Here is a 56,567-nt window from a genome sequence, read left to right on the forward strand (position 1 = left end):
GGACGCAGACCGGACATTTCACGCCATGCTGGCAAAAAAACGCCCGCTCTTTCAAGCGGGCGCCCTTCTTGCGGTGTTGCCTACACGCCGATCAGTTCGTCCACGTCGCCTTCAACGTCACGCCCGAGAACGCGGTATAGCCGTTGAGCATCACGTAGTAGGTGCCGGTTTGCGGCGAGGAGAACGAGCAGCTTTCCGTGTTGCCCGTGATGTACGGACGGCAGTCGTAGCTCGACGTGGTAGGTGCCGCGCCGAACTTCACGTACAGATCGGCATCGCCCGTGCCGCCCGAGATGGCGATCTTCAGATTGGTCGCGCCTGAGGGAATGGCCACCGTGTAGTTGACCTTGCCGTTCTGTGCCGCCGCCAGCCCCGTCACCGCCACGCCGTTCTGCAACACATTGCTGGGCGGCGGCGTCGTGCCGCCACCGCTTACCCAGTTCGCCTGGGCATAGGTGTTGAGCTTGCCGATGTCGAAGCTGCCGAAGCCGGTCGCCTCGTCGAAGCCGGTGGCCGCGGTATAGCCATGGCTCTGGTACCCGTTATTGCCCGAGGTCACATCGTGCAACAACGAGGTCTGCGTCGGGAAGGCCTGGTAGAACTTCGAGGCCGGGAAGCCGATGGCGTTGTTCGCCACCGATTCGATGCGCGCGAACGCACCCACGAACAGGGGCGAGGCGAGGCTCGTGCCACCCACCTGCTCCGTCGTGCCGTTCACGACGATCAACGCACCGGAGGACGAGGCGGCGTCGAACGACACGTCGGGGCCGACACGCTTGGTCGAACTGGTGACCGAGGACTGCCACGACGGCGCCGTCTCGAACAGGCTGGTGCCGCCGCCGGTGGCCCACAGGCGCTCGTTGTTGTCGCCCTGGCTCGGTGCGATGGCCGACAGTCCTTCGTTCCACACCGTTTCGCCACTCCATGTGGTGCCGCTGGTCGACAGCTGCGTGCCGCCCACCTGGATCACATAGGGCGAACTGGCCGGCTCGCTCACCGAGTAATGGGTGAGGTCGATCTTCACCGTGCCCGCGGAATTGGCCACGTAGCCGGGGGAACCGGACAAGGGATCGGACGACCATTGGTACACACCGGCATCGCCGGCCGCGACGGAGAATGTCTGCCCCTGGGCCACGGCCTGCTGGAAGATGGCGTCGTCGGCGGCCTGCGTGCCCGATTGCTCCGCCGCCGTTTCGTCTTCCCCGAGCGAGACGTTGATCAGCTTCGCGATATTGTCGGTCACGGCACGATTGAACGTCGCGGTGATACCCGCATTCGTGATGCCACTGGAACTCGAGTCGCCGTTCGCCGAGGTGTAGAAGATCAGCTGCTTGACGCCGCCGGCGATGCCGACGATGTCCTGGCTGTCGAGCGACCATTCGCCATTGGAGTCGGGATCGTTGGCGAACGTGCCACTGCCGACCTTCGTGATGGTCGAGTTCACCGTGGCGAGACCGGCGCTGGACGTGAAGCTGTTGAGATCGGCCACAGTCTGCGTGATCGAACCCCAGGTAATGATGCCCACGGCCGTGTTGGTCGCCGCCGGCACGCTGGAACCACCGTAGATGGCGGCGAAGTCCTGCGGCTGGTGCGAAGTGACGGCCGCGGTGGCCAGCGTGCTCGACGCCGGCCCGGGCACGGTCACGTTCTCGGGCTTGTACACGTGGTGCAGCGTGTGTTTCACCGACACGTTCTGCAGGCCCAGCACGGCATCGACGGAATCGCCGAGCGCCGCGGGAACCAGTGCGGGGGTGTCGTTGGCGAAGAATTCGCGACCATTCGCGTTGAAGCGCTTGATCGACGTGTGGAAACCATTGGTCGCCGTACCCGCGGTGCCATCGGCGGACACCAGCAGGTTGTTGGGCGCCACGTCGATATTCGTGAAGCCGGCCTGTTGCAGGTGCGCGACGACCGCGTCGACCTGTGCCTGGGTCGGCGCGAAACGCGCCTTGAACTGTTCCGGCGTGAGGAACTTGCCATACAGCGGATTGCCCGGCGTGGTGACGCCGGCCAGGAAAGCCTGCAACTGGTCGGGATTGCGCAGCTTGAGGCTGACGGTAACGTGCAGCGGCTGGTCCGCCGCCATCGCCGTCACCGTCGTGCCGTCGATATGTGGGGAGCCGGTCATGTTGAGTGCGTAACCGGTGGCGGCCGCCTGCGTCGCCGCCACGGGCAGCATCGCCGCCCTCGTATGCGTGGATACCCACGCGTCCTCCGCATGCGCGGAAAGGGACGGCATCGCCAGCGCGATCGCCATCGTCAGTACCGTCTTACGCATGATCCCTGAAGCAAATGCATCGATCTTCATGATTGATCCTTCCATTAGCCCGTAGATTGCTTCCGCCAAGGCGGAAGCCCTGACACTGCTGGCGTTATGGCTAAGCGGCACCTTCCCCGCCGGTCCGACGGACTCCTGCTGCGTTCATCGCAGGAAATCACGAATTCCCCCACCGTCCCGCCTCTTGCTCCCCCTGCGCGGACGAGCAATGAGCAGAGGAGCTTTCGCCAGGCTTTCCCCACGACCCGGCGGACACGTCCGAAAGGACCCTCCGTGACGTGACCCACAAAAATCGGCTGCGGAATGACCCGACGGCACATCGGTGCCGGCACCCGCGCACGGCGCATCGGGCCGGGTGGGGTCGCAAGTTATTGCGTGAAGATCGTCAGGCAGCCTGTCCGGCCAACCTGCGGACATCGGCGGAGGTGTAGCGGTCGATCCACATGCGCGCGACCAGTTCACGCCCCTCCGTCACGTCGAGGTACTGGATGGGTGCACGGTGGTCGAGATCCGGCGTGGGCGTGCGCAACCACATGCCCAGCTGCCTGGCTATGTGGACTTCCTGCACGACCTGTCCACCCGCGGCCAGCGCCAGGAAGGTATCGCCAAGAAGTTTCGCCGTCGCGACGATCGCTTCGGAGTCGTGCGGGGCAAGGCGCTCGCCCCCGGCCAACCGCCTTGCCATCGCCCGGCGGTCGAGACCGAGATAGAGCACGAGATGTTCGTCAGCGATACGCATGGCCCTGGCCAGGCGGCTCACCCATACCGGTGCGATACCTCGACGTACCCGGTCTATCCGCTCCATGGGTGCCGCACGTGCCACATCGAGGCAAAACGCCTTCACCCGTTCCTCGCCGTCCCTGGTACCCATCATCATTTTCTCCGTTGAACCCATGGGTTCACACGGTCGCACATCGTCCGAAGAGAATCATGAGAATTCCGGACGGTGGGCGGACATCACGCCCGCGCGGTGAGCGGAAGGAAGATGTCCGTGACCGCTTCATGCTCCGGTACGTCGGGAAAGAAGGCCACACGGCGCAGGAACAACGGTGCGTCGCGCGGCTCCTCGCCGCTTCCCGACAACCACTCGCCATAGAGGAAACGGATCGCATCGCCAAGCAGCGCGTCGGAACCTTCATGACGCAGGACGGCGCAACGGCCACCCTCGATGCGCGCCGCGACCACGCCGGCATCGTTCGGGACGACGGTGTCGCAGGAGGTACAGATGTCGAGGCGGAAGATATCCGGCGGCGTCGTTTCCGGATCGTCGTGGAGGATGTTCCACGTCGCGCTCTTCGCTGGCGTCAAGCCGTGGGCGCGCCGCCAATCGATGAACCGCCGGATGGATCCGCCGATGCGTTCCGGCGGCCCCCTGTGCGACAGGCAGGCCACGTGTGTGTTGGGGAAATCGATGATGCGCACGTCGTCCACGGTGTACTCCGCCGGCATGTGAAACCTCCTTACCTCGTCGAGTTCGCGCCAGGCTTTCGCCCAGACGCTCCAATCAGGCACTTCGCGGAATGCCGAAGGCGATTGCCCCAGCCTTTGCCGGAACGCGCGCGAAAAGGCTTCGGGGCTTTCGTAGCCGGCATCGAGGGCCACTCGTGTCAGCGACACCCCCGGCCGGAAGGCGGCCTGCCACGCCGCACGCTTGAACCGCGAGAGCTGCACGTAACGGTGTACGGTCATGCCGGCCAGCGCGGTGAAGCGGCGGTGGAAATGGAAGCGCGAATACGCCGCCAGTTCCGCCAGCGTCTCCAGCGCGAGGTCGCTGTCGAGATGGTTGTCGATATGGTCGAGGACCCGGCGGAAGCGCTGTTGCGATGCATCGTTCATGGGTAGAGGCTAACGTCCCGCGAGACCGCGCGCATGACGGATCTTGCGCAATGCTCCGCCGGGAATGTGATCCGGTCCCTTGCGGCAGGAACGACGTGCTGTGTAACGTCGGGCGATTCCCACGATGGAACCCATCCGTGAAGCGTCTGAGCCTGTTCCTCTCGACCTGCCTCGTCGCTTCGGCGGCCCTGTCCTCCTCCGCCCTGGCCGCCACGCCTCCGCATTTCGCCATCGAGGGCGACCACTTCCTGCTCGACGGCAAGCCCTACGTCATCCGCTCGGGCGAGATGCACTATCCACGCATTCCCCGCGCCGACTGGCGCGACCGTCTGCGCAAGGCGCGGGCGATGGGCCTCAACACCATCACCACCTATGCGTTCTGGAATGCGAGCGAACCGGAGCCGGGCAAGTTCGATTTCAGCGGCGACCACGACATCGCCGCCTTCGTGCGTACCGCGCAGGAAGAAGGGCTCAACGTGATCGTGCGCCCCGGGCCCTTCGTATGCGCGGAGTGGGAATTCGGCGGATTCCCCGCCTGGCTGCTACGCACGCCGGGGCTTCGTGTCCGCTCCCTGGACCCGCGCTTCCTGCAGGCGAGCGCGGCATGGTTCAAGCGCCTCGGGCAGGAACTCGCGCCACTGATGAGCACCCGCGGCGGACCGATCCTGATGATGCAGGTGGAGAACGAATACGGTTACGTCGGTAACGATCGCGACTACATGGAAGCGATCCGCCGGCAGATGGTCGAAGCCGGTTTCGACCTGCCGTTGTTCATGTCGAATGGCCCGGGCCCCACCTGGATGGCGCGGGGCACGTTGCCCGGAATGCTGTCGGTGATCAATTTCACCGGCGACGCGGCGAAAACGGAACGTGCGTTCCATCGTTCGGAGCCCCTCATGCACGGCATGCCCAGGATGGCCGGCGAGTACTGGAGCGGCTGGTACGACCGCTGGAGCGAGCCGCACAACACGCGCACGGCCGACGAAGTGGCCGGTGCCGTCGGCTGGATGCTCGATCATGGCATCTCGTTCAACCTCTACATGGTCGACGGCGGCACGAACTTCGGCTGGATGAACGGCGCGAACAACGAGGACGGCAAGTACCTGCCCGTCACCACCAGCTACGACTACGATTCGCCCATCGACGAAGCCGGCCGGATCACGCCGAAATACCAGGCGCTGCGCAAGGTCATCGCCGCCCACCTGCCCAAGGGCGAGTCATTGCCGAAGGTGCCTGCGTCGTCGCCGACCATCGCCATCCCCCGCTTCGAGTTGCGCGAATCGGTCGCCCTGCTCGACGCCCTGCCCATGCTGTCGAAGGCGCAAACGAGCCTGACCCCGCATGGCATGGAAACCTATGGCCAGGATTATGGCCTGATCGTCTATCGCAAGAAGCTCGACGCCGACGCCAAGGGCAAGCTCGACGTCAACGACGTGCACGACTACGCCACGGTCCTCATCGATGGCCGCCCCGCCGGCACGCTCGACCGGCGCAAGCTCGAGCACGAGTTGCCCGTGGACCTGAAGACAGGCGATACCCTCGACCTCGTCGTGGAGAACATGGGCCGGATCAACATCGGCAACGGGATGGAAGAGGACAACAAGGGCATCACCTTGTCGGTGCAGGTGGCCGGGAACGACCTCACGAACTGGACCGTCTATCCCCTGCCCCTCGACGATCTCTCGGGCCTGACGTTCAAGGCGGGCGCGCCGTCGCAGGGCCCCGCGTTCTGGCATGGCAGCTTCAACGTAAGCAAGGTCGCGGGCACCTTCCTCGACATGCGCGGCTGGAACAAGGGCAATGCCTGGGTGAACGGACATCACCTCGGGCGCTTCTGGGATATCGGGCCGCAAGAAACGCTGTACGTGCCCGCTGCCTGGTTGCATGAAGGAAGCAACGACATCGTCGTGCTCGAGATGCAGGATGGCGGTACTCATGCCGTCGGCGGGCTGAAGGATCCCGTGTTCGGCGGCACCGTAAAATGACCGGAATGACATAGCGACCGCACTTCAAGCATGGCAGGATGATCACGGCACGCATGGCTTTCGGGGGAGGGAGCGCGGCATGGGGACGACGAGGCGTTACCTTGGTTATGCGGTGGCCTGCCTGGCCCTGCCTGTCGCGCAGGTCGTCGCCCCGCCACTCGCCGGACGCGAACTGCCGGAGCTGGCCTACTACCTCATGCTGTTCGCATCGGGCGCGGCATGCCTGGCGGCACTCGCCTGCCTGCGTGTTCCCACCTATGAGCGTCGAACCATGGTTTGCCTGGCCCTGGGCCTGGCCTGCTGGTTCGCGGGCATGGCCTACGCCATCGCCCGCTCGGGAGCCGAGGAAAACCTGATATCCACGTACGTACTGTTCGTCAGTTACGGCGTGCCCTTACTCTATGCCGCCGTCTCGACCCGCGACGAACCTTCGATGCTCTCACGGCGGATCGTCGACGGCTCGTTGCTCATCCTGCTGGTCATCCTCTGCTATCTGGGTGTGCGTGACCTGCGCGACGCGAACGGCTTCCTCAAGAACGAGGACATGGTCTGGGTCGTCGTCGCCTTCGACGTGGAGAACGTCTTCCTGTTTCTTACCTTCGTCATTCGCAGCCTGACCGCCACGGAGGAACGGGAGCACCGGTTCTTCAGGCTGACCGCGACCTTTCTGGGTCTCTATGCGATCGCCGCCGGCATCCACAACCACGACGAACTCCATCCCAACCTTCCCATCTTCCAGCAACTGGCGGACGTGTTGCCCACCGTACCTTTCGTGGCACTCATCTGCCTGTTGCATGCTCAGCGCCACCGCCGCCCCTTCGAACCGACACGACACCGCTGGGCGCGCCAGTTGTCGGTCAGTCTCGCTCCGGGCCTGCTGCTCGCGGCGATCTTCGCGCTGAGCCTCGGCATCAGCGAGACCCAGCGGACATTCGGCCGCGTCGTGCTTGCGTTGGCGATGCTTGCCTACGTCGTTCGCGTGACGCAGACACAGTTCTGGTTCGCGCGCACGCGCGACATGTTGTCCGAAGCCCTGGCAGCGGTGGAACGCGTATCGCTGCTGGACGAACTGACCGGTATTCCCAACCGTCGCGCCTTCGACCAGGCCTTGGCCGAGCGCACGAAGGAAGCCGCACGGGAAGGCAAGCCACTCAGCGCGTTGATGATCGACGTGGATCTATTCAAGACCTTCAACGACACGCGTGGTCATCCGGCGGGGGATGTGGCGCTGAGCGCCGTGGCGCGCCTGCTCGCCGGAACGCTACGGCGTCCAACGGATTTCATCGCCCGTTACGGCGGCGAGGAATTCGTCGCCCTGCTGCCAGGTGCCGACCGGCTCGGAGCGCAGGTCGTCGCACGCCGAATGAATCGCGCCATCTACGATGCCCAACTCGAACACACGCATGGCATCGACGGCCGGGTGACGGTCAGCATCGGGGTGGCGACAGGGCTGCCGCCGGATGTGCAGAGCCTGGTACGCGAAGCGGACCAGGCTCTGTATGTCGCGAAGAGCTCCGGGCGTAACCGCCACGTATCGGCTAACGAAGCCCTCGAACCCGGCTGACTCAGATCGCTCCGCGGGCCTTGAGTACCACCGCTTCGGCACCCATCCGGCGCGAGGCTTCCGCCACTTCCTTGCTGACGATGGTCTTGCCGATCGGCGCGAGCGCGATGCCCGCCAGCTTGAGGTGCTGGATACCGAAGGGAATGCCGATGATCGTCACGAAGCAGGCGATCGCCGAGCACACATGGCCGATGGCGAGCCAGATGCCCGCGAAGACGAACCAGACGATATTGCCGATCGTCCCGAGGCCACTCGTACCGATGTCGTCACGGCCCGAGAGCTCACGGCGACTGATCGCTTCACGGCCGAAGGGAAGGAAGGCGAACTGGCCGATCACGAAGCAAGCGCGACCCCACGGAATACCGACGATCGTCAGGAAACAGAGAAGGCCCGCCAACCACCACCCCAGGCCCATGACGAACCCGCCCATCACGAACCACAACACATTTCCTATCGCTCTCATGCCTTTCTCCTTTTGGTGACGTGCTGTGAAACGTAATCGCGAAAAGTCAGGGGGATAAGTGTCGGAATACCTAGACGAACCGCACAAAAGAAAAAGGCGCGAACCGGAGTTCGCGCCTTTAGAAAACTGGTAGCGGGGGTAGGATTCGAACCTACGACCTTCGGGTTATGAGCCCGACGAGCTGCCAGACTGCTCCACCCCGCATCAGAGTCAGCAAGTATATGGATGTGGCCGGATTCTTGCAAGCCCTTTTCTTACGTTCGTGTGAAAAAGGTCTTCGCCGCGCCAAGACCGGCACCTGCGAAGCCCCGACGGAAAGCTCTGGTGGGAGCCGACCTTGTCGGCGATCCCGCGGCAGCGGGCCAGCTTGGGGCAAGCACCCATCGCCGACAAGGTCGGCTCCCACGACAGCCTGCAAGGCAGGCCCCATAATCCGGCTCTCACAAACAGAAAGGGCGCCGGATCACCGGCGCCCTTCGATCGTTCCCTGCCCCGCGGCTTAGCTCGCGAAGGCCCGCTGGCACCACGCCAGCAGCGGTGCCCACGTGAAGCCGAGGACCAGCAGCGCAAGCGCGTTGATCGACAGGACCCAGCGTGCGGGTGCATCGGCCGTTGCGCGGACATCGGTGCCTTCGGCCGGCTGGTCGAAGTACATGACCTTCACCACGCGCAGGTAGTAGTACAGGCCGATGATCGCGAAGACCGCGCCAACCAGGGCGAGCCAGAGCATGCCCGCGTCGACGGCCGCCTTCAGCACCAGCAGCTTGCCGAAGAAGCCGAACAAGGGCGGCACGCCCGCCAGCGAGAACATCACCAGCAGCATGAGGAAGGCGAACCACGGCGAGCGCTGGTTGAGGCCGCGCAGATCGTCGATCTCCTCGCACTCGAAACCCGAGCGCGACAGCACGAGGATCATGCCGAAGGCCGCGGCGCTGGTCAGCGCGTAGCTCACCGCATAGAACATCGAGGCGGAATAGCCTTCCGGACCCGCGTTCACCAAGCCGAGCAGCAGGTAGCCCATGTGCGAGATGGTCGAATAGGCCAGCAGGCGCTTGAGGTTGGTCTGCACGATGGCGACGAGGTTACCGATCGCCAGCGAAAGCACCGCGAGCACGGCGAGCATCAGCTGCCACTGCGGGGCGAGACCGGTCGCCCCACCGGCGGCGTCGCCCATGCCGGTGGACAGCAGGCGGTAGGCCATGCCGAACGCGGCCAGCTTCTGCGCCGAACCGATGAAGACGGTCACGGCCGTCGGCGAGCCCTGGTAGACGTCCGGGATCCACATGTGGAACGGAGCGGCGCCCAGCTTGAAACCGATGCCGACAATCATGAAGACCAGGCCGAACAGCAGCAGGGTCTTCCATTCGGTGCCGACGATGGCCGCGTGGATCGTATGCAGGTCGAGGCTGTGCGTGGCGCCATAGACCATCGACATGCCGTACAGCAGCATGCCCGAGGCCAGTGCGCCCAGGACGAAGTACTTGATCGCCGCTTCCGAGGAAAGCGGCGAATCGCGGTTCAACGCCACCAGCGCGTACGACGACAGCGTCAGCAGCTCGAGGCCGAGGTAGACGGTGACCAGGCTACCGGCGGACACCAGGAACATGATGCCGACCGTGGCGAAGATCGTCAGCGTATAGAACTCGCCGAACGGAATCGCCCTTTCCTTCAGGTAAGGACGCGCATAGACGAAGATCACCGCGGTGATCAGCAGCGAGAACAGCTTGAGGACCTCGGCCACGCCGTCGCGGACGAACATGCCGCTGAAGGCGGTGACGGGCGTCGCGGGCTGGCCGCTGACGACGAGATAGGCACCGATCAGCATGACCAGGATGGAAAGCCAATGGACCGCGCCCTTCTGGCCCGGCTTGAGGTACGCGTCCAGAAGGAGCAGCACGCAAGCCGCGACCACGAGGTAGACCTCGGGAAGCAGGATCAGGATGTCGTTGATACTCGGCATGGATAGTTCCCGCTCAGACTTTGGTGATGGCCAGTTGCTCGACGATACGAGCGACCGAGGCATCCATCAGGTGGACCAGCGGCTCCGGCCAGATGCCGAGGATCAGCACACCGGCGGCGAACGCGCTCAGCATGAAGATCTCGCGACCGTTGACGTCCGTCAGTTCCGCGACGTGCTTGTTCGTGACATCGCCCCAGAGCACGCGCTTGACCATCCACAGCGTGTACGCGGCGCCGATGATCAGGGTGAATGCGGCGAACAATGCGATCCAGGGATTGGCGCTGAACGAAGCCAGGATGACCATGAACTCGCCGACGAAACCGCTGGTGCCCGGCAGGCCGCTGTTGGCCATGGCGAACAGGACGTAGAACGGGGCGAAGATCGGCATCACGTTGATGACACCGCCGTAATCCTTGATCTGGCGCGTGTGCATGCGGTCGTAGAGCACGCCGATGCAGCTGAACATCGCACCGGAGATGAAGCCGTGCGAGATCATCTGCACCATCGCGCCCTGCATGCCCAGGCGCGCGGCCTCGGGGTTGTTCGTCTCGCGAACCAGCAGGAAGGCGATGAAGATACCCAGGGTGACGAAGCCCATGTGCGCGATGGACGAGTACGCCACCAGCTTCTTCATGTCCTGCTGGACCAACGCCACGTAGCCGATATAGCAGACCGCGATGAGGCTGAGCACGATGACCAGCCAGGCGAAATGATGCGAGGCGTCCGGCGTGATCGGCAGGCTGAAACGGAGGAAGCCGTAGCCGCCGATCTTCAGCATCACCGCCGCCAGCACCACCGAACCGCCGGTGGGCGCTTCCACGTGGGCATCCGGCAACCAGGTGTGCACCGGCACCATCGGCACCTTGATCGCGAAGCCCAGCAGGAAGGCGAAGAACAGCCAACTCTGCTCGGTCATCGTCAGGTGGACGTTGGCCATGTCGGCGATGGCGAAGCTGCCGCCGGTCTTGTGATACAGGTAGATCAGGCCGATCAACATGAAGATCGAGCCGAAGAACGTGTAGATGAAGAACTTCAGCGTGGCATAGACGCGACGCGGACCGCCCCAGATACCGATGAGAACGAACATCGGGATCAGCATCGCCTCGAAGAACACGTAGAACAGCAACGCGTCCGTGGCGCAGAACACGCCGATCATCATGCCTTCGAGGATCAGCATCGCCGCCATGTACTGGTGCGGCTTGTTCTGGATGACCTCCCATGCGCCCACGATCACGAGGATCTGCACGAACGTGGTAAGGATGATCAGGGCGACGGAGATACCGTCGACCGCCAGCGAATAGTTGATGCCCAGCGACGGGATCCAGCTCATCGATTCGCCGAGCTGGAGGGTACCCGTGGAGGCGTCGTAGGCAGGCAGGAGTGCCAGGCTGGCGGCGAAGGTGGCAACCGCGACCAGCAGCGAGATCCAGCGGGCGAGGCCTGGGCGACCGGAGCCGGCCAACAGCACCGGGATGGCGCCGACGACCGGGAGCCAGATCAGCAGGCTGAGCAAGTGATTCGACATAGAGCTCGTTTCCCTTATTGCCCGATCAGCCAGTACCCGCCGAGGAGCAGGATAAGACCGAGGATCATGGCGAACGCGTAGTGGAAGAGGAATCCGGATTGCAGGCGGCGGGTGCCGCTGGCGATGCGCTGCACGAGGCTGGCCGAGCCGTTCACGATGGCGCCGTCGATGATGGCGGCGTCGCCCACCTTCGACAGGCCTTCACCCAGCTTCACGCCACCCTTCGCGAACACCGCGAAGTAGAGTTCATCGATCCAGTACTTGTGGTTGAGCAGCTCGTACACCGGCTTCAGCGCGCTCTTCGCCTTGTCGGCGACGGACGGGTTGAACAGGTAGACGTACGTGGCGACGGCGAAGCCCGCGAAAGCCAGCCAGAACGGCGCGGCCGTGAACCCGTGGAACGCCATGTTCAGCGCACCATGGAATTCATGCGCGAGTTCGCCGAGGACGTTGTTCGCCTCGTTCACGTGGATCGCCTTGCCGAACCAGTCGCCGAACAGCATCGGGCCGACGGTGAAGAAGCCGATGAGGATCGAGGGGATGGCCAGCAGCACGAGCGGCACGGTGACGACCCACGGCGACTCGTGCGGCGCATGTTCCAGGATGCCCGGCTCGTGGTGGACGTCTTCCTTGTGCGTATCGCCATGCGCATCGTCATGCGACGCATGCGCACCGTGATGGGCGTGACCATGCGCGACCGTGAAGCGCTCCTTGCCGTGGAAGGTCATGTAGAGCAGGCGGAAGCTGTACAGCGAGGTGACGAACACGCCGGCCAGCACGCAGAAGTACGCGTAGCCGGCACCCCAGCGATGCGACTCGCCCACGGCTTCGATGATCGCGTCCTTCGAGTAGAAGCCCGAGAAGAACGGCGTGCCGGCAAGGGCCAGCGAGCCGATCCACATCGTGATCCAGGTCACCGGCATGTATTTGCGCAGGCCACCCATGTAGCGCATGTCCTGCTCATGGTGCATGCCGATGATGACCGAGCCGGCACCGAGGAAGAGCAGCGCCTTGAAGAAGGCGTGCGTCATCAGGTGGAACACGGCGCCGCTATACGCGGACACACCCAGCGCCACGGTCATGTAACCCAGCTGCGAGAGCGTCGAGTACGCGATCACGCGCTTGATGTCGTTCTGCACGATGCCGATCAGGCCGGTGAACAACGCGGTGGTCGAACCGATCACCAGGATGAACGACAACGCGGCATCGGTCAGTTCGAACAGCGGCGACATGCGGGCGACCATGAAGATGCCCGCGGTCACCATGGTGGCCGCGTGGATCAGCGCCGAGATCGGCGTGGGGCCTTCCATCGAATCCGGCAGCCACACGTGCAGCGGCACCTGGGCGGACTTGCCCATCGCACCGATGAACAGGAGGATGCCGATCACCGTGGCGGCATCCCACGCGTGGTTCTGCGTGATCTGCAAGGTCTTCCCGACCAGCTCGGGAGCGTGGTCGAAGGCCGTCTGGTAATCCAGCGTACCCATGAAGTACAGGATCGCCGAGATGCCGAGCAGGAAACCGAAGTCGCCCACGCGGTTGACCAGGAAGGCCTTGAGATTGGCGAAGATCGCCGTCGGGCGCTTGTACCAGAAGCCGATCAGCAGGTACGAGACCAGGCCCACCGCTTCCCAGCCGAAGAACAGCTGCATGAAGTTGTTGCTCATGACGAGCATCAACATCGAGAAGGTGAACAGGGAGATGTAGCTGAAGAAGCGCTGGTAGCCCGGATCGTCCGCCATGTAGCCGATGGTGTAGAGGTGCACCAGCAGCGAGACGAAGGTCACCACCACCATCATCATGGCGGTGAGGCGGTCGACCATGAAGCCTACGGAAGCATGGTACTGGCCGACCTGGAACCAGGTGTAGATGTCCTGGTTGAAGTTCTGCGCGCCGCCCCAGACCAGCTGGTACAGCACGTAGAACGACAGGCCGCAGGCGATCGCCACGCCGAGCAGCGTGGCGGTATGCGCCCCTGCCCGGCCGATCACCTTGCCGAACAGGCCGGCCAGGATCGAACCCACCAGCGGCGCGAGGGCGATCGTCAGCAGGATTGAAAGCGAGAGACTCATCGGATCAACCCTTCATGCTGTCGATTTCGGCGACATTGATCGTGCTGCGGTTACGGAACAGCAGGACCAGGATCGCCAGGCCGATGGCGGATTCCGCCGCGGCCACGGTGAGGATGAAGAACACGAAGACCTGGCCACCCACATCGCCGAAGAAACGCGAGAAGGCCACGAAGTTGGTGTTCACCGCAAGGAGCATCAGCTCGATCGCCATGAGCAGCACGATCACGTTCTTGCGGTTGATGAAGAGTCCGGCGACGGCGATGCAGAACAGGATCGCGCCGAGGACGATGTAATGGGAAAGCGTGATCACGGAGCGTTCTCCTGCGGCGGCGCGACAACCGGGGCCGGGCTGACGGAAGCCATCTGTTCGCTGGCCACCTTGACCACGCGGACGCGATCGACGGCGTTGACGGCAACCTGCTGCGAGGCGGTCTGATGGCGCACACCGGCGCGCTGACGCAGGGTCAGGGCCACGGCGGCGACGATACCCACGGTGAGGATCAGCGCGGCGATCTCGAACGGCAGCAGGAACTCCGTATAGAGCGCCTGGCCCAGCCACGCCACGTTGGAGTCACCAGCCGGGTTCGGGCCGAGGGTGTGTGCGTGCATGGCGCGCACGCCGATCATCGCCAGCATCTCCACCAGCATGACCAGGGCCACGATGATGCCCACCGGCAGGTAGCGGATGAAGCCCTCACGGACCGCCTCCTGCTTGATGTCGAGCATCATGACGACGAAGAGGAACAGCACCATCACCGCGCCGACGTAGACCACGACAAGGGCGATGGCGAGGAACTCCGCTTCGGCCAGCAGCCAGACGCAGGCCATGCTGAAAAAGGTCAGCACCAGCGAGAGCACGGCGTGAACCGAGTTCTTCACCGAGATGACCATCAACGCGCCGATGACGGACACGGCACCGAAGAAGTAGAAACAGATGAGTTGGAGCAGATCGTTATTCATCGCATAGGTCTCTTCGGCGCTCAGCGGTAAGCCGCGTCCTGAGCGCGGGCGGCAGCGATGTCCTGCTCGAAACGGTCACCGATGGCCAGCAGCTGGCCCTTGGTCACCACGTTCTCGCCACGATGCTCGAAGTGGTACTCGTGCACGTGCGTCTCGACGATCGAATCCACCGGGCAGCTCTCTTCGCAGAAACCGCAGAAGATGCACTTGAACAGGTCGATGTCGTAGCGCGTGGTGCGGCGCTGGCCGTCTTCCGCGCGCGGGGCAGAATCGATCGTGATCGCCAGCGCCGGGCACACCGCCTCGCACAGCTTGCACGCGATGCAGCGCTCTTCACCGTTGGCGTAACGGCGCAAGGCGTGCAGGCCGCGGAAACGGTTCGACTTGGGGATGTGCTCCATCGGGTAGCGCATCGTGTACTTCGGCTTGAACATGTAGCGCATGGTCAGCGCCATGCCCTGGAACAGCTCGATGAGCAGGAGGCTCTTGAAATAGTGGGTAACGCGGGTCATGGCTTTCAGGCTCCCGTGCCGATGTGGACCCAGCCGAAATACTTCATGCAGCCGGCGACGAGGACCCAGACGATGGTGATGGGGATGAAGACCTTCCAGCCGAGCCGCATGATCTGGTCGTAGCGGTAGCGCGGGAAGCTGGCGCGGAACCACAGGAACAGGAAGGCGAAGATGAAGGCCTTGATGAACAGCCAGTGGAAGCCACCGTGGCCGATCACGCCCCACGACTCGGGGAACGGTGACAGCCAGCCGCCCATGAACAGGATCGAGGTGAGGAAGCTCACCAGGATCATGTTGGCGTACTCGGCCAGGAAGAAGATGGCGAACGCGGAGCCGGAGTACTCGACGTGGAAGCCCGCGACGATTTCCGATTCGCCTTCCGCGACGTCGAACGGCGCGCGGTTGGTTTCAGCCACGCCCGAGACGAAGTAGATGACGAACACCGGAAGCAGCGGCAGCCAGTACCAGTCGAAGAAGTTACCCGACTGCCCGTTGACGATCGCCGTGAGGTTGAGGCTGCCGGTCAGCACCAGTACGCAGACGATGGACATGCCCATCGACAGTTCGTACGAGATGACCTGCGCCGCCGCGCGCATGGCGCCGAGCATCGCGTAGCGCGAGTTCGACGACCAGCCGGCCAGGATGATGCCGTACACGCCCATCGAAGTCATCGCGAGCAAGTACAGCACGCCGGCGTTGACGTTGGCGAGCACGGTCTCCGGACCGAACGGCACTACCGCCCAGGCGGCCAGCGCGGGCACGAGAGCCAGCATGGGTGCCAGGTAGTAGAGGAACTTGTTCGCGTTGGTCGGAAGAATCACTTCCTTGATCAGGAGCTTGACGACGTCCGCGAAGGCCTGCAGCAGGCCGAGGGGACCGACCTTGTTCGGCCCCATGCGCACGTGCATCCAACCGATGACCTTGCGTTCCCAGTAGACGAACATCGCCACCGCGATAATCAGCGGCAGGACGATCGCCACGATGAACAGCACGGGCATCAACAGGTGGTCCCAGAGTTGCTGACCCATGGTTTATGCCTTGCTCAAAGTGATGGCCGCGCCGTACGGAGGCAGCATGGCGGTTTCGGAATGCGCAGCTTCGATCCACGCGGCGCCGGCGGGCACCGCGGCATCGATCGCCACCGGCAGCACGGCATCGCCGATGCGGGCGTTTCCGCCATCGACGAGACCCAGCTTGCCGGCCTCGTCCGCATTGATGCGGATGGCGGCCGGGCGGTTCAGCGGATGCGCGTTCAGCGCGCCCGCACGGCGCAACACGGCGTCCACGCGGTAGATCGGCGTCGTGGCCAGGCGCGAGAAGGTCACGCCCGAGGCGCGCGGCGCGAGCTGGTGACGGACTTCCGAAGCGCGCTCCGTGAGACCGTCGCGAAGGCCGGCCAGGTCGTCGAACTCGAAGCCCGGCAGGCCGAGCAGGCCGCCGAGGGCGCGCAGGACCTTCCAGCCCGGACGGGTGTCACCCGGCGCCTTGGCACCGGCGGGCATCGTCTGGGTGTTGCCTTCCACGTTGACCAGGCTCGCATCGATTTCAGGCGTGAGGCCGATCGGCAGGATCACGTCCGCCGAATCCTTGAGCGCATCGCTGGCGTAGGCGGCGAAGGCCACCACGGTCTGCGCCGAATGCATCGCCTGCAAGGCAAGCGCGCCATCGGCGAAATCGTGCGGCGGCTCGACGTTGTACAGCACGTAGCCCTTGCGCGGCTGGACGAGCATGGCGCGCGCGTCGAGTCCACCGGCGGTCGGCAGCACGCCCACCGTGGAAAGACCGATCGCGTTGGCGGCGAGCGGGATCTCGTTGAACGCGGCACCCGCGGCCTGCGCGATGAAACGGGCGATCGCACGCAGCCAGGATGCCTCCGGATGGGTCGCGGCGGCATGGCCGAGGATCACCACGGCCTCGTCGGACAGCGCCTTGAAGGCGTCGCGGTGCGCGTCGGTGGTCTCCACGCCGTTCAGTGCCGTGGCGAGCGCTTCCGGCACATGGGCGCCACCTTCGCTGGCCGCCTTGGCCAGCAGCAGCAGCTCGTTCACCAGGACGTGCGGCGCGGCGACCGATTCGCCGGCGAGCGGATAGTTGAAGTTGAAGTGGGCCGGATTGACGGCGTACACCTTCGCGCCCTTCTTCACCGCCTGGCGGATGCGGTGATTGAGCAGCGGCACTTCCTGGCGCAGGTCCGAACCGACCAGCAGCGCGGCCTTCACCTTCTCGAACGAGGCGATGGACGAGGCGAACGGCTTGGCGAACGCGTTGTCGGCGAAGTCGAGCTGGCGCAGGCGGTGGTCGACATGGGCACTGCCCAGTCCGCGGGCGAGGCGGACGAGCAGCTCGCCTTCCTCGTTCGAGGTGGCACCGTGCACCAGCACACCGAGGTCGGAACCGGGGACGCTCTTCAGCGACTCGCGTGCGACGGAAAGCGCATCGTCCCACGTGGTGGCGGACCACTGGCCATTGCGCTTGACCATCGGCGACTTCACGCGATCCGCGGCGTACAGGCCCTGGTGGCTGTAACGGTCACGGTCGGAGAGCCAGCACTCGTTGATCGTCTCGTTGTCGCGCGGCACGTTGCGCAGCACTTCGCCACGGCGGGTGTGCATCCACAGGTTCGAGCCCAGGGCGTCGTGGTAGCCGATGGACGGGCGCGCGATCAGTTCCCAGGCACGCGCCTGGAACTGGAACGGCTTGTTGGTCAGTGCGCCGACCGGGCAGACGTCGATGATGTTGCCCGAGAGCTCGCTCTCGATCGTCTTGCCGATATAGGTGCCGATCTCGAGGTTCTCGCCACGGCTCATGCCGCCGAGTTCATACGTGCCGGCGATCTCGCTGGTGAAGCGGACGCAGCGCGTGCACTGGATGCAGCGGGTCATCTCGGTAGCGATCAGCGGGCCGAGGTTCTCGTCGGCCACGGTACGCTTGCGCTCGTTGAAGCGAGACACCGAACGGCCGTAACCGAGCGAGACATCCTGCAGTTCGCACTCGCCGCCCTGGTCGCAGATCGGGCAGTCGAGCGGATGGTTGATGAGCAGGAACTCCATCACGTTGCGCTGCGACTTGAGCGCCTTGTCCGAACGCGTGAAGACCTTCATGCCCTCGCCCACCGGCGTGGCGCAGGCCGGTGCCGGCTTCGGCATCTTCTCGATTTCCACCAGGCACATGCGGCAGTTGGCGGCGATCGCGAGCTTGCGGTGATAGCAGAAGCGCGGGATGGGGATACCGACGGCGTCGGCCGCCTGGATGATCATCGACCCCTTGGCTACCTGCACCGGAACGCCGTCGATCTCGATGTTGACGAGATCCGGCGCGGCATTGGCTACGGGCTGCGCGCTCATGCAGCGACTCCAGTGGTGACCGTGTCAGCCGGACCGTCGACGATCGAACGGCCATGCTCCACGTAGTATTCGAATTCGTGCCAGAAGTGGTACAGGAAACCCTGCACCGGCCACGCGGCGGCTTCGCCGAAGGCGCAGATGGTGTGCCCTTCGATCTGGCCAGCGACCGCCTTCAGGCGATGCAGGTCGTCCTGCGTGCCCTTGCCTTCGACGATGCGCGTCAGCACGCGGTACATCCAGCCGGTGCCTTCGCGGCACGGCGTGCACTGGCCGCACGATTCGGCCTTGTAGAAGCGCGAGATGCGATGGCAGGCGCGGACCATGCAGGTCGTCTCGTCCATCACGATCACGGCACCCGAACCCAGGCCCGATCCCGCCTTCTGCAGCGAGTCGTAGTCCATGGTGCATTCCATGATCTTCTCGGCCGGCAGCACCTTCATCGACGAGCCACCAGGAATACAGGCCTTCAGCTTCTTGCCGCCGCGGATGCCACCGGCCATCTGCAAAAGGTCGGCGAACGGCGTGCCGAGCTTGATCTCGAAATTGCCCGGGTTGGCCACGTGGCCGGAAACCGAGAAGATCTTCGGACCGCCGTTGTTCGGCTTGCCTATGTTGAGGAACCACTCCGCGCCATTGCGCAGGATCGCCGGCACCGAAGCGTAGGTCTCGGTGTTGTTGATCGTGGTCGGACGGCCATACAGGCCGAAACCTGCCGGGAACGGCGGCTTGAAACGCGGCTGGCCCTTCTTGCCTTCCAGCGACTCCATCAGCGCGGTTTCTTCGCCGCAGATGTAGGCGCCGGCGCCGAGGGCGTTGTAGATGTCGACGTCGATGCCCGAGCCGGCGATGTCCTTGCCGAGCAGGCCCGCCGCGTACGCTTCCTTCAGTGCCTCTTCGATGTGCTCGAACGGCTCGTGATGGAATTCGCCACGCAGGTAGTTGTAGGCGACGGTGGAACCGGTGCAGTAGCAGGCGATCGCCAGGCCTTCGATGACGGCGTGCGGGTTGAAGCGCAGGATGTCACGGTCCTTGCAGGTGCCCGGCTCGGATTCGTCCGAGTTGCACAGGATGTACTTCTGGCCGGGAGCCGTGCGCGGCATGAACGACCATTTCAGGCCCGTGGGGAAGCCGGCGCCACCGCGACCGCGCAGTGCGCTCTTCTTGATCTCTTCGATCAGCGCGGCCGGATCGGGCTTCTCGGCCAGGATCTTGCGCCATGCCTTGTAGCCGTCGACCTTCTCGTAGCTCTCGAGGGCCCAGGGCTTTTCGAAATGCAGGGTCGTGTAGACGACCTGATGTTCCTGCGGTGCGGGTCCGACCGGACCAGTGCTGCTAGCCATTGCCCTTACCTCACTTCAGACCGTCGAGAATGGCGTCGACCGATTCGGTCGTCAGCTTCTCGTGGTAGTGACCGTTGACGACCATCATCGGGGCGCCGGCGCATGCGGCCAGGCATTCCTCTTCCTGCTTGAGATAGATACGGCCGTCGGCCGTGCTCTCGCCGGTCTTGATGCCGAGCTTCTTCTCGCAATGGCGAACGAGGCCTTCGGCGCCGTTCAACCAGCAGGAGATGTTGGTGCAGATGGCGACGTTGTTGCGGCCGACGGGCGAGGTCTCGAACATCGAGTAGAAGCTCGCCACTTCGTAGGCCCAGATCGCCGGCAGGTCGAGGTACTTCGCGACCGCGGTGATCAGTTCGTCCGTGAGGTAACCCTGATTCTGCTCCTGCGCGCCCATCAGCGACTGGATCAGCGCCGAACGCTTGCGGTCCGGCGGGAACTTCGACACCCAATGATCGATATGGGCGCGGGTGTGATCGTTGAGCACGACGAGAGGATCGACGTCCTTCACCTGCTCGAAATGACCGGTGGCTTTCATGATTCAGTTCACTCCGTCGACTTAGCGGTCGACTTCGCCGAAGACGAGATCGTAGGTGCCGATCATCGCGACGACGTCGGCGAGCATGTGGCCCCTCACGATCGCGTCCATGGAAGACAGGTGCGCGAAACCCGGCGCGCGCAAGTGCACGCGGAAAGGCTTGTTCGCACCGTCGGACACGAGGTAGCAGCCGAATTCACCCTTGGGTGCCTCGACCGCGGCATAGGTCTCACCCGCCGGCACGCCATAGCCCTCGGTGAAGAGCTTGAAGTGGTGGATGAGCGCTTCCATGTCGCTTTTCATTTCTTCGCGACTGGGCGGCGAGACCTTGTAGTTCTGCGTCATCACCGGGCCCGGGTTGGCCTTCAGCCATGCCACGCACTGCTTGATGATGCGGTTGGACTGGCGCATTTCCTCGACGCGGACCAGGTAACGGTCGTAGCAGTCGCCATTGACGCCCACGGGGATGTCGAAATCCATCTCCGCGTAGGAGGCGTACGGCTGCTTCTTGCGCAGGTCCCACGCGATGCCGGAACCACGCAGCATCGCGCCGGTCATGCCCCAGGCCTGGGCCTTCTCGGGCGGGATGACGCCGATGCCCACCGTGCGCTGCTTCCAGATGCGGTTGTTGGTCAGCAGCGACTCGTATTCGTCGACGCGGGCCGGGAAGTCGTTGGTGAACTCGGTGAGGTAGTCGAGCATCGAGCCTTCGCGCCAGGCGTTCAGGCGTTTGAGGTCGCTGCCCTTGTGCCACGGCGACTCGCGGTACTTCGACATCTGCTCGGGCAGGTCGCGGTAGACGCCACCGGGACGATAGTACGTGGCGTGCATGCGCGCGCCCGACACCGCCTCGTAGACGTCCATCAGCTCCTCGCGCTCGCGGAACGCGTAGAGGAACACGGCCATGGCGCCGAGATCGAGCGCGTTGGAGCCGACCCACATCAGGTGGTTCAGGATGCGGGTGATCTCGTCGAACATCGTGCGGATGTACTGCGCGCGGACCGGCGCCTCGATGCCCAGCAGGCCCTCGATGGCGCGCACGTAGGCGTGCTCGTTGCACATCATCGACACGTAGTCGAGGCGGTCCATGTAGCCGATCGACTGGTTGAACGGCTTGGATTCGGCCAGTTTCTCGGTGCCACGGTGCAGCAGGCCGATGTGCGGATCGGCACGGACGATCGTCTCGCCGTCCATCTCCAGCACCAGGCGCAGCACACCGTGCGCGGCCGGATGCTGCGGACCGAAGTTCATCGTGTAGTTGCGGATTTCTTCCACGGCTTAGTTCTCCCGCCAGTGATCGGCGGATTCCGCCCTGGCCTGATCGAGGTCGGCGTCGTTGCGGATCGTGCGCGGCACCAGCACGCGCGGCTCGATCGAGACCGGTTCGTAGACGACACGCTTCTGCTCGGGGTCGTAGCGGACCTCGACATTGCCGATCAGCGGGAAGTCCTTGCGGAACGGATGGCCCACGAAGCCGTAGTCGGTGAGGATGCGGCGGAGATCGGGATGGCCATCGAAGATGATGCCGAACAGGTCGAACGCCTCGCGTTCGAACCAGTCCGCACCCGGCCACACCGGCGTGATCGACGGCACGACCGGAAAGGCGTCGTCCTCGCAGAACGCGCGCAGGCGGATGCGCTGGTTGAGTTCGATCGACAACAGGTGGATCACGGCGGCGTAGCGGCGCGGCAGCTCGACGGCACGCGGGCGCTCGTCCCACGTGAAACGGCCGACCGCCTGCCCTTCCACGCCACGCGAGAAACTCTCGCCCTGTGCGGTGTCGGTATCCCACTCGGTCTGGCCGTAGCCGAGATAGTCGATGCCGCAGACGTCGATGACGGTGGTGAAACGGAATCCGGCCTCGTCGCGCAGCGCCGTGGCGACGGAGATGAGGTCGCGCGGGGCCACCTCGGCGGTGACCTCGTTGCGCTCGACGTTCACCACCAGCATGTCGCCGAAGCGCGCGGCTAGCCGTTCGACCAGCGAGGTCTCGTTAGTAACGCTCATGTGCGATGCCCTGTTAACGCGCGATCGTGTGGGTGCGGCGGATCTTCTTCTGCAACTGCAGGATGCCGTGGATCAGCGCTTCGGCCGTCGGCGGGCAACCCGGCACGTAGATGTCGACCGGAACGATGCGATCGCAGCCACGCACGACCGAATAGGAATAGTGGTAATAGCCACCGCCGTTGGCGCAGGAGCCCATCGAGATGACCCACTTCGGGTCGGGCATCTGGTCGTAGACCTTGCGCAGCGCCGGGGCCATCTTGTTGACCAGCGTGCCGGCGACGATCATCACGTCGGACTGGCGCGGGCTGGGACGGAAGATGACACCGTAGCGATCGAGGTCGAGACGCGCGGCACCGGCGTGCATCATCTCGACGGCGCAGCAGGCCAGGCCGAAGGTCATCGGCCACATCGAGCCGGTGCGTGCCCAGTTCATCAACGCGTCGATGCTGGTGACGCCGAAACCACGGTTCACGACCGGCGCGTCACCGTTCGGACGGAGGATGTCGTCGACGAGGTTCAGCGGTTCCGGGTTGTGCATCACCCGGTCGATGCTGGTCATCACTCCCATTCGAGCGCTCCCTTCTTCCAGACGTAAGCGAAACCGACCACGAGCAGCGCGAGGAACAGCGCCATCTCGATCAGCGCGATGGCGCCGATCTTGTCGAACACCACCGCCCACGGAAACAGGAAGGCGATTTCGAGGTCGAAAATGATGAAGAGGATGGCGATGAGGTAATAGCGCACGTCGAACTTCATGCGCGCATCTTCGAAGGCCTCGAAGCCGCACTCGTACGGCGACAGCTTCTCCGATTCCGGACGGCGCGGCCCGGCGAGCATGCCGACCACCAGAAGAACGCTGCCAAGGCCGATGGCGACGGCGATGAACAACAGAACGGGCCAATATTGGGCAAGCACGATGCTGCGTACCTCCGCGCCTCGCTGGGCGCATCAGTGACCGTCGACGGGGACGAGCGGTCCGGCTAGTGTCGCCGAAGCTTTTTTCGAATCGATCCAAACGGACCGACCCGTGCCGGCGCGGCGGGCGCGCCAACGACTCCGGATATCCACAATCTCACGTTGGGGAACCGATCTATTGTACCAGTGCGTGCAGGTATTCCGACAAGCCTTACTGAGGGAAAAACTGCATCGCGATGGTGCAATCGCAGGGTTACATCGTCTGGGTAGGACGCTCGGAGGCGAGAGTGCCGGCCAGCAGTCCCTCGATGCGCTGCCGCGCGGCCTCGCTCTCGGGCGACTCGTTGAACTGGATGCCCACGCCGGCCGTGCGATTGCCCTGCGCGCCCACCGGCGTGATCCACACGACCCGGCCGGCGACCGACAGCCGCTCGTTCTCGTCGATGAGGGTGACCAGCAGGGCCACTTCGTCGCCCAGGCTATAGCGCTGGGCGGTGGGCGCGAACAGGCCGCCCGTCTTCAGATAGGGCATGTACGAGATGTACAGGGAATTCACGTCCTTGATCTTCAGGGAAAGAATGCCCTGGCGCGGCGAGGAACTGGTGGCGGTCATGGCGTGGAATCCCCTTGGCTGAGCGGCATCCTAGCTAGGCGGCGGGCCGGGCCACAAGCCCGAACGGCTCGGGGTCCTGCCCCGTCCAGCCGTAGCGATCGTAGATCCAGGGCGTGGAAAGGTCGGCGGTCAGCTTGACGAAGGCGGGGCCGGGAGCGTCGCGCAGGGGCAACACCCAGCCATCGCCCACCCGCTCCAGGGGCGCCTTGCGCCAGGGCCATGTCACCACGCCCTCCCCGTCGGCCAGCACCAGGCGCAGGCGGGTACGGGCCAGAGGCCCCGGCCGCCAGGGCAACCGCAGCGACCCACTGACAGGCGCGGGCGGCGGGCGGTCGAAACGCTCCGGGCGCGAAGCCACGGCAAGCATCCGCTTGCGACTCAGGGCCATCTGGGTGGCATGCTCGAGCACGGCATCGATCTTCGTGGCCTGCCGCGCGGGGTCCGCATCAGGCACCAGTAGATCCTCCGGGGCGGACCGTTCCGTGCCATGCACCATGTAGGTGAGTATGTCGGCCCGCGACCCGGTGGCGGCCAGGGCAAGCCTTGTGAGCACATGCGCCGAGCCATGGTCTGGATGGGTATCGCCCAGGTCGGGAATGACGACGAGATTGGGCCGCGTCCGCTCCATCACCCGGCGGATGGCGCCCACCGCCGTGGCGTGGCGCGATCGCAGTTCCTCGGTCACCCGCATGTCGTGCCAGCCCAGCGCGTGCAGGTGATCGGGACCGACGCCGAGGCGACCCAGCGCCGATGCCACCTCGTCGCGGCGCCGGGCGCCCCACCGGGCACGGCCGGCCTCGTCGATGACGAGGCGCCGTTCCATCCAGCGCTGGGGCCAGGGATTGTCGTCACCGTCGGTCAGCAGCAACACGTCGGCGCGGCCGCCCGCGGCCAGCGTCCGCTGGATCAGCATGCCAGCCGCCAGGGATTCGTCGTCGGGGTGCGGCGCGACCACCAGGAGGCGGGTGCTGCCGTCGATGACCGGATGGCGTGACACGTGGCTCTCCTTACGGCTGGGAAACGTCGGACCGATTAAGACCGAACGCGCGATAAAAGCGCGTCAACGCCACGCCGCGAGCAATTCGATGAGGATGAGGTCGGCGCGCAAAGGCCCACGCAAGGCGTCCCGCGCGCGGTTGGCCTTGCCATACCACCCGTCGAGCGCCTCGTCGTCGAGCTGGCTGTCCAGCGGCGCCGCCTTCCCGGACGCACGCGCGCGCAGTTCATCGGTAGCCGCCTGGGCGGCGAACCAGAGATAGCGCGAGGGATCGGCCGCTTGCCAGCGCTTGACGACCTCCATGGCATCGCCCCGCCCCGCGGCGAGCGCCTTGAGGTCGTGACGGACCTCGCCGCGCTGCTTCAAGGCGCCACCGGCGGCCCAGGCGCGGGCCATGCCCGGATTGCCGCCGGCCGCCTCGAGCGCGGCGGGGGCATCCTGTACGCCTTCGGCACGCAGCCAGTCGAGGGCGGCCTCACGCGAAGGAACCAGGAAGTCGATCCTCTGGCAGCGGCTGCGGATCGTCGCCGGCAGGCGCGCCGGCTCGTCGGCCACGAGGGCGAGCAGGGTCGAGGGCGTGGGCTCTTCCAGTGTCTTCAGCAGCGCATTGGCCGCGGCCGCGTTCATCGCATCGGCGGGATCGATCGTGACGACCTGCCAGCCACCGAACTGGCTCGCCATGGACAGGCGCTGGGACAGGTCGCGGATCTGGTCGACCACGATCTCGCTGCGGGTGACGCCATCCTTGCGCAGGCCGAACGACAGGGTGATCAGATCGGGATGGGTGCCGGCCGCGAGCAGCTGGCAGCCGCGGCAGGTGCCGCAAGCCACGCCGGCGGCAGGATGCTGGCAGAGCAGCCCGTTGACGAAGGCGGCGAGGAAATCGCGCTTGCCGAGGCCGGCCGGACCGGCAAGCAACAGCGCGTGCGGCAGGGCGTCACGCTCGCGCCGCGCCTGCAAGCGCGTCCATGCGTCGGCGTGCCAGGGACGGGCCGTCACGACGAGGCCTCCGCGAAGAGGCCGGCGACGCCGGCGATGGCCTGGTCGAGCACGTCGGCGGGCGCCGCGCTGGCGTCCAGTACGCGGAAGCGTGCCGGATCGGCAGACGCCCGCTCGCGATACGCCTCGCGCACGCGTTCGAAGAAGGCGTCGCCTTCCACCTCGATCCGGTCCGCCTCGCCACGCCCCGCGGCGCGCGCGCGGCCCGTGCTCACCGGCAGGTCGAGCAGCAGGGTCACGTCGGGCTTGAGGCCATGGGCGGCCCAGCGTTCCAGTTCGGCGATGCGCTCGACCGGCTGGCCACGGCCACCGCCCTGGTACGCGTAGCTCGCATCCGTGAAGCGATCGCACAGGACCCAACGGCCCGCGGCCAGCGCCGGATCGATCACCTGGCGCACCAGCTGGGCGCGCGACGCGAACATGAGCAGCAGCTCGGATTCGGCACAGAGTTCGTTGTTGGCGGCGTCCAGCACCACACCGCGCACCGCCTCGCCGACGACCGTGCCGCCGGGCTCACGGGTGACCACGAGGTCGACACCGCGCTCGCGAAGGTGCGCCTCGAGGCCGCGCAGCAAGGTGCTCTTGCCGGCGCCTTCGCCGCCTTCAAGGGTAATCAGCCGGCCGCGCATGGGAGGGGTCACTGGCATCGCTTCAGTTGGTAACAGGCCACGGCCCGGTTGTGTTCTTCGAGGGTGGACGAGAAGACGTGGCTGCCGTCGCCGCGGGCGACGAAGTACAGCTCCTTGCCCTCGGCGGGATGCAGCGCCGCCTGGATCGCCGCACGCCCCGGCAGGGCGATCGGCGTGGGCGGCAGGCCCACCCGCGTATACGTATTGTAGGGGGTGTCGGTCGTGAGGTCGCTCTTGTGGATGTTTCCCGCATACGCGGCACCCATCCCGTAGATCACCGTCGGGTCGGTCTGCAGCAGGATGCGCTGTTGCAGGCGGCGGACGAACACGCCGGCGATGCGCGGGCGCTCGTCCGCCCTGCCCGTCTCCTTCTCGACGATCGAGGCGAGGATGAGGGCCTCGTAGGGCGAGGCCAGGGGCAGGCCCTGCGCCCGGCCCGGCCACGCCACGTCCAGTGTCTTCGTCATCGCCACGTACGCGCGCTTGAGGATGCTCGAATCGGTATCACCCTTGACGTAGGCGTAGGTCTCCGGGAGGAAACGGCCTTCCGGGTTGTCACCCTCGGCACCCAGCTGCTTCATGATGCCGGCGTCGTCCGTGCTCGCGGTATCGTGGGTGAGCGTGTCCACCGAGGCGAGCGCGCGGCGCAGGTCGGCGAAAGTCCAGCCGTCGACGATGGTGAAGTTGCGTTGCATCACCTTGCCGCTGGCCATGTCGCCGATGAGGTCGCGCGGCGTCATGCCCTGTCGCAATGCGTATTCACCCGCATGCAGGCGGCCGGACGCATGCATCTGCATCGCAAGCAATCGCCAGTACAGCGGCGACGCCCGGCTGGCCTTGCGATTGCGCAGGTCGCGCACGATGTCCTTGAACGAAGCCCCACGCGCCACGTCGATGCTCTGCCCTGCCACCGGAACCGCCAGCGGGGTACGGGCGAAACGAGCCCAGTCGAACCACAGCCAGGAACCCGTGGCGATGATGGCTATCAGCACCGCCAGCAGGATGACTCGCCAGAGGGCGATGCCGCGCACTTTCATCGATCGGATTCCTTCGAACCTGTAGGCAACGGCAGGCCGATGTCCCGCCAATGCGCCTGCAAGGCGCGGGTGACGGGACCGGGCTGCCACGAACGGGTCGCGAAAACCCGAACCGGGAGAATGCCGCGAACGGCGGAGGTGAGGAAGACCTCGTCGGCTTCGAGGAGTCGAGCGGGGTTCATCCGCGCCTGCGCCACGTCGCGCACGGCCAGGATTTCCGCGCGTGCCACGCCCGCCACGCCACAGGAATCGACCGGCGGCGTGACCATCTGGCCGGCGAAGACGGCGAACAGGTTGGCGGCCGTCGCGCAAACGACGTTGCCTTCCATGTCGAGCATCAATCCCTCGCCCACCGCCGGATCGTTCCACTCCGCGCGCGCCAGGACCTGCTCGAGCCGGTTGAGGTGCTTCATCCCGGCGAGCAAGGGCTGGCTGGCCAGCCGCGTATCGCACAAGCGAATGGCCATGCCGTCGTCATAGGGCGGCGCCTGCAGCGCCAGCGGCGCAACCGTCACCACCAGCGTCGGACGAGGCGAAGCGGGTGGCGCGTAGCCACGCATGCCTTCACCGCGCGAGAGGGTTACCCGGGCGGCACCATCGGCAAGGTCGCGGGAAAGCCGCCCCACCTCGGCAAGGATCGCATCCATGTCCGGCAAGGGTATGCGCAACCGGGCGCAGCCCTCGCGAAGGCGCGCCTCGTGACGCGGCCACAAGGGAACCCGCCCGCCCGCGACACGCAGCGTTTCGAACAGTCCATCGCCATAGGTGAAGCCACGATCGGTGACGGAAACACGATCGGCGTCGATGAAATCGACGGAGGTGCGCGTGCTCATGCCACGCCGAACACGCGCAGCAAGCCGCGTGCCTTGGCCCGGGTCTCGTCGAGTTCCTTCTCGGGCACCGAATCGACGACGATGCCCGCACCGGCGCGCAGTGACACCTGCGTGCCCTCGACGGCCAGCGTGCGGATGAGGATGTTCAGGTCCATGTCACCGTTGTCATCGACATAGCCGAGCGCACCGGTGTAGGCACCGCGCGGCTCCCGCTCGATCGCGCCGATGATCTCCATGCACCGCACCTTGGGGCATCCGGTGATGGTGCCGCCCGGAAAGGTCGCGGCGATCACCTGCCCCGGCGTCACGCCCGTGCGTGCACGGCCACGGACGTTCGACACGATGTGGTGCACGTGCGCGTAACTCTCCACCACCATGAGTTCATCGACCCTCACGCTGCCCGGCACGCAGACGCGCCCGAGATCGTTGCGCTCGAGATCGATCAGCATCACATGCTCGGCGCGCTCCTTCGGATGGGTGGTGAGTTCGCGGATGCGCTCCGCGTCGTCGTCACCTGCCAACCGGGGACGTGTACCGGCGATGGGGCGCGTCTGCAGGATGCCGTCACGCGATTCCACCAGCCGCTCCGGCGATGAACTGACGATGGCCCAGCCCGGCCGCTGCAAGAGACCGGCGAACGGTGCGGGATTGGCGCGCCGCAGTGCCTGCATCAAGTGGGCCGGAGCCGGCGGTTCGGCGAACTTGGCCGTCCAGCGGCGCGAAAGGTTCACCTGGAAGACGTCGCCTGCCCGCAGGTGTTCGTGCACACGATGCACGCCGTCGAGGAACCGCGACGGTTCGTCCTCCTCCACGCTCCGTGGCACCGGCAGCGGCATGTCGGAAAGCACGCCATCCACGTCGGCGGCGAGCACATCCAGCCAGTCTTCGGCGCCTTCTTCGGCAAGCAGGATCGTGCGCTGCTCCACATGGTCGACGATGACGGCGGCCGGCACACGTAGCGCGAACGCGACGGGAGCGGCCCCGCGTGCCGGTGGAAGGCGCAGGCTCGGCTCGATCTGGCCGGCCAGTTCGTAGGCGAGATAGACCACCCATCCGCCATGGAACGGAAGCCCATCGTCGACGCGCGGCTTGCGATCCGCCTTCCAGGCGCTGTCGAATGCATCGAGGAAATCGCCGGGCACGATGGCACCCCGCGCATCGCGGGTGAGCCCATCGGCGGACAACGTCAGTGAAGCACCGCCTGCGGCGAAGAGGATGTCGAAACGCGACTGCGGTGTACCGGTAACCGCGCTGGCCAGCAACGCGACGTAGCGCTCCGGATGTGACGCGGCCGGCGCGAGCAGATCGCGCCGGCCGGCCAGGGTTCGCGTGACGAAAGCCAACGCGTCAGACGCGGCGGAAAACGAGCGTACCGTTGGTGCCGCCAAAGCCGAACGAGTTCGACATGGCCACCTCGATGTCCGCCTTCTCCGCCTTGTTCGGCACGAGGTCCATGCCCAGCGCCGCGACTTCCGGGTCCATGTCCACGAGGTTCATCGTGGGCGGCATGATGCCCTCGCGCAGGGCCTGGATGCAGAAGATCGCTTCCACGCCGCCGGCCGCACCGAGCAGATGACCGGTGACCGACTTGGTGGAGCTGACCGCGAACTGGCCCTTCTTCGTGGCGTGTTCACCGAACACGTTGCGGATGGCCTTGGCTTCGCCCAGGTCGCCCACGGGCGTGGACGTGCCATGCGCGTTGACGTACCGCACGTCGGAAGGCTGGATGCCCGCATCGTGCAATGCGTTGCGCATCGCCAGCTCGGCACCGTCGCCGCTTGGCGCGGTGATGTGGTAAGCATCGCCGCTCATGCCGAAACCGATGAGTTCGGCGAGGATGTTCGCGCCGCGCGCCTTGGCGAACTCGTATTCCTCGAGCATCAACATGCCCGCGCCATTGGACAGCAGGAAGCCGTCACGGCCGACGTCCCACGGACGGCTGGCGTGCGTCGGGTCGTCGTTGCGCGTGGACATCGCCTTGGCCGAACAGAAACCGGCCATGGCCGTCGGCGTGGTCGCGAATTCCGCACCACCCGCGAGCATCGCATCGGCATCGCCGTACTGGATCAGGCGCATCGCCATGCCGATGTTGTGCGCGGCCGTGGTGCATGCCGATACCAGCGCGATGTTCGGACCCTTCAGGCCGTGGTAGATCGACAGGTTGCCGGCCACCATGTTGATGATCGAACTCGGCACATAGAACGGCGAGACCTTGCGCGGGCCCTTCTCCGCCAGCTCCAGGGTCGTGCCCTCGATGGTATGCAGGCCACCGATGCCGGCACCCGCGGCGACGCCGATGCGGCCGGCGTTCTCGTCGGTCACGACGAGGCCCGACTGACGGAACGCATGCGTGCCGGCGACGATGCCGTAGTGGATGAACGGGTCCATCCGCTTGAAGTCCTTCGCGATGGCGCGCCGTTCGTCGTCCGGCGTATCGGTGCCGGCGAAGTACGCGTCGACGGCTTCGAAACCTTCGACCTCACCCGCGATGCGGGTGGTGTAGGCACTGGCGTCGAACGCGGTCACAGGGCCGATGCCGCTGTTGCCTTCGACGACATTTTTCCAGGCGGTGGCGACATCGTTGCCGACCGGCGAGACGATGCCCATACCGGTCACTACCACACGTCGTTTACTCATGCGTTCTCATCCTTCACTGTGTTCCGCGCAAACCATACGCGGGCGCAGGTTGCGTTAGACGCAAACGAAAACTGCGCCATGAGGCGCAGCTTCCGTGTCGCTCGGAGATCGACGGGAGGCGACGCCTCCGATCGACAGCCAGTCGTTCGATCAGGCCTTGACGTGGGCCTTGACGTAATCGACCGCCTGCTGGACCGTCGTGATCTTTTCGGCTTCTTCGTCCGGGATCTCGCATTCGAACTCTTCTTCGAGAGCCATCACGAGCTCAACGGTATCGAGCGAATCGGCGCCCAGATCGTCCACGAACGAAGCGTTCGGGCTGACTTCTTCTTCCTTAACGCCCAGCTGTTCAACGACGATCTTCTTGACGCGCTCTTCGATGGTGCTCATGTTGCCTTTACCTCCCGAGGGAAAAATCCGGCGGCATTGTAGTGGCTAAGGACAGAACCCGCCAACACACCGCCGTCACGTGGGTGACGCCCGGTTTTTCTTAGCCGGGCGCGAAATAACGATTGTCTCTCAAAAACGGGCCGGTGGCGACTGCCGCCGGCCCTGGCCCATCAGGGCATGTACATGCCGCCGTTGACGTGCAACGTCTCGCCGGTGATGTATTTGGCCGCCGGAGAGGCCAGGAAGGCCACCGCCTCGGCGATATCGCTGGCTTCGCCCAGATGGCCCAGGGCGATGCCCGAAAGCAGCGCGGTACGCTGCTCTTCCGGCAGGGCGCGGGTCATGTCGGTGTCGATGAAGCCCGGCGCCACCACGTTCACGGTGATTCCGCGGGAACCGATCTCACGGGCCAGCGATTTCGAGAACGCGATGATGCCGGCCTTGGCGGCCGCGTAGTTCGCCTGCCCCGGGTTGCCGGTGACGCCGACCACCGAGGCGATGCTGATGATCCTGCCCTTGCGCGCCTTCATCATCCCGCGCATCACCGCTTTCGACGTGCGGAAGACCGAAGTGAGGTTGGTTTCGATGATGGCGCTCCAGTCCTCCTCCTTCATGCGCATGAGGAGCTGGTCGCGCGTTATCCCGGCATTGTTCACCAGGATCGAGATGGCGCCGGTTTCCTTGCCGATGCCGTCGATGAGCGATTCGATCGCCCCGGCGTCGGTCACGTCGAGCACGCGGCCATGGCCGCCGTGCGCGGCGAGGCGCTCGTCGATGGCCTTGGCACCGGCTTCACTGGTGGCGGTACCGAACACGGTGGCGCCGAGCGAGGCGAGGCGATCGGCGATCGCCGCGCCGATACCGCGGCTGGCGCCGGTGACGAGGGCGATTTCACCCTGCAGGGATGAGCTCATGGGAATGTCCTGTGGTACTTGAATGGGATCAGGCGGACGCGGGGGACAGCGCCGCCTCGAGGTCGGCCGGGGTGCCGATGGCCTTGCCATCGATCGACTTGTCGATGCGCTTGATGAGGCCGGAAAGGACCTTACCCGGGCCGCATTCCATCGTCTGGACGATTCCCGCGGCGGCCAGCGCCTGCACGCACTCGGTCCAGCGCACCGGCAGGTAGAGCTGACGCATCAGTGCGCCACGGATGTCTTCGAGGGAGGCATGCACCCGGGCATCGGCGTTCTGGACCACCGGGATCGAAGGCAGGCGCCACTCCAGCGCGTCCATCGCTTCCCCGAGCTTGTCGGCCGCATCGCGCATGAGCATGCAATGCGAGGGCACGGACACGGCCAGCTTCACCGTCTTCTTCACCCCGAGCTCGGCCAGGCGGGCGAGCGCGCGATCCACCGCCTCGGCATGGCCGGCGATCACCAGCTGTCCGGGCGAGTTGTAGTTCGCCGGGGCGACGACCTGGCCCTGGGCGACTTCCTCGCAAACCTGCGCGATCTGCGCGTCGTCGCCGCCGAGGATGGCTGCCATGGCACCCACGCCGGCCGGCACCGCGGCCTGCATCAGGCGGCCGCGCTGGGCGACCAGGCCGGCCGCATCCCCCAGTGAAAGCGCGCCGGCGGCCACCAGGGCGCTGTACTCGCCCAGGCTATGGCCGGAAAGGTAGGCCGGCACCGTCCCACCCAGCTTCCGCCATACGCGCCAGACGGCGACGCTGGCGGCCAACAGGGCCGGCTGCGTGTTTTCCGTGCTGTTGAGGATGTCCTCGGGACCGTTCTGGCTGATATCCCAAAGATCGATGCCGGCGCCAGCCGAGGCTTCCTCGAAGGTGGCGCGGACTTCCCCGTGCGCCGCGGCCAGGTCGGCGAGCATGCCGACGGACTGCGAACCCTGACCGGGGAAAACGAAGGCGAGCGATGCGCTGGATGAGGTCATGCGAAGCGATTCCGGTACTTCAAACCGCGCATGGTGCCAGCAACCCATGGGCCAATGCACCATTCGCGGGCGTGTGGAGCATGTCCGCCCCTGGGCACGAGGGCCGGTTTGGCGAGGGCCGCTTGGGGGCGCAGGGGCGGCAGGGCGAGGGTGGGAGCCGCTTCAGCGGCGATCCCGCGGCAGCGGGCAAGGTCGAGGCAAGCACCCATCGCCGACAAGGTCGGCTCCCACAAGAGCCTCCACCCCGGCAGATGCAAGCCCTGGTGGGAGCCGACCCGGTCGGCGATTCCGGCGGCCTAGTAGCGCAGCAGCGCCGAGGCCCAGGTGAAGCCGCCACCGAAGGCTTCCAGCAGCAGGTTCTGGCCACGCTGGACCTTGCCCGAGCGCACCGCGTAGTCGAGCGCGAGCGGCACGGAGCCCGACGACGTGTTGGCGTGCTTGTCCACCGTGACGATGACCCGGTCCATCGACATGTTCAGGCGCTTGGCCGTCGCTTCGATGATGCGCAGGTTCGCCTGGTGAGGGATCAGCCAGTCGATCTCGTCTTCCTTCATGCCGGCGTCCTCGAGGGTCTCGCCCACCAGGGAATCCAGCGTCTTCACCGCGACCTTGAAGACCTCGCGCCCGAGCATGTTGATGCGCACGCCGTGGTTGGGCTCGTCGGTGAACCCGGCGGACACGCCCACCGGATTGAACAGCAGGTGCTTGAATCCACCGTCGGCGCGCATGCGGGTGGTGAAGATGCCCGGCTCGTCCGAGGCCTCCAGCACCACGGCACCGGCACCGTCGCCGAACAGGACGCAGGTCTCGCGCTCGGTCCAGTCGACCATGCGGGTGAGCGTTTCGGCACCGATCACCAGGGCCTTCTTCGACTGGCCACTGCGCATGAAGGCATTGGCCACGCCCAGGGCGTACACGAAGCCCGAGCACGCCGCGTTGACGTCGAACGCCGCGCAACCGTTGGCGCCCAACCGGTGCTGCACGAGGCAGGCGGTGGACGGGAAGATGATGTCGGGCGTGGTGGTGCCGAGCACGATGAGGTCGATCTCGGACGCCTTGACCCCGGCCGCCTCGAGCGCGCGCTGCGCGGCGAGGAAGGCGAGATCGCCGGTGGTTTCACCATCCGCCGCGATGTGGCGCTCGGTGATGCCGGTGCGCGTGCGGATCCACTCGTCGCTCGTATCGACGATCTTTTCGAGGTCGGCATTGGTCAGCACTTTCTCGGGAAGCGCACTGCCGGTACCGATGATGCGGGCGTATTTCAGAACCGTATCCCCATGTGAGGGAGGATTCGCCCGGAGCGGTGTCCGCCCCGGGGCCGGAAAGCTGGATGCCACAAATGCAAAACGGCGCGTTACCGCGCCGCCTGCGTTGTGATCTTCCCCAAGGTAGGGAGATCAGTCCTCGACTTCAACCGCGCCGCGGGTGTCGATGACCTTCTTGCCACGGTAGAAGCCATCCTTGGTCACGTGGTGACGCAGGTGGACTTCGCCGCTCGTCGGATCGGTCGACAGTTGCACGGTCTTCAGCGCATCGTGCGAACGACGCATGCCGCGGGTGGACGGGGTCTTGCGGCTTTTGGCAACGGCCATGACAAATCTCCAGCGAAATTACTTTATGAGTCCGCGGAGTGCCGCGAACGGGTTTTCAGATGTTTCCTGCGAGGGTGTTTCGTCCTCGCCGGGTCCGGTTACGTCGTCGGGCAACTCGTGATCCGGGTTCACCGGGACCAGGGGCAGCGCCAACAGCAGTTCATCTTCGATCGTCGCGACCAGGTCGAGCTTGCCGTCCTGTTCGACCAGCAGCGCCTCGTAGCCCGGGGGCAGCGAAGCCTCTTCACTTTCCTCGACGATCAGTCCGAGACGGGCATCGACCTCCACCGGCAACTGGAAGGGCTCCAGTGAACGCTGGCAGATCAGCGTCAGCTGGGCTTTCGCAAGCACGGCCACGTAGGCGATACCGAATTCGTCGCGACCGAAATCCAGCGTGTAGGTTACGACTCCCTCGGGAGACGCGACCACCTCTCCGAGACGCTTGAATGCGGACACGGGGAGCTGACCCTGGAACGAACGCCGCGCACGAACCTCGCGCCAAGCGTCCACGGACGATGGCAAAGTCACGGACATAATCGTGAAATGGTAGGCATCAACACCCTTGAAGTCAACCGGTTAGGTCGTCGGCATCCAGGAACGGCGCGCTTTTGCGCAGTGTCGGGACTTTCGGGCAGACTCGCTTCCTTCCGGCCAGTTTGCCGCAGCACGCCCACCAGGGGGAAGAGGTCGCGTGTTTTCCTTTGCCTATTATGCACTTGCCGGGTTGATCGTCGTCGCCTTGGGTTTGTGCGCGTGGACGGTACGGCACCAGCGTTCGCGGCGCCGGCATGGCGCCCTGCAAGATCTCATGGACAATGCCGACCGCCTGGAGTCCGATCTCAAGGACTGCCGCGACCGCTTGCAGCGAGCCCATGCCGTCATGTCGGTCAGCCCCGACCTGCCCGCCACCGGCGAGGTCGAAGCCCAGCAAGCGGTCGACTCGGGGCTGCGCGCCCTGCTCCAGCAGCGCCTGTGGATCCGCGACCGGGCACCGGATGCCAGCCAGCGTGAACTGGACGAGGCGGTGGACGCCCTGGTCCGGGCCCGGCATCAACTGGAACCGCGGTTGCGTGCTCTCGACGATGCGCAGACGGCGCTCGATACCGCCGTGCGCGAACATATCCACAAGGAGTTCTGACCGTGTCGCCGCAAGCCACCATCGTCCTCGCCTCCACCTCGCCCTACCGCGCCAGCCTGTTGCGGCGACTGCTCGAACACTTCGAGCAAGCCTCGCCGGGCACCGATGAAGCCGCCTTCCCGGGCGAGCGTCCCGGCGCCCGGGCGGCCCGCCTGGCAGAGGCCAAGGCACGCGCGGTGGCGGAGATACGTCCGGGCGCGGTCGTGATCGGCTCGGACCAGGTCGCCGACCTCGATGGCACCGTGCTGGACAAACCGGTCACGGTGCACGCGGCACACAAGCAACTGGCGGCCAGTTCGGGCCGCGAAGTGATCTTCCATACGGCGGTCTGCGTGATCGACCTGCGGGGGGACGCGACAACGCATGTCGACGAGACCCGGGTGCGTTTCCGCGAACTGAGCGCGGAAGACATCGCCCGTTATGTCGAACGCGAACGGCCCCTCGATTGCGCGGGAAGCTTCAAGTGCGAGGGTCTGGGCATCGCCTTGTTCGAACGTATCGACAATGAAGACCCGACGGCGCTGGTCGGCTTGCCGTTGATCGCCACCTCACGATTGCTGCGCGCCGCCGGGGTCGTTCTTCCGTAGGTTTTCGCGAACGCTACGGCGCCAACGACGCCCGATAGGCGGAGGTCCACACCACGCAAGCGTCGGGATCGCTCGACGAACCGCGCATCGCACGCGCGGTGGCCGCGTACAACGCGAAACGCCGCCGTCCATCGAAGCGATCCACCCGTTCCAGTGGTGCCGTGACCTCCACCCGCGAACAGACCGAGCCCAGCCAGTCCCTCTTCTCGCGCTCCCGTAGCGCCGTTTCGTCGACCACGAGCAGGAGAGGCTGTCCGGCATGCGTCGCGAGCGCCGACTCGTCGAGCCGCCAGGCCGCGAGTTGTGGCGCGCGCCCATGCTTGACGTTCAAGGGGCTGTCCAGCGAATACACCTCGCGCGCACCACCCAACGCGAAGCGCAGCTCCGCCGCGAGCATGAAGTTATCGGCCACGACGATCGCCCCTGGCCGAAGGGCGATCTGCTTGCGGACTGCCTGCGCGCTTTCGCTCCAGCCGGTGAAGTTCGAGGGGAATGCCTTGACGCCGGCGAGACGTGCCGCGCCATCCTTCGAAGCCGCCAGCCCGAGATAGCCCAGGCCAGCCGCGAGCCCGAAGCCGGCGAGCACGAATCCCGCGAGCGCCGTCCGCCGCCAGGCCGGGGAGGCATCGCGAAGCAGGCCCGGCAGAATGGCGCAGATCAACACATATCCCGGCAGCGGCCAGTGCACGCGGAAGCGTATGTCGTCCGCGAAGAGGCCGAGCACGAAGTACGCCACGACGAAGGTGCCGGCGATGGTCGCCACCGCGTCGAAAGGCGCCTCATCGCGTCGCCGCCACGATCGCCACAGTGCCCACAGCATCACCACCCATGCCACGGGAGTGCAGGTGATCGCCTGCTCGAGCGGCTGCACCAGGGCATCGGCGTGGAAGCGCCATGGGTTCCTTTCGACGACCTGGAACGCGATCCCCGCCCCTTGCGACCCCAGGTTGTAGAAGATGAGCGGCAGCAGGCCGATGGAGGCGATCGCCGATGCCAGCCACAGGCCGGGCCTCGACCATTGCGCGCGGCCACGCGGCATGGCGAGCAGGAAGATCGCCCCGGCAAGCATCGCCATCGCGGCCCGGTAATGCGTGGCCCATGCGATGGCGAGCCCCAGGCCAAGCCATGCCCAGTCGCGGAGCCGGTCGGTTTCCAGCGCCGCGAGCAGACCCCGTGTCGCCAGCACGATGGCGAAGGTGAGGGGCACGTCCGGCAGCGCCAGCACGCCTAGGCTTCCCACCAATGGCAACACGAGCGCGAAGGTGGCCGCCTGCCAGCGCTCCACTTCCCCACCGTAGCGTCTTGCGATGGCGGCCACTTGCCACGGCACGCAGGCGCCGATAAGCAGGAACGGCAGACGCATGGCGAGAAGGCCATGGCCCAGCACACCCTCGGAAAGGGCGATCAACCATGCGGTAAGTGGCGGAAGGTCGCTATAGCCCCACGCTGGCGCGAGGCTCTCCTGCCAATAGAACGCTTCGTCACCGAAGGGCGACAACGTGCACGCTATGACCAGCTTGGCGATGAGGGACACGGTTAGCAGGACGAAGAACATGCCTCGCCAGGATCGCGCCGGCACCGCTACACTCGGACGCTCACTCATCGACATGGCCAGGACGGGGGGCAGACGCATCGATCATGTCCGCGACGAATCCACTCCACGATGAAATGCTCCGGCATCGCCTGGATGCCGCCCTGGCCCAGGTCAACGGGGTGCTGCTGGGCAAGCCTCGCCAGGTAAAGCTGGCCTTCACCTGCCTCATCGCGGGCGGGCACCTGCTGCTGGAGGACGTACCCGGGGTAGGCAAGACCACGCTCGCGCATGCGCTGGCCGCTACGTTCGATCTCGACTTCCAGCGCATCCAGTTCACCAGTGACCTCCTGCCATCGGACATTATCGGGGTCAGCGTGTACGAGCGCGAGACCGGCGAATTCCGTTTCCATCCCGGTTCCATCTTCACCAGCCTGCTGCTCGCCGACGAGATCAACCGGGCGACACCGAAATCGCAGAGCGCCCTGCTCGAAGCGATGGCCGAAGGCCAGGTCACCGTCGACGGTGTCACCCGCGAACTGCCGCGTCCCTTCTTCGTCGTGGCCACGCAGAACCCGCTCGACCTGGCCGGTACCTTCCCCTTGCCCGATTCGCAGCTGGATCGCTTCATGCTGCGGCTCAGCCTCGATTACCCCGACCCCGCCGCGGAACGCGCCCTGCTCACCGGCGAGGACCGCCGCGACATGATGGCTTCGCTCACGCCGCGCCTCGACATCGCGGCGATCAGACAGCTGCACGCGGCGGCACAGTCGGTGAAGGTGAGCCCCACTTTGCTCGATTACCTGCAAGCATTGCTTGCCGCCAGCCGGAAACACAACGAGGTGCGCGTCGGCCTTTCGCCCCGCGCCGGCCTGGCCCTGCTCGCCGCGTCGCGTTCGTGGGCCTTGTTGAGCGGTCGCGACTACGTGATTCCGGAAGACCTGCAGACCGTCTTCGTGCCGGCCGCCGCGCACCGCCTCGTCCCCGGCCGTGGCAGCCACCGCGAAGCCATCGCGCGATCCATCCTGGCCGAAACCGCGGTGCCCTGATGCCGCCACGGGTCCAGCGGCTGTTCGCCTGGGCGGAACGCCGCCTGCCTTCGCTGACCCGGTTGCGCCAACGCGAACCCCTGCCCATCCAGTTGCACCGCCGGCGCATCTACATCGTGCCGACCGGTTTCGGCGTGGGCTTCTCCGTGCTGCTCGGCGTGATGCTGGTGGGTTCGCTCAACTACGCCAACAACGCGGCGCTGATGCTCACGTGCCTGCTTGGCGCCGCCACCGCCGGCAGCATGCTCGTGGCCTTTCGCGTGCTCAACGGCCTGACCATCGGCGGCCTCCGCGCCGGAACCGCACGTGCCGGAGAGCCCATCCGGGTGTCGCTCGACATCGGCGCCAGCCAGCGCGAACGCATGGCGGTGCGCCTCGATATCCAGGGTCGGGAGCACGTTTTCGTCGTACCTGCCGGTGCCGCCACGACCGTGGAATTCGACCTGCCCACGGAGTTCCGCGGATGGCTGGCACTGCCACGCATGCGCGTGCACAGCCGCTGGCCGCTGGGCATGTTCCGCGTATGGAGCTGGCTCCATCCCGATCGCACCGTGCTCGTCTATCCGCGCCCCGAAGCGCTCGGTCCCAAGCCCTTCGAACCGCGCGGCGATGCCGACCGCGGACGACCGCGCGCCGGCGACGAGCTGGCCGCCCTGCGCGACTACCGGCCGGGCGATCCCCGCCGGCAGATCGCCTGGAAGTTGAGCGCGCGCCACCATGGCCTGCTGGTGAAGGATCTCGAGCAACCCGCCCCCCAGGAAGACTGGCGGCTGGATTGGGATGGCATGCATGGCCTCGACGACGAATCGCGCATCGCGCGCCTCGCCCGGTGGATCGACGAGGCGAGGGAAACCGGCAGGCGCTGGAGCCTGAAACTGCCGGACGGGTATTTCGATGTCGCCCAGGGTGACGAGCACTACCACCGTTGCATGACCGCCCTGGCGCTGCGGCCATGACCGGCGTCCGTCCCTCGCTGCGCCGCCGCCCAACCGGCGAGCCCGTGCTCCACGCGCGATCGTTCGACCTGCTCTGCCTCACCATGGGCTTCGTGCTGCTGGTCCACGCCGCGCATCTGCCGTGGTGGCTGACCACCGCCCTGGGTGTCGTGCTTGTCGCCCGTTGGCAGCAACGCCGCCGCGGTGGCCGGAACGCGCCCTTCTGGATCAAGCTGCCACTCATCGGCCTGCTCCTGGCCGCGGTGATCCTGCAGAACGGCACCTTGTTCGGGCGCGAACCGGGCAGTGCGTTCGCCGTCGGCCTGCTGGTGCTCAAGCTGCTGGAGAGCGAGCACCGGCGCGATGCACGTGTCGGCATCGCGTTCGCATGCTTCGCCTTGATGAGCGCCCTGCTCTTCGACCAGGGCCTGATCGCCAGCCTCTTCGTGAGCCTCGGCCTGGTACCGGCGCTGGCCACGTTGCGCTCGCTGGAGGAAGTGGAGCCGCAAGCGACACCGTGGTCGCGTGAGTTCACGCCTGTTCTGCTCGTGTTGCTTGCCGCCATACCGCTGTCGTTGTTCGCCTTCCTTTTCGTGCCGCGCCTCAGCACGCCGCTCTGGGGCACGCCACAGAACAGCCAGGCGATCACCGGCTTGTCGAACCGGCTGGCGCCCGGCGACATGCTCGACCTGATGACCGACGACACGCCGGCGCTGCGCGTCAGCTTCGACGGTCCGCCGCCACCGAACACCGCCCGCTATTTCCGCGCATACACGATGCAACTGTTCGACGGCGAGGGATGGAGCCCGGGCTCGCGCAGTGCGCGGCGCCCGCCGTCGGACGCGGAATACGGCACGCGCATCGCGTACCAGGCGTCGCTCGAACCGACCCATGACCGCGTCGTGCCGATGCTCGACCTGGCGACGATGGCGCCGCCCGACACCGTCCTGCGGCCGGACCATACGGTATTGGCCAACCGGCGCATCGACGAGGTGCTGACGTTCTCCGCGCTGGCCGCCACCAGCTACCGGTTCGAACCGGTCCTGGACGAGGGTGTCCGCCGCGACAACCTGCAACTGCCGATGGGTGCCGGGCCTAAGGCACGCGAGTTGGCCGCTTCCTGGGCGCAACGTCATGGCGCCGATCATGCGGCCATCGCGCGAGCCGCCCTGGCGATGTTCCATGACGGTTTTTCGTACACGCTGGCGCCTGCCCCGCTGGGCAGGGACCGGATCGACGACTTCCTGTTCCAGACGCGCGAAGGCTACTGCGAACACTTCGCCTCGGCCTTCACTTTCCTCATGCGCGCGGCAGGTATTCCCGCCCGCGTGGTCACGGGTTACCAGGGTGGCTACTGGAACACCACGGGCAGTTACCTGCTGGTACGCCGGTCGGATGCGCATGCCTGGTCGGAGGTCTGGCTGGAAGGCCGTGGCTGGGTGCGTTTCGATCCCACCGCCTCGGTCAGGCCCGAGCGCGTGCAACTGGGTGCGGCCGCGGCGGCGGCGGGGCATGGCGGCGAGGAGGGACTGTTCGACGTGCCCTGGTTGCGCAACCTGCGCGACCGCTGGGATGTCGTCAACCAATGGTGGAACCGCGGCGTTATCGGTTTCGACGCGTTACGCCAGCAGGGACTGCTGCAGCCGTTCGGTATCGCCCATGCCGAGGTCACCGATCTCGCACTGGTCTTTGCGATCGGCTGCGCCCTGCTGGTCGCCGCCGCGCTGGGCTGGGCGTTGTTCCAGCGTCGTGAAGGCGATGCACTGGATGCGTGGATGCGACGGCTACAGCGAAAGCTTGCGAAGGCCGGCGTGTCGCGACGGGCAGGTGAAGGACCCAAGCATTTCTTCGCGCGGGCCGCACGCGCGTTGCCCGCGCAAAGAAATGCATTGGAAAGGTTGAGCGAGCTTTACTTGCGGTTGCGCTACGGGTATGACGAACCGCCGCCTGAATCGGTGAGTGAATTCGGTCGAGCGGTGAAGGAATTAAAGGCGCGCCGCGTGGTCAAATAACAGGCATGGTATCGGCCGTGCCCGGTGCCTCCAGGAGATGTGACATGTCCATGTACAAACCGCTGGTCATCGCCGCCGCGACGCTGGCCCTTGGCGCATGCGCCACGGTGCCACAGCCGTTGCAGGGCCAGTTCAACGACGTATCCACGGCCGGCGCCCAGCAAGGCGGCGCGCCGGGCGCCAAGGTGCGCTGGGGCGGCGAGATCATCAAGACCGAGCCGGGCCCGCAGCAGACCTGCTTCTTCGTCCTGTCCGAACCACTGGACAGCGAAGCCCGCCCGACCGCCAGCAAGACCGACAGCCAGGGCCGCTTCGTGGCCTGCCGCGATGGCTTCTACGATCCGGAGGTCTTCACCCGCGGGCGCGAGATCACCGTCACCGGCACCCTGCACGGCGCCGTCACGCAAAAGGTCGGCGACTTCGACTACGCCTACCCGCGCGTCGAGGCCGATGTCGTCTACCTGTGGCCCAAGCGCGTCCCGGTAACGCGTTACCCGCCAGGCTTCTACGACCCGTTCTGGGGTCCGGGCTGGGGTCCGGGCTGGGGCCCCTACGGCTATGGTCCGTGGGGCGACCCGTACTGGTACAGGCCGCGCACGATCATCGTGCCGCGCCCGGTCCCGCACCCGCCGCCGCCCCGCGCGCGTTGACGGTCGAAACGAAGAAGCCGGCGAAAGCCGGCTTCTTCGTCTCTGGTGGGAGCCGACCCTGTCGGCGATGGGTACTTGCCTCACCCTGGCCCGCTGCCGCGGGATCGCCGACAAGGTCGGCTCCCACACAAAGGTTGGCTCCCACACAAAGGCCGGCTCACAGGCCTCCCTTCGCTCAGCCCGGTGGCCAGGTCATCTGCCGGCCCGCGAGCAGGTGCACGTGGATGTGGAACACCGTTTGCCCACCGTGCGTGTTGGTATTGATCACGGTGCGATAACCGTTTTCCGCCAGACCCTGCGCACGCGCATACGCAGCAGCCGCCAGCAGCAGCTTGCCGAGCAGTTCGGCATCGGCTGGCGTGGCATCGTCGAGCGTGGCGATCGCGCGCTTGGGGATGAACAGCACGTGCACGGGCGCCTGCGGATTGAGGTCGCGGAACCCGAGCACGTCGTCGTCCTCGTAGACGATATCGGCGGGAATTTCGCGGCGGACGATCTTGGCGAAGATGGTGTCGGACATGCGTCGTTTTTCCTTGGGAGTCAGCCGAGCGATTGACGGCTGCCGAATGCGTGGGCCAGCGTGCCACGGTCGACGAACTCCAGTTCGCCGCCCAGGGGCACCCCATGGGCCAGCCGCGTGGCGCGGATACCCGCGGCCTTCGCCAACTGGCCGATGTAGTGCGCGGTGGCCTCGCCTTCGACGGTGGGATTCGTGGCGATGATCATCTCGTCGACCTCGCCCTCGCCAAGGCGCTCGGCCAGCAGGGGCAAGCCCAGTTCGTCCGGGCCGAGGCCGTCCAGCGGCGACAGCCTTCCGAGCAGCACGAAGTAATGGCCGCGATAGCCCGTGGCCTGTTCGATCGCGGCGAGATCGGAAGGCGATTCCACCACGCAGAGCACCTGCTTGTCGCGGCTGGCACTCGCGCATAGCGAACACACCGGGGTTTCGCTGAAATTGCGGCAACGCGTGCAGTTGCCCACGTCGCGCATCGCCGATTCCAGTGCCGAGGCCAGGCGCAGTCCGCCCTGCCGCTCGCGTTCGAGCAGGTGGAAAGCCATGCGCTGTGCGCTTTTCGCGCCGACGCCCGGCAGGCAACGCAGGGCGTCGATCAACTCGCCAAGCAGGCGGGAACCGTTACTCATGGTCTCGGCGGCGATCCGTCAGAACGGCATCTTGAAGCCGGGCGGCAGGTTGAGCCCGGCGGTGACGCCGCCGAGGCGGTTGCGGCTGAGTTCGGCGATCTTGTTCACCGCGTCGTTGACCGCCGCGGCGACCAGGTCCTCGGCCATTTCCGGATCGTCGGCGAAGGCCTGGCGATCGATGTGCACGGAACGTACCTCGTGGCCGCCGGTCATCGTCACGGTGACCAGGCCGCCACCGGCGCTGCCGGTGATTTCCGTCTTGGCGAGTTCGTCCTGCGCGCGCTTCATTTCGTCCTGCATGCGCTGGGCTTGCTGCATCAGTTGACCGATTTGACCTTTCACGTTCCTGGCTCCACGGGTTTGATCGATTGCGGGATGACGCGCGCGTCGAATTCGCGCTTGAGTGTCTGTACGAGCGGGTCGGCCTCCATCGAGGCTTCCGCGTTGGCCTGTGCCTCGCTGAGCGCCTGCGCCCGGCGCTCGGCCGGCGTGCCGAGGTTGCCGTGGTCGGCCACGAAGCGGAAGCGAACGCGGCGGCCGAGTGCCTGCGAGACCTTTTCTTCCATCTGGCTGGTGAGCGGTTCCACCGCCAGGTGCATGTGCGGGGGCATCAAGGCCAGCACCATGCTTTCGCCGTCCACGGCGCGCAACGAGCAGTTCTGAGCCAGCTGGCCGATCGGTCCACGCAGGTTGGCGCGTTCGACGACCTCGTGCCAGTCCGGGAGACCGTTGGCGTCGACGGTGACCGGGCGCTGCGGCGCGGGCGGCGCGGCAGCGGGAACCGGGGCGGGTGCCGCAGCCGCGGCGGGCGGACGAGATGCCGGAGCGGACGCCGCCGGACGCGGCGGTGCCGCCGGCGGTTGAGCGGCGGGCGACGGCGCGGCGGGCGCACGCATCGGCGCGGCACCCTGCCCAGGTTCGGCCGGACGGAACGCGTACATGCGCAGCAACACCATCTCGAAGCCGATACGGGCATCCGGAGCCATCGGCAGTTCGCGACGGCCGTTGGTGGCGATCTGGTAGTAGAGCTGGACGTCTTCCGGCGCCATGCGTTCGGCGAGCGAGGCCAGCCCGGTATCGCTTTCCTCGCCACGGTAGCCCGGCACCAGCTGGAGCAGCTGCACCCGGTGCAGCACGGTCGCGAGGTCGTCGAGCACGCCGGCGAAATCGGGCGAGAACGAGGCGATGCGATCCGATTCGGCCATCAGCGCCGCGCCGTCGCCGGCGGCGAGCGCCTCGAGCACGCCCAGCACCTGGCCACGCTCGACACTGCCGAGCATGGCGCGAACGTCGGCCGCGCGCAGCGCGCCGCCACCGTAGGCGATCGCCTGGTCGAGCAGCGAAAGGCCGTCACGAAGCGAACCGTCCGCGCCGTGCGCGAGTTCGCCGATGGCTTCGTCTTCGTATTCGATGCCTTCCGCGCCCAGGATGTGCCGCATCTGTCCGGAGATCTGCTCCGGCAGCAGGCGCTTGAGGTTGAACTTGAGGCAGCGCGACAACACCGTCACCGGCAGCTTCTGCGGATCGGTGGTGGCGAGCAGGAACTTCACGTGCGGCGGGGGCTCTTCCAGCGTCTTCAGCAGGGCGTTGAAGGCCGGCTTGGAAAGCATGTGCACCTCGTCGACCAGGTACACCTTGAAGCGTCCACGCGACGGCGCGTACTGCGCGTTCTCGATCACCTCGCGCACGTCGTCCACGCCGGTGTTGCTGGCCGCGTCGATCTCGAGCAGGTCGACGAAGCGGCCGGCGTCCACCGCCGTGCAGACGGCGCATTCGCCACAGGGATCGGCCGATTCACCGCGCTCGCAGTTGAGCGACTTGGCGAAGATGCGCGCGATCGTGGTCTTGCCCACGCCGCGGGTGCCGGTGAAGAGGTAGGCATGGTGCATGCGCCCGGAGTCGAGCGCGTTGGTCAGCGCGCGGACCACGTGCTCCTGCCCCACGAGTTCGGCGAACTTGCGCGGGCGCCACTTGCGTGCGAGGACCTGATAGGACATGCGTAGTACCTTGGGACGACAATGGATTGTGCCAAGGACCGGAGGGTCGCGAAAGCTTGCCCCCGAAAAGGCGATGACCCTGCCAGCCACACCCCGGCACCCGAATCGTCCGCTACCGTTGCTTCCTTCCGGACCTGGCGGAGTTTACGGACTATCGTCGCGGGGGGACCGACAGGGCCACCATAAAGATAGTGCTTTTTCTAAAACCATTTCTCGCGATCCTTCGCGCAAGGGCGGGATTGTTCGGCCCATCCTGGGCCTCACCCCTTCGCTTCACTACGGGGCCGGCGCTACGCGCCGTCCGAATTTGTTCCAGACAAATTCGTCGAACCCGCGCGGGTTCAAATCCCGCCCCCACGCTGCGGCTTCGCTTACCGGAGCTACAACGTGTGGGATAACTCGATCTTGAAACTGGCGGAGAGGGCGGGATTCGAACCCGCGATACGCTATTAACGTATACACACTTTCCAGGCGTGCTCCTTAAACCACTCGGACACCTCTCCGCACTGGTACAACCTCTTTCCCGGCTTCCTGTCCGGCAAAGAAGCGGAAGGATAACGTCAGCGCCCCGGCGGGGCAAGCGGCGAAGGGGGTGGGAAGCGCGCTGGCGCGCGATCCGGTCGGAGCGAGACCCGACTAACCTGCCGTAGGACGGGGTGGATGCGGCTCGGGCAAGGCAAGCGGCTCACCAGGTCGGGCGATCCGGTATCCGCGTGAGACGAGCGTTTCGCCGTCCGCGAAGCTGCCGTAGTGATACAACGCCATGCGTTCGCGGACCTCGGCCGGATATTCCCGTTCCAGGTCGTCCACGCCGGTGTGCGAGGGATTGCCGATCACGCCGCAATCGTGGGCGACCAGCTCACCGTTGGCCGCGTGGGTAACCAGCGCCTCGGGCACCGGGCGTGTATCGCCGGTGAAGACAAAGCTGCCACGCAACGCCAGGCCATATGAGGTGCCTTGCACGTGGTGGCGCGTGGGAAACACATCGAACCACAGGCCTTCATGCCAGAACCCGCGCGTGCACGGTACGAGATGGAAGGCCTCCCAGTAGTTCACGCCGCCCTCGGCCAGCGCGCCGGGATAATCGGCCACCCTGCCCTGCAACCAGGGCAACAGGGTGGCATGCAGGAAGACCTTGGTGCGCCCACGCAACGCCTCGTCGAACCATAGCCGGAAGAACAGCCGCTCCATGCCCGCCACGTGGTCCATGTGCACGTGGGTGACATAGAGGGCCGGTGGTGGCGCTCCGTAGGCGTCCACGTAGCGGTCGAGTGTGTCGGGGCCGCAATCCACCAGGAGCAACGGCTGGCGGTCGCGTTCGAGCACCACCGCCGACGATCCCAGCTCGACGGCATGCGCCGCGCCCGTGCCGAGGAAACGCAGATCCCAGGTCATGCGCGCAGGCTCCGCTCGTACTGTTCGATCAAGGCCGGCCACCATTCGGCGTCGAAGGTATCGCCGGCGGCGTCGCGCGCACCCAGCTTCACCAGCGAACGTTTCAGCCGGGCGAGGTTCGCCCTCTGCCATCCGGTGGAGGGCACGCGCAGGCGGCCGCGGTCGAAGTCGATCAGGAAGAGCCCGTCGCCATTGACGAGGATGTTGTGCGCGTTGAGGTCCGCATGCCAGGCGCCTTCGCGATGGAACCGGGCGATCAAGTCGCCCACCCGGCCCGCCAGCCCGGCATTGAAGGCGCCATCGGCGAGACGTTCCGCCAGCGTGGCGGCATCGGGAATGCGCAGGGTGATGAGGTCGGCCGAATAACGCAGGCCGTGGCGGACGTAGCGCGAGGCCAGGGGCGGCGGCACGGGAAGGCCGCGCCGTGCGAGTTCGGCCAGGAGACGGAATTCTCGTGCGCTGCGTGTACGCTGGGCGCCGGTGAAAAGGTAACGGTCGCCCAGGAGACGCGCCACCATGCCACCCCGGCGATAATGCCGGAGCACGGCCTCGCCGGCGGGCGTATCGATGATCGCCACGCCGCCCCGGCCACCGGCTTGCGCGCGCAACGCACCGCGTTCTCGCCAGCGGTGGGGCAAGAACCAGTCGTCGTCGACTTGAGGTACACGGGCTGCGTCGAACAGAATCGTGCCGCCCGCCCCCTCCTCCACTCGTTGCTCTGTCATTTGCCCGGCCGCCTTCCGCGGCCACTCATCCGGTAACCCGATCCGTGTCCAGTCTACCAAGCCGTCCACTCCCGCCGGGAGATTCCAGCCTCTGCATCCTGCGCACCTCGGCCATCGGCGACGTGACCCACGTCGTCCCGCTGGTGCGCACGCTGCAGGCCCAGGCGCCGGCCACCCGCCTCACCTGGATCGTCGGCAAGCTCGAACGGCGCCTGGTCGGCGACCTGCCCGGCGTGGAGTTCGTCACCTTCGACAAGGGCAAGGGGCGTGAAGGCGTGCGCGAAGTGCGGCAGGCACTGGCGGGCCGCCGGTTCGACGCCCTGCTTCACATGCAGGTGGCCCTGCGCTCCAACCTGCTCAGCCTGGCGGTGAAGGCCGACCGGCGGATCGGCTATGACCGGGCCCGTTCCAAGGACCTGCACGGGCTGTTCGTGAACGAACGGATCGAGGCGCGCACCGGTGAACACGTGCTGGATGCGATGGCGAGCTTCATCGAGCCGCTGGGCCTGAAACAGACCGAGGTGCGCTGGGACATCCCGGTGCCGGACGATGCCCATGCGTGGGCCGCGGAACAGCTGCCGGGCGAGGCGCCGACCCTGCTGGTGAGCCCGATGTCGAGCCATACGGTGCGCAACTGGCGCGTGGAGCGCTACGCGGCGCTTATCGACCACGCCATGGCGCGCGGCATGCGCGTGGCCCTGGTGGGCGGCCCCTCCGATGCCGAACGCGGGCTGGCGGACGCGATCCTGGGCGCGGTCCGGCAGGCGCCGCTGGACCTGACCGGCAAGGACACGCTCAAGCGGTTCATGGCCCTGCTCGCCCGCAGCGCGATGATCCTCACGCCCGATTCCGGGCCGATGCACATGGCCAACGCGGCCGGCGTGAAAGTGCTGGGGCTGCATGCCGCCAGCAACCCCCATCGCTCAGGACCGTACTCGGACCGCCGCTGGTGCGTGGACAAATACGACGCCGCCTCGCGGAAATTCCTCGGCAAGCCGGCGTCGGAAATCCCCTGGGGTACGAAGATCGAGAAAGCCGGCGTCATGGACCTTGTCCAAGTCGACGAGATGGTGGACCGCTTCGAAGCTTGCGCCGCGCACCTCCACCTGCCGCTTGTCGGCTAGTCAGGCCTTGGGCGCGCGGTAATCCTGATAGGACTTCTCTTCGACCAGGGTGGAGCCGAGCTTCAGGTTGATCTCGCGCTTGATCGCCGCGCGCTCGTCGTTCTCGATGTACACGGAACGGGCGAGCTGGATGAACTCGTCGTCGAAGGCCTGGGCGCGCTCTTTCATGCGGATATCGTCCTCGATCTTCCACAGCCGCTGGTTGACCGCCAGCAGGCGCGCCGTCTCTTCGGCGATATCCGTTTCGGAGGCCTTGTCGTTCTTCCACGTGGCGTCGAGCAGTTCGAGCTCGTTGCGCACGTTGGCCAGCTTCGCCTCGTCCTTGATCTCCTGCAGCTTGATCTGGAGGATCGTCATCTTGTCGAGCAGTTCGCCGTAGGAAACGGGGGTCTGGATGAGGCTCATGGGATTCTCCGGTCGGTCAGGCGCGGGAGGTTACCAGCTTTGCGGTCAAAGGGAGACGAGACCGAACGTGTCGAGCAGCAGCACGATATTGAGGCTGAGCACGATGAGCGAGGCCACGATCGCGGCGAGGGTGACGGCCGGGCGGTTCGTGAACACGCCCATGACGTGCCGGCGGCTGGTGAACCAGACCAGGGCGATCATCGGGAACGGCAAGGCGATGCTCAGGGCCACCTGGCTCAATACCAGCGCGCGCGTGGCGTCCACGCCGGCGATGACCACGGCGAAGCTGGGCAGCATCGTGACCGCCCTGCGCAACCAGAGCGGAATGCGGAAGTTGACGAAGCCCTGCATGATCATCTGCCCCGCCATCGTGCCGACCACCGAGCTGGAGAAGCCGGAGGCGATCAGCGAGATGAGAAAGATCGTCGCCGCCGCGCCGCCGAGCAGCGGTACCAGGGTCTGGTACGCCGTCTCGATCTTCGCGACGTCCGGATGGCTTCCGTGGAAGGCGCCGGCCGCCATCACCACCATCGCCAGGTTGATCAGGCCGGCCACCGACAAGGCCAGGATCACCTCCAGGTTCGACAGGCCGATGATGCGCCGCCGCTCGTCCGTGGTCTTCGGGCGCGCACGCCGCTCGGTCAGGCCGGAGTGCAGGAACAGCGCATGCGGCATCACCGTCGCGCCGATGATGCCCACGGCGATCGCCACCGCCGCGCCATCGGGAAGGCTGGGCACGAAGATCTGCTGGCCGAGGGAGCGCCATCCGATCGGCGCGATGAACAACTCGGCGAGGTACGCCAGGCCGACCACGCCCACGAGTGCGCCGATGGTCAATTCCAGACGGCGGTAGCCCTTACCCTCCAGGAGCAACAGGGCATACGTGACGATCGCGGTGATGCCCATGCCCACCAGCAGCGGCAAGTCGAACAGCAGCGCGAGGCCGATCGCGCCACCGAGGAATTCCGCGAGGTCGGTCGCCATGGCGGCCAGCTCGCTGACCACCCACATGACGTAGACCAGGGGCTTCGGCAGGTGCTCGCGGCAAAGCTCCGCCAGGCTGTGTCCGGTGACGATGCCCAGCCGCGCCGAAAGGCTCTGGAACAGCATGGCCACGAGGTTCGCCATCAGCACCACCCAAAGCAGCGCATAGCCATAGCGGGCGCCGGCCTGGATGTTCGTGGCGAAGTTGCCGGGGTCGATATAGGCGACCGACACCACGACGGCGGGACCGGCGAAAGGCAACAGGGCGGAGAGGCCGCGCCGGTGCCCGTCGAGCACCTCGCGCATGGCCGGTTCTTCAGGCCGCTCGGGCGTGGCCTTCTGAAGCATGCTCAGGGCTCCGCGGTGGCGGCGTTTTCGCCGCTTGCAGTCACCATACTACAGCCGCGCCGCCGGCTTGTTCGCCGGCGACCATGGCGCGCGGGAGATGTGAGCGCGGAGGCGAGGAAGCGCGCGGCGGCCTCGGGCTAGAATGCGTCGATGGCCCTGACCTTGCTGATCGCCGACGACCATCCGATGTTCCGCGGTGCCCTGTTGCATGCCCTCGCCGAGCCGCTGCGTGGTGGGCGGGCATTGGAAGCCGCCAGCCACAGCGCGATGGAAGCCGTGCTCGCCGGCGGCGAAACGGTGGACCTGGTGCTGCTCGACCTGACCATGCCCGGCGCGATGGGGTTCTCGTCGCTGCTCTGGCTGCGCGGCGAGCATCCGGACATCCCCGTGCTGGTGGTTTCGTCGAACGACCATCCACGCAACGTGCGTCGCGCGCAGCAATTCGGTGCCGCCGGCTTCGTCTCGAAATCGGCGCCGGCCGAGGTGCTGCGCGACGCGGTGAACGCGGTGATGAACGGTGGCACCGCCTTCGCCGCCGCGCGTGCCGAACGCAGCGACGACGACGCACGCCTCGCCGCGCGGCTCGCACGGCTCACTCCCGCGCAGTTCCGCGTGCTGATGCTGATGGCGGAAGGCCTGCTCAACAAACAGATCGCCGCTGAACTGGGCCTCGCGGAGAACACGGTGAAGATCCACGTGACGGCGGTGCTCTCCAAGCTGGAGTGCCGTTCGCGCACGCAGGCCGCCGTGCTGGTGAAATCCCTCGACCTCGACGAAGGCGTCGACGGGTCACATCCCGGTTAGCCAGAGACCATCAACAGCCGGCTCATGACCGCGCGCAAGCGCGCCGGAGCCAACGGTTTCACGAGGTAGCGAAGGCCGGCCGCGTTGGCCCGCTCGATATCCGACGCGCTGGGCGCATCGCCGATCAGGACCGTTGGCGGTGCATGCTCCCAACGCGCCATCAGCGCCACGCGCAACTCGTCGCCAGCGACGCCGTCCAGAGGGTCTTCCTGCAACAAGATGTCGGGTGCCTCGTCCGTCTCGGCGAAACGCAGCGCGGCACTCGCACTGCCAGCCGACACCACGTCGCAACCCCACGAAGCCAGCAGCGCGGTCGTGGCCTGGCGCGTGCCTATGTCGGCGTCGATAAGAAAAATCCGCTTGCCCGCGAACGGCGATTCGTCTTCACCACGGACGGCATCCGCCGCCACGGGCGCGCCCTCGCCCGCCAAGGGCACCGTGATGGAAAAGACGCTGCCGTGCCCGGGCCATGAACGTACACCTATGGCGGCGCCAAGCAGGCGGCCGATCCGCTCGACGATGGACAGGCCCAGGCCCGCGCTGCGGCGATCGCGGTCCACGCCGTTGTCCAGTCGCAGGAATTCGTCGAAGATCGCCCGCGTCTTCGACTCGGGAATGCCGATGCCGGTGTCCCATACCTCGATGCGTACCTGACCATCCCGCCGCCGCACGCCGAGCAGGACGCGCCCACGTGGCGTGTAGTGGATGGCATTGGACAGGAAGTTCTGCAATACCCTGCGCAATAGCAGCGGATCGCTGCGAACGACGGCCCGCGTTTCCACCATGCGCAGGTCCAGGCCACGCGCACCCGCCAGCACCCCGAACTGCCGGGCAAGCTCGGCGAGCATCGGCCCCAACGGAAGCGTCACGAAACGGGCCTCCACCGCACCGCCCTCCAGGCGCGAAACGTCGAGCAGGCTCGCCAGCATCTCGTCCTGCGTGTCGAGCGCGCTGCGCACGCGCTCGAGCAACTGCCGTTCCTCCGCGGCCAACGATCCGTCAGCCAGGGCGCCAACGAACATCCGCGCGGCGTTCAAGGGTTGCAACAGGTCGTGCACGGCGGCGGCGACGAAACGGGTCTTCGAGCGATTGACGCGCTCGGCGTCGGCCTTGGCGTCGTTGAGGGCCCGGGTGCGCTCGTCCACGCGCCGCTCGAGTGTGCTGGCGAGGGTGCGCAGTTCGCGCGCCGCCGCCTTGTACGCGGTGATATCCGCATAGCTGGTGACGAAGCCGCCGTCCGGCAGCGGATTGCCGCGTATCTCGATCGTGGTGCCGTCCGGCCGCTCGCGCTCGTACATGTGCGGACTACCGGCACGCAGGTAGTCGAGACGGCGCTGGATCGCTTCTTCCACGTCGCCGGGCCCCAACAGGCCGCGGCGTGCGTTGAAGCGGAACACATCCTCGATCGGCCGGCCGACCTGCAGGAGCTCACCGGGAAAGCCGAAGATCTGTTGGTATCGCGAGTTCCAGGCGACCAGGCGCAGGTTGGCGTCCACGACGCTGACGCCTTGCGGCAGGTGTTCGAGATTGCCATGGCCACCCTGGGTCGCTTCATGGGCGGCGGCCACCACGCTGTCCTGCGCGGAACGCAAGGCGGCCGCATGGTGCGCGACCATCCGTTCGAGTTCCTCGCGGCTGCGCTGGCGCAGGCGTGCCAGACGGATGCGTTGTTGCAGGAACAGGCCGAACAGGATCAGTGGAAGCCACCCGGCCAGCACGATGAGCGCCGTGTTCCGGCCGGCGACGGCGGCCGGCCTCGCATCGGCCAGCAGATGCAACGTCCAGTCCTGCCGTGGCAGCGGCAGGCTGCGCCAGATCACCTCGTGGCGCAACGTGGGCGAGTCGACGCGAACGCGCTCCGCCCCCTCGCCCGCGTCGCCGAGTGTTAGCCTCACGATGGGAGGCAGCGGGCGCCCGCCGTACTGGCGCGTCTCCTCGATCGAGGCGGCATCCCTGGGTGCGAGCGGAAGCAACGTGCGGTACATCCAGTCGTCCGGCCGGTTGGCGAGGAAGACGACACCATGCCGGTCGGCGAGAAGCACGATGTCGTCGCCACGCGACCAGTCGTCTCGCACGTCGTCGAGGGTGATCTTCACCACCACGACACCGACGTGCCTGCCACTCTCGTCGTCCACGGCGCGGGCGATGAAATAGCCGGCCACGTTCGTGGAAACACCCACGGCGTAGAACGTGGCCCGGCCATCGCGCATCGCGTCCTGGAAATACGGGCGGAAGCGGTAGTCGAGGCCGACATTGCTTTCCGGGGTGTTCCAGTTGTTCGCCGCCAGCGCGCGGCCCTGGCGGTCGAGCAAGGTCAGCGTCGAGGCATGCACGGCGCCATTGGCCTTGACGAGCTTGCTATTCAGCGCCGCCGTGTCGATCGCCGACGAAGGTCCCGAAAGCGCCGCGCGGAGCTCGGGGTCGAGCGCGAGCACGTCCGGCAGCACGGTGAAGCGATCGATCAGGCGCCGTACCGCCAGCGCATGCAGGTTGAGCCGATCGGCCGATTGCCTGGCGATGCCGTCCACCGCGCGGCGCCACGCCCACCACCCGCCCGACGCCGCGGTGGCCGCCATGGCGGTCACGAGGGCAAGCAGCCAGAGGATGCGGGTGGCGCGCGGTCGGGGCATGGGTTCCATCCTCGCATGACGGCAGGTCCCCTAGCCGGAATGTGCTATGGGCTGGACGGCACGCAGGGGCTACAAATCGGCACCGCCCTTTCCGGGCGAAACCGTCGTACCGCCATGTCCGTTCGCTCCGTCGCCGCTCCCGTCCCGCTGCCCTTCTACCGCCAGACCTACGCACAGGTGCTGCTGGCGATCGCGCTGGGCGCGGTGCTGGGCCACTACTGGCCCGCCTTCGCCGAATCGCTGAAACCCCTTGGCGATGCCTTCATCAAGCTGGTGAAGATGATCATCGCGCCGGTGATCTTCCTCACGGTGGTCACCGGCATCGCCGGCATGCCCCATCTGAACGCCGTCGGCCGGGTGGTGTTGAAGGCGATGATCTACTTCCTCGTCTTCTCCACGCTCGCGCTGGTCGTCGGGCTCGTCGTGGCCAACGTGGTGCAGCCGGGCGCGGGCCTCGATATCGACCCCGCCACGCTGTCGACGAAGGAAATCGCGACCTACGCGTCAAAGGCGCACGACATCTCGCTCACCGGCTTCCTGCTCGACATCATCCCCGACACCGTCGTCGGCGCCTTCACCTCGGGAAATATCCTGCAGGTGCTGCTTTTCGCCGTGCTATTCGGCATCTCGCTGACCCTGGCCAGCGAGCGCGCACGGCCGGTGGTGGCCTTTTTCGAGGCGCTGACCGAACCGGTGTTCAAGCTCGTCCACCTGTTGATGAAGGCGGCACCCATCGGCGCCTTCGGTGCGATCGCCTTCACCATCGGCCGCTACGGCATCGGCTCCCTGTCGAACCTGTTGTTCCTCGTCGCGACCTTCTACCTCACCTCGCTGCTGTTCGTGCTGGTGGTGCTCGGCGCCGTGGGCCGCCTCGCCGGGTTCTCGATCTTCCGGCTGCTGCGCTACCTCAAGGCCGAGCTGCTGCTCGTGCTCGGCACCTCGTCGTCCGAAGCGGCCCTGCCCTCGCTGATGGAGAAGATGGAACGCGCCGGTTGCGACAAATCCGTCGTCGGCCTCGTCGTCCCCACCGGTTACTCGTTCAACCTCGACGGCACGAACATCTACATGACCCTGGCCGCGCTGTTCATCGCCCAGGCCACCAACACACCGCTCACCCTGGGTGAGCAAGTGGCCTTGCTGCTGGTGGCGATGGTCAGTTCCAAGGGCGCGGCCGGCGTCACCGGGGCCGGTTTCGTGACTCTCGCCGCCACGCTCTCCGTCGTGCCGTCGCTACCCGTGGCAGGCATGGCGTTGATCCTCGGCGTCGACCGCTTCATGAGCGAATGCCGTTCGCTGACCAACTTCGTCGGCAATGCCGTGGCGACGATCGTCGTCGCCCGTTGGGAGGGTGCGCTCGACCGCGAGGCCCTCGACGACGCCCTTCTCAATCGCGCCGGCGGCGACGCCGCGCTCATCGCCACACAGGGGGAACAACCATGAAACTACTTCGCGCCGCGTTCATCGCGGCCGTCGTCCTCGCCGGTTGCGGCCAGGCCATCGCGCAAGCCGCGCCGGAAGCCGGCAAGCCGGTCGTCATCGACCTGTGGCCGGGCACGCCGCCCGGTGGCGGTGGCCCCCGTGGCCCCGAACGTATCGGTCAATCGGGCACCGGCGTAGGCGCCGTATCCAACATCAGCCGTCCGCGCATCGAGGTGTACAAGCCCGCGCGACCGAACGGTGCCGCCGTGATCCTGATCGGTGGCGGCGGCTATTTCCGCATCGGCATCGGTCATGAGGTCATGCCGACGGCGAAGTGGCTCGCCGCGCTCGGGGTGACGCCGGTGGTGCTCTACTACCGCCTTCCCGCCGATCACTGGCCCGCCGTCGCACCCTTCCAGGACGCGCAGCGGGCGTTGCGCGTGCTTCGCGCCCACGCGGCGGAATTGGGGATCGACGCGAAGCGCGTCGGCGTGCTCGGCTTCTCCGCGGGAGGCAATCTCGCCGGCATCGCGGAGACCCGTTTCGCCGACCGTTTCTATCCGGCCGTGGATGCCGCCGATGGGCAGTCGGCACGTCCCGATTTCGCGGGGCTCATCTACCCCGTGGTGTCGTTGCAGAAGCCTTTCGACACCACGCGTTCCAGGCGCGAGCTGTCCACGCAGGCCGATGCCGTGCAGGCGTATTCGGTGGAGTTGCATGTGTCCCACGACACGCCGCCCACCTTCCTCGCCCAGGCCGCCGACGATCCCAT

54 protein-coding genes, 2 tRNA genes and 1 other RNA gene (1 of these 57 cut by a window edge) are annotated in these 56,567 nt (G+C 66.2%); 12 read left to right on the forward strand and 45 right to left on the reverse strand.

The window, feature by feature from the left end:
• Positions 1 to 91 precede the first annotated feature (91 nt).
• The 3 genes from J2T07_RS03710 to J2T07_RS03720 form a co-directional block, all read right to left on the reverse strand.
• Entirely contained in the window at positions 92 to 2,308 is a 2,217-nt protein-coding gene (locus J2T07_RS03710; RefSeq protein WP_306847373.1) for a protease pro-enzyme activation domain-containing protein, read from the reverse strand.
• A gap of 355 nt (positions 2,309 to 2,663) precedes the next feature.
• Positions 2,664 to 3,152, reverse strand: coding sequence for an antitoxin Xre/MbcA/ParS toxin-binding domain-containing protein (locus tag J2T07_RS03715; RefSeq protein ID WP_306847374.1), 489 nt, complete (start codon positions 3,150 to 3,152; stop codon positions 2,664 to 2,666).
• Positions 3,153 to 3,235: 83 nt separating this feature from the next.
• Positions 3,236 to 4,114: an AraC family transcriptional regulator gene (locus J2T07_RS03720; RefSeq protein ID WP_306847375.1), complete on the reverse strand. Its 879-nt coding sequence runs from the start codon at positions 4,112 to 4,114 to the stop codon at positions 3,236 to 3,238.
• Between the two features lie 137 nt (positions 4,115 to 4,251).
• Between J2T07_RS03720 and J2T07_RS03725 the strand changes: the two genes are divergently transcribed.
• On the forward strand, positions 4,252 to 6,099 hold the full coding sequence (locus tag J2T07_RS03725; protein WP_306847376.1) for a glycoside hydrolase family 35 protein: 1,848 nt from the start codon (positions 4,252 to 4,254) through the stop codon (positions 6,097 to 6,099).
• Positions 6,100 to 6,178: 79 nt separating this feature from the next.
• Positions 6,179 to 7,663: a GGDEF domain-containing protein gene (locus tag J2T07_RS03730; protein WP_306847378.1), complete on the forward strand. Its 1,485-nt coding sequence runs from the start codon at positions 6,179 to 6,181 to the stop codon at positions 7,661 to 7,663.
• 1 nt (position 7,664) lies between these two features.
• On the opposite strand, the gene J2T07_RS03735 is transcribed toward J2T07_RS03730, so the two are convergent.
• The 30 genes from J2T07_RS03735 to J2T07_RS03880 all read right to left on the reverse strand — a co-directional run bounded on the left by J2T07_RS03735 (position 7,665) and on the right by J2T07_RS03880 (position 35,453).
• Positions 7,665 to 8,126 (reverse strand): YccF domain-containing protein, encoded by a 462-nt coding sequence (locus J2T07_RS03735; protein WP_306847380.1) that lies wholly within the window; start codon positions 8,124 to 8,126, stop codon positions 7,665 to 7,667.
• A gap of 127 nt (positions 8,127 to 8,253) precedes the next feature.
• A tRNA-Met gene (locus J2T07_RS03740) sits at positions 8,254 to 8,330 on the reverse strand.
• Positions 8,331 to 8,625: 295 nt separating this feature from the next.
• Entirely contained in the window at positions 8,626 to 10,086 is a 1,461-nt protein-coding gene (nuoN, locus tag J2T07_RS03745) for an NADH-quinone oxidoreductase subunit NuoN (protein WP_306847383.1), read from the reverse strand.
• 13 nt (positions 10,087 to 10,099) lie between these two features.
• Positions 10,100 to 11,611 carry an NADH-quinone oxidoreductase subunit M gene (locus J2T07_RS03750; protein WP_306847385.1) on the reverse strand — a complete coding sequence of 504 codons (1,512 nt, stop codon included), beginning with the start codon at positions 11,609 to 11,611 and terminating at the stop codon, positions 10,100 to 10,102.
• Between the two features lie 14 nt (positions 11,612 to 11,625).
• A complete protein-coding gene (gene nuoL, locus J2T07_RS03755; protein ID WP_306847387.1) occupies positions 11,626 to 13,683 on the reverse strand; it encodes an NADH-quinone oxidoreductase subunit L in 2,058 nt (685 codons plus the stop codon).
• Positions 13,684 to 13,687: 4 nt separating this feature from the next.
• Entirely contained in the window at positions 13,688 to 13,993 is a 306-nt protein-coding gene (nuoK, locus tag J2T07_RS03760; protein WP_036112219.1) for an NADH-quinone oxidoreductase subunit NuoK, read from the reverse strand.
• Positions 13,990 to 14,643 (reverse strand): NADH-quinone oxidoreductase subunit J, encoded by a 654-nt coding sequence (locus J2T07_RS03765; RefSeq protein WP_306847389.1) that lies wholly within the window; start codon positions 14,641 to 14,643, stop codon positions 13,990 to 13,992. The genes nuoK and J2T07_RS03765 overlap by 4 nt, the downstream gene beginning before the upstream one ends.
• A 20-nt stretch (positions 14,644 to 14,663) precedes the next feature.
• Positions 14,664 to 15,155 carry an NADH-quinone oxidoreductase subunit NuoI gene (gene nuoI, locus J2T07_RS03770; protein WP_306847390.1) on the reverse strand — a complete coding sequence of 164 codons (492 nt, stop codon included), beginning with the start codon at positions 15,153 to 15,155 and terminating at the stop codon, positions 14,664 to 14,666.
• 5 nt (positions 15,156 to 15,160) lie between these two features.
• Entirely contained in the window at positions 15,161 to 16,183 is a 1,023-nt protein-coding gene (gene nuoH / locus J2T07_RS03775) for an NADH-quinone oxidoreductase subunit NuoH (RefSeq protein WP_306847391.1), read from the reverse strand.
• Between the two features lie 3 nt (positions 16,184 to 16,186).
• Positions 16,187 to 18,499, reverse strand: coding sequence for an NADH-quinone oxidoreductase subunit NuoG (nuoG, locus tag J2T07_RS03780; protein WP_306847392.1), 2,313 nt, complete (start codon positions 18,497 to 18,499; stop codon positions 16,187 to 16,189).
• The gene (gene nuoF / locus J2T07_RS03785) at positions 18,496 to 19,839 is read right to left on the reverse strand and encodes an NADH-quinone oxidoreductase subunit NuoF (protein ID WP_306847393.1); all 1,344 of its coding nucleotides are present in this window, start codon (positions 19,837 to 19,839) and stop codon (positions 18,496 to 18,498) included. Before nuoF ends, nuoG begins: the two co-directional genes overlap by 4 nt.
• A gap of 10 nt (positions 19,840 to 19,849) precedes the next feature.
• Positions 19,850 to 20,377 (reverse strand): NADH-quinone oxidoreductase subunit NuoE, encoded by a 528-nt coding sequence (gene nuoE / locus J2T07_RS03790; protein ID WP_306847394.1) that lies wholly within the window; start codon positions 20,375 to 20,377, stop codon positions 19,850 to 19,852.
• 21 nt (positions 20,378 to 20,398) lie between these two features.
• A complete protein-coding gene (locus J2T07_RS03795) occupies positions 20,399 to 21,628 on the reverse strand; it encodes an NADH-quinone oxidoreductase subunit D (RefSeq protein WP_306847951.1) in 1,230 nt (409 codons plus the stop codon).
• Between the two features lie 27 nt (positions 21,629 to 21,655).
• Complete coding sequence (locus J2T07_RS03800) at positions 21,656 to 22,384, reverse strand: NADH-quinone oxidoreductase subunit C (RefSeq protein WP_306847395.1); 729 nt, start codon at positions 22,382 to 22,384, stop codon at positions 21,656 to 21,658.
• A 13-nt stretch (positions 22,385 to 22,397) separates the two neighbouring features.
• Positions 22,398 to 22,952: a NuoB/complex I 20 kDa subunit family protein gene (locus J2T07_RS03805; RefSeq protein WP_072321341.1), complete on the reverse strand. Its 555-nt coding sequence runs from the start codon at positions 22,950 to 22,952 to the stop codon at positions 22,398 to 22,400.
• Entirely contained in the window at positions 22,943 to 23,299 is a 357-nt protein-coding gene (locus J2T07_RS03810) for an NADH-quinone oxidoreductase subunit A (protein ID WP_306847396.1), read from the reverse strand. Before J2T07_RS03810 ends, J2T07_RS03805 begins: the two co-directional genes overlap by 10 nt.
• A 253-nt stretch (positions 23,300 to 23,552) precedes the next feature.
• Positions 23,553 to 23,912 carry a PilZ domain-containing protein gene (locus tag J2T07_RS03815; protein ID WP_306847397.1) on the reverse strand — a complete coding sequence of 120 codons (360 nt, stop codon included), beginning with the start codon at positions 23,910 to 23,912 and terminating at the stop codon, positions 23,553 to 23,555.
• 34 nt (positions 23,913 to 23,946) lie between these two features.
• A complete protein-coding gene (locus tag J2T07_RS03820) occupies positions 23,947 to 24,909 on the reverse strand; it encodes a PIG-L deacetylase family protein (RefSeq protein WP_306847398.1) in 963 nt (320 codons plus the stop codon).
• A gap of 63 nt (positions 24,910 to 24,972) precedes the next feature.
• On the reverse strand, positions 24,973 to 25,908 hold the full coding sequence (gene holB / locus J2T07_RS03825) for a DNA polymerase III subunit delta' (RefSeq protein WP_306847399.1): 936 nt from the start codon (positions 25,906 to 25,908) through the stop codon (positions 24,973 to 24,975).
• The gene (gene tmk, locus J2T07_RS03830; RefSeq protein ID WP_306847400.1) at positions 25,905 to 26,537 is read right to left on the reverse strand and encodes a dTMP kinase; all 633 of its coding nucleotides are present in this window, start codon (positions 26,535 to 26,537) and stop codon (positions 25,905 to 25,907) included. The genes holB and tmk overlap by 4 nt, the downstream gene beginning before the upstream one ends.
• An 8-nt stretch (positions 26,538 to 26,545) precedes the next feature.
• Complete coding sequence (gene mltG / locus J2T07_RS03835) at positions 26,546 to 27,583, reverse strand: endolytic transglycosylase MltG (RefSeq protein WP_430539314.1); 1,038 nt, start codon at positions 27,581 to 27,583, stop codon at positions 26,546 to 26,548.
• The gene (gene pabC, locus J2T07_RS03840) at positions 27,571 to 28,407 is read right to left on the reverse strand and encodes an aminodeoxychorismate lyase (RefSeq protein ID WP_306847402.1); all 837 of its coding nucleotides are present in this window, start codon (positions 28,405 to 28,407) and stop codon (positions 27,571 to 27,573) included. Before pabC ends, mltG begins: the two co-directional genes overlap by 13 nt.
• The gene (locus tag J2T07_RS03845; RefSeq protein WP_430539304.1) at positions 28,404 to 29,750 is read right to left on the reverse strand and encodes an aminodeoxychorismate synthase component I; all 1,347 of its coding nucleotides are present in this window, start codon (positions 29,748 to 29,750) and stop codon (positions 28,404 to 28,406) included. Before J2T07_RS03845 ends, pabC begins: the two co-directional genes overlap by 4 nt.
• Before the next feature lie 4 nt (positions 29,751 to 29,754).
• A complete protein-coding gene (gene fabF / locus J2T07_RS03850; protein ID WP_306847403.1) occupies positions 29,755 to 31,044 on the reverse strand; it encodes a beta-ketoacyl-ACP synthase II in 1,290 nt (429 codons plus the stop codon).
• 150 nt (positions 31,045 to 31,194) lie between these two features.
• On the reverse strand, positions 31,195 to 31,434 hold the full coding sequence (gene acpP / locus J2T07_RS03855) for an acyl carrier protein (RefSeq protein WP_306847404.1): 240 nt from the start codon (positions 31,432 to 31,434) through the stop codon (positions 31,195 to 31,197).
• Positions 31,435 to 31,604: 170 nt separating this feature from the next.
• Positions 31,605 to 32,348, reverse strand: coding sequence for a 3-oxoacyl-ACP reductase FabG (gene fabG, locus J2T07_RS03860; RefSeq protein WP_306847405.1), 744 nt, complete (start codon positions 32,346 to 32,348; stop codon positions 31,605 to 31,607).
• A gap of 28 nt (positions 32,349 to 32,376) precedes the next feature.
• Complete coding sequence (gene fabD, locus J2T07_RS03865; RefSeq protein WP_306847406.1) at positions 32,377 to 33,327, reverse strand: ACP S-malonyltransferase; 951 nt, start codon at positions 33,325 to 33,327, stop codon at positions 32,377 to 32,379.
• Positions 33,328 to 33,623: 296 nt separating this feature from the next.
• Positions 33,624 to 34,592: a beta-ketoacyl-ACP synthase III gene (locus J2T07_RS03870; RefSeq protein WP_306847955.1), complete on the reverse strand. Its 969-nt coding sequence runs from the start codon at positions 34,590 to 34,592 to the stop codon at positions 33,624 to 33,626.
• Positions 34,593 to 34,724: 132 nt separating this feature from the next.
• Entirely contained in the window at positions 34,725 to 34,919 is a 195-nt protein-coding gene (gene rpmF, locus J2T07_RS03875; RefSeq protein ID WP_072321355.1) for a 50S ribosomal protein L32, read from the reverse strand.
• Between the two features lie 18 nt (positions 34,920 to 34,937).
• Complete coding sequence (locus tag J2T07_RS03880) at positions 34,938 to 35,453, reverse strand: YceD family protein (protein ID WP_306847407.1); 516 nt, start codon at positions 35,451 to 35,453, stop codon at positions 34,938 to 34,940.
• A gap of 157 nt (positions 35,454 to 35,610) precedes the next feature.
• Here J2T07_RS03880 and J2T07_RS03885 point away from each other — a divergent pair, with 157 nt between their 5' ends.
• A complete protein-coding gene (locus tag J2T07_RS03885) occupies positions 35,611 to 36,057 on the forward strand; it encodes a hypothetical protein (protein WP_306847408.1) in 447 nt (148 codons plus the stop codon).
• Positions 36,054 to 36,644, forward strand: a complete 591-nt coding sequence (locus tag J2T07_RS03890) for a Maf family protein (protein ID WP_430539315.1) — start codon at positions 36,054 to 36,056, stop codon at positions 36,642 to 36,644. Before J2T07_RS03885 ends, J2T07_RS03890 begins: the two co-directional genes overlap by 4 nt.
• 13 nt (positions 36,645 to 36,657) lie before the next feature.
• On the opposite strand, the gene J2T07_RS03895 is transcribed toward J2T07_RS03890, so the two are convergent.
• Positions 36,658 to 38,277: a glycosyltransferase family 39 protein gene (locus tag J2T07_RS03895; protein ID WP_306847410.1), complete on the reverse strand. Its 1,620-nt coding sequence runs from the start codon at positions 38,275 to 38,277 to the stop codon at positions 36,658 to 36,660.
• A gap of 5 nt (positions 38,278 to 38,282) precedes the next feature.
• Here J2T07_RS03895 and J2T07_RS03900 point away from each other — a divergent pair, with 5 nt between their 5' ends.
• Genes J2T07_RS03900 through J2T07_RS03915 form a run of 4 tightly spaced genes read left to right on the forward strand, consistent with a single transcriptional unit; the run spans position 38,283 to position 42,821 of the window.
• On the forward strand, positions 38,283 to 39,224 hold the full coding sequence (locus J2T07_RS03900; RefSeq protein ID WP_306847411.1) for an AAA family ATPase: 942 nt from the start codon (positions 38,283 to 38,285) through the stop codon (positions 39,222 to 39,224).
• On the forward strand, positions 39,224 to 40,180 hold the full coding sequence (locus J2T07_RS03905) for a DUF58 domain-containing protein (protein ID WP_306847412.1): 957 nt from the start codon (positions 39,224 to 39,226) through the stop codon (positions 40,178 to 40,180). Before J2T07_RS03900 ends, J2T07_RS03905 begins: the two co-directional genes overlap by 1 nt.
• Positions 40,177 to 42,171: a transglutaminase TgpA family protein gene (locus tag J2T07_RS03910; protein WP_306847413.1), complete on the forward strand. Its 1,995-nt coding sequence runs from the start codon at positions 40,177 to 40,179 to the stop codon at positions 42,169 to 42,171. The genes J2T07_RS03905 and J2T07_RS03910 overlap by 4 nt, the downstream gene beginning before the upstream one ends.
• Before the next feature lie 44 nt (positions 42,172 to 42,215).
• Positions 42,216 to 42,821: a Slp family lipoprotein gene (locus J2T07_RS03915; protein WP_306847414.1), complete on the forward strand. Its 606-nt coding sequence runs from the start codon at positions 42,216 to 42,218 to the stop codon at positions 42,819 to 42,821.
• A 175-nt stretch (positions 42,822 to 42,996) separates the two neighbouring features.
• Here the strand turns inward: J2T07_RS03915 and J2T07_RS03920 are convergent, their stop codons facing one another.
• From J2T07_RS03920 to J2T07_RS03955, 8 genes are all read right to left on the reverse strand, one after another.
• Positions 42,997 to 43,341 carry a histidine triad nucleotide-binding protein gene (locus J2T07_RS03920; protein WP_306847415.1) on the reverse strand — a complete coding sequence of 115 codons (345 nt, stop codon included), beginning with the start codon at positions 43,339 to 43,341 and terminating at the stop codon, positions 42,997 to 42,999.
• A gap of 20 nt (positions 43,342 to 43,361) precedes the next feature.
• On the reverse strand, positions 43,362 to 43,964 hold the full coding sequence (gene recR, locus J2T07_RS03925) for a recombination mediator RecR (protein WP_306847416.1): 603 nt from the start codon (positions 43,962 to 43,964) through the stop codon (positions 43,362 to 43,364).
• Positions 43,965 to 43,982: 18 nt separating this feature from the next.
• The gene (locus J2T07_RS03930) at positions 43,983 to 44,306 is read right to left on the reverse strand and encodes a YbaB/EbfC family nucleoid-associated protein (protein WP_306847417.1); all 324 of its coding nucleotides are present in this window, start codon (positions 44,304 to 44,306) and stop codon (positions 43,983 to 43,985) included.
• Positions 44,303 to 45,961 carry a DNA polymerase III subunit gamma/tau gene (gene dnaX, locus J2T07_RS03935; RefSeq protein WP_306847418.1) on the reverse strand — a complete coding sequence of 553 codons (1,659 nt, stop codon included), beginning with the start codon at positions 45,959 to 45,961 and terminating at the stop codon, positions 44,303 to 44,305. The genes J2T07_RS03930 and dnaX overlap by 4 nt, the downstream gene beginning before the upstream one ends.
• A 77-nt stretch (positions 45,962 to 46,038) precedes the next feature.
• Positions 46,039 to 46,135: signal recognition particle sRNA small type (gene ffs / locus J2T07_RS03940), an RNA gene on the reverse strand.
• Positions 46,136 to 46,373: 238 nt separating this feature from the next.
• Positions 46,374 to 46,464: transfer RNA gene (locus J2T07_RS03945), tRNA-Ser, on the reverse strand.
• 133 nt (positions 46,465 to 46,597) lie between these two features.
• On the reverse strand, positions 46,598 to 47,356 hold the full coding sequence (locus J2T07_RS03950) for an MBL fold metallo-hydrolase (RefSeq protein WP_306847419.1): 759 nt from the start codon (positions 47,354 to 47,356) through the stop codon (positions 46,598 to 46,600).
• Positions 47,353 to 48,081, reverse strand: coding sequence for a 3-deoxy-D-manno-octulosonic acid kinase (locus J2T07_RS03955; RefSeq protein WP_306847420.1), 729 nt, complete (start codon positions 48,079 to 48,081; stop codon positions 47,353 to 47,355). Before J2T07_RS03955 ends, J2T07_RS03950 begins: the two co-directional genes overlap by 4 nt.
• 44 nt (positions 48,082 to 48,125) lie before the next feature.
• On the opposite strand from J2T07_RS03955, the gene J2T07_RS03960 reads away from it, so the two are divergent.
• Positions 48,126 to 49,205 carry a glycosyltransferase family 9 protein gene (locus J2T07_RS03960; protein WP_306847422.1) on the forward strand — a complete coding sequence of 360 codons (1,080 nt, stop codon included), beginning with the start codon at positions 48,126 to 48,128 and terminating at the stop codon, positions 49,203 to 49,205.
• On the opposite strand, the gene J2T07_RS03965 is transcribed toward J2T07_RS03960, so the two are convergent.
• Positions 49,206 to 49,610: a DUF6165 family protein gene (locus J2T07_RS03965; RefSeq protein WP_306847424.1), complete on the reverse strand. Its 405-nt coding sequence runs from the start codon at positions 49,608 to 49,610 to the stop codon at positions 49,206 to 49,208.
• Positions 49,611 to 49,655: 45 nt separating this feature from the next.
• Complete coding sequence (locus tag J2T07_RS03970; RefSeq protein WP_306847426.1) at positions 49,656 to 50,942, reverse strand: Nramp family divalent metal transporter; 1,287 nt, start codon at positions 50,940 to 50,942, stop codon at positions 49,656 to 49,658.
• A 150-nt stretch (positions 50,943 to 51,092) separates the two neighbouring features.
• Here J2T07_RS03970 and J2T07_RS03975 point away from each other — a divergent pair, with 150 nt between their 5' ends.
• Positions 51,093 to 51,746, forward strand: coding sequence for a response regulator (locus J2T07_RS03975; RefSeq protein WP_306847428.1), 654 nt, complete (start codon positions 51,093 to 51,095; stop codon positions 51,744 to 51,746).
• On the opposite strand, the gene J2T07_RS03980 is transcribed toward J2T07_RS03975, so the two are convergent.
• A complete protein-coding gene (locus J2T07_RS03980; protein ID WP_306847431.1) occupies positions 51,743 to 54,376 on the reverse strand; it encodes a hybrid sensor histidine kinase/response regulator in 2,634 nt (877 codons plus the stop codon). The two genes, J2T07_RS03975 and J2T07_RS03980, sit on opposite strands and share 4 nt — an antisense overlap.
• 114 nt (positions 54,377 to 54,490) lie before the next feature.
• Here J2T07_RS03980 and J2T07_RS03985 point away from each other — a divergent pair, with 114 nt between their 5' ends.
• Together J2T07_RS03985 and J2T07_RS03990 are read left to right on the forward strand one after the other, a co-directional pair.
• On the forward strand, positions 54,491 to 55,816 hold the full coding sequence (locus tag J2T07_RS03985) for a dicarboxylate/amino acid:cation symporter (protein WP_306847433.1): 1,326 nt from the start codon (positions 54,491 to 54,493) through the stop codon (positions 55,814 to 55,816).
• Positions 55,813 to 56,567, forward strand: the 5' portion of a protein-coding gene (locus J2T07_RS03990) for an alpha/beta hydrolase (protein ID WP_306847435.1). The gene runs 262 nt beyond the window's last position; the window shows 755 of its 1,017 coding nt (coding positions 1-755); it begins with the start codon at positions 55,813 to 55,815; its stop codon lies off the right edge, out of view. Before J2T07_RS03985 ends, J2T07_RS03990 begins: the two co-directional genes overlap by 4 nt.

It is taken from the genome of Luteibacter jiangsuensis (assembly GCF_030812295.1).
Classification (GTDB): Bacteria; Pseudomonadota; Gammaproteobacteria; order Xanthomonadales; family Rhodanobacteraceae; genus Luteibacter; species Luteibacter jiangsuensis_A.

What these genes read in the sequence shown, in the direction of transcription:
- J2T07_RS03710 (WP_306847373.1), bottom strand. Translation starts at nt 2,308, where the DNA reads ATGAAGATCGATGCATTTGCTTCAGGGATCATGCGTAAGACGGTACTG.
- J2T07_RS03765 (WP_306847389.1), bottom strand. Translation starts at nt 14,643, where the DNA reads ATGAATAACGATCTGCTCCAACTCATCTGTTTCTACTTCTTCGGTGCC.
- pabC (WP_306847402.1), bottom strand. Translation starts at nt 28,407, where the DNA reads ATGAGCACGCGCACCTCCGTCGATTTCATCGACGCCGATCGTGTTTCC.
- J2T07_RS03965 (WP_306847424.1), bottom strand. Translation starts at nt 49,610, where the DNA reads ATGAGCCTCATCCAGACCCCCGTTTCCTACGGCGAACTGCTCGACAAG.
- fabD (WP_306847406.1), bottom strand. Translation starts at nt 33,327, where the DNA reads ATGACCTCATCCAGCGCATCGCTCGCCTTCGTTTTCCCCGGTCAGGGT.
- J2T07_RS03750 (WP_306847385.1), bottom strand. Translation starts at nt 11,611, where the DNA reads ATGTCGAATCACTTGCTCAGCCTGCTGATCTGGCTCCCGGTCGTCGGC.
- J2T07_RS03920 (WP_306847415.1), bottom strand. Translation starts at nt 43,341, where the DNA reads ATGTCCGACACCATCTTCGCCAAGATCGTCCGCCGCGAAATTCCCGCC.
- recR (WP_306847416.1), bottom strand. Translation starts at nt 43,964, where the DNA reads ATGAGTAACGGTTCCCGCCTGCTTGGCGAGTTGATCGACGCCCTGCGT.
- J2T07_RS03895 (WP_306847410.1), bottom strand. Translation starts at nt 38,277, where the DNA reads ATGCGTCTGCCCCCCGTCCTGGCCATGTCGATGAGTGAGCGTCCGAGT.
- nuoL (WP_306847387.1), bottom strand. Translation starts at nt 13,683, where the DNA reads ATGAGTCTCTCGCTTTCAATCCTGCTGACGATCGCCCTCGCGCCGCTG.
- fabF (WP_306847403.1), bottom strand. Translation starts at nt 31,044, where the DNA reads ATGAGTAAACGACGTGTGGTAGTGACCGGTATGGGCATCGTCTCGCCG.
- J2T07_RS03795 (WP_306847951.1), bottom strand. Translation starts at nt 21,628, where the DNA reads ATGAACTTCGGTCCGCAGCATCCGGCCGCGCACGGTGTGCTGCGCCTG.
- tmk (WP_306847400.1), bottom strand. Translation starts at nt 26,537, where the DNA reads ATGCGCGGCCGGCTGATTACCCTTGAAGGCGGCGAAGGCGCCGGCAAG.
- nuoE (WP_306847394.1), bottom strand. Translation starts at nt 20,377, where the DNA reads ATGAAAGCCACCGGTCATTTCGAGCAGGTGAAGGACGTCGATCCTCTC.
- J2T07_RS03910 (WP_306847413.1), top strand. Translation starts at nt 40,177, where the DNA reads ATGACCGGCGTCCGTCCCTCGCTGCGCCGCCGCCCAACCGGCGAGCCC.
- dnaX (WP_306847418.1), bottom strand. Translation starts at nt 45,961, where the DNA reads ATGTCCTATCAGGTCCTCGCACGCAAGTGGCGCCCGCGCAAGTTCGCC.
- J2T07_RS03800 (WP_306847395.1), bottom strand. Translation starts at nt 22,384, where the DNA reads ATGAGCGTTACTAACGAGACCTCGCTGGTCGAACGGCTAGCCGCGCGC.
- acpP (WP_306847404.1), bottom strand. Translation starts at nt 31,434, where the DNA reads ATGAGCACCATCGAAGAGCGCGTCAAGAAGATCGTCGTTGAACAGCTG.
- J2T07_RS03735 (WP_306847380.1), bottom strand. Translation starts at nt 8,126, where the DNA reads ATGAGAGCGATAGGAAATGTGTTGTGGTTCGTGATGGGCGGGTTCGTC.
- J2T07_RS03975 (WP_306847428.1), top strand. Translation starts at nt 51,093, where the DNA reads ATGGCCCTGACCTTGCTGATCGCCGACGACCATCCGATGTTCCGCGGT.
- J2T07_RS03980 (WP_306847431.1), bottom strand. Translation starts at nt 54,376, where the DNA reads ATGCCCCGACCGCGCGCCACCCGCATCCTCTGGCTGCTTGCCCTCGTG.
- J2T07_RS03950 (WP_306847419.1), bottom strand. Translation starts at nt 47,356, where the DNA reads ATGACCTGGGATCTGCGTTTCCTCGGCACGGGCGCGGCGCATGCCGTC.
- rpmF (WP_072321355.1), bottom strand. Translation starts at nt 34,919, where the DNA reads ATGGCCGTTGCCAAAAGCCGCAAGACCCCGTCCACCCGCGGCATGCGT.
- J2T07_RS03730 (WP_306847378.1), top strand. Translation starts at nt 6,179, where the DNA reads ATGGGGACGACGAGGCGTTACCTTGGTTATGCGGTGGCCTGCCTGGCC.
- nuoG (WP_306847392.1), bottom strand. Translation starts at nt 18,499, where the DNA reads ATGAGCGCGCAGCCCGTAGCCAATGCCGCGCCGGATCTCGTCAACATC.
- J2T07_RS03720 (WP_306847375.1), bottom strand. Translation starts at nt 4,114, where the DNA reads ATGAACGATGCATCGCAACAGCGCTTCCGCCGGGTCCTCGACCATATC.
- J2T07_RS03805 (WP_072321341.1), bottom strand. Translation starts at nt 22,952, where the DNA reads ATGGGAGTGATGACCAGCATCGACCGGGTGATGCACAACCCGGAACCG.
- nuoI (WP_306847390.1), bottom strand. Translation starts at nt 15,155, where the DNA reads ATGACCCGCGTTACCCACTATTTCAAGAGCCTCCTGCTCATCGAGCTG.
- J2T07_RS03970 (WP_306847426.1), bottom strand. Translation starts at nt 50,942, where the DNA reads ATGCTTCAGAAGGCCACGCCCGAGCGGCCTGAAGAACCGGCCATGCGC.
- nuoF (WP_306847393.1), bottom strand. Translation starts at nt 19,839, where the DNA reads ATGGCTAGCAGCACTGGTCCGGTCGGACCCGCACCGCAGGAACATCAG.
- J2T07_RS03715 (WP_306847374.1), bottom strand. Translation starts at nt 3,152, where the DNA reads ATGATGGGTACCAGGGACGGCGAGGAACGGGTGAAGGCGTTTTGCCTC.
- J2T07_RS03815 (WP_306847397.1), bottom strand. Translation starts at nt 23,912, where the DNA reads ATGACCGCCACCAGTTCCTCGCCGCGCCAGGGCATTCTTTCCCTGAAG.
- nuoN (WP_306847383.1), bottom strand. Translation starts at nt 10,086, where the DNA reads ATGCCGAGTATCAACGACATCCTGATCCTGCTTCCCGAGGTCTACCTC.
- fabG (WP_306847405.1), bottom strand. Translation starts at nt 32,348, where the DNA reads ATGAGCTCATCCCTGCAGGGTGAAATCGCCCTCGTCACCGGCGCCAGC.
- J2T07_RS03880 (WP_306847407.1), bottom strand. Translation starts at nt 35,453, where the DNA reads ATGTCCGTGACTTTGCCATCGTCCGTGGACGCTTGGCGCGAGGTTCGT.
- J2T07_RS03985 (WP_306847433.1), top strand. Translation starts at nt 54,491, where the DNA reads ATGTCCGTTCGCTCCGTCGCCGCTCCCGTCCCGCTGCCCTTCTACCGC.
- J2T07_RS03900 (WP_306847411.1), top strand. Translation starts at nt 38,283, where the DNA reads ATGTCCGCGACGAATCCACTCCACGATGAAATGCTCCGGCATCGCCTG.
- nuoH (WP_306847391.1), bottom strand. Translation starts at nt 16,183, where the DNA reads ATGGGTCAGCAACTCTGGGACCACCTGTTGATGCCCGTGCTGTTCATC.
- J2T07_RS03955 (WP_306847420.1), bottom strand. Translation starts at nt 48,081, where the DNA reads ATGACAGAGCAACGAGTGGAGGAGGGGGCGGGCGGCACGATTCTGTTC.
- J2T07_RS03905 (WP_306847412.1), top strand. Translation starts at nt 39,224, where the DNA reads ATGCCGCCACGGGTCCAGCGGCTGTTCGCCTGGGCGGAACGCCGCCTG.
- J2T07_RS03915 (WP_306847414.1), top strand. Translation starts at nt 42,216, where the DNA reads ATGTCCATGTACAAACCGCTGGTCATCGCCGCCGCGACGCTGGCCCTT.